The organism is Xanthomonas sp. D-99, assembly GCF_017746145.1.
Taxonomy (GTDB): domain Bacteria; phylum Pseudomonadota; class Gammaproteobacteria; order Xanthomonadales; family Xanthomonadaceae; genus Xanthomonas; species Xanthomonas cissicola.
The window spans coordinates 1-57,671 of the sequence record NZ_JAGHWU010000045.1; the positions used below are offsets into that span (position 1 = coordinate 1).

A 57,671-nucleotide genomic window follows, 5' to 3' on the forward strand; every position below is an offset into this window, starting at 1 on the left:
CAGTTTGAAGTTGTTGTTGACATCGCAACTTGGACCACTCCTGCTCGGTGTAGCGCTCCGACACCGCGGCCATCCTGTCCTGGCCCTGCCCGCGGGTGTGATGGTGCAAGAGCTGCGAGACGATGCGGCTTTCTCCGAACAAATGCGCCGCGTAGCGCCCCATCGTCCGACGGAGGTCGTGCGGGGTCAGTCCGATGTCGATGTCCTCGCTGAGATTCAACAAACCCGCATCGCGCCGGACATTGGCCACGATGCTCTTGCTGTCTGAGTAGTGCCCCGAGCGGCTGCGGCTCGAACGCGCCGGGAAGACGTAGCGGGTTCGGTCAAGGGCATGGCGGGCCTTCTCCAATTCTGCCTCCAATCCCTTGATCAGCTCCCGTCTGGCTCCTTTGGCTTTAGCTGCTCGAAGCAAGCCTTCCATGGTCGCGACCTCCTTCTTCGCCTCGGTATCGTCCAAGCGCTCCTCCAGACGCCGCTGAAGCACTTGCTCGGCGAAATAGGTCACTGGCAAATAGCGCTCGTCTCCGTTCTTGGTGTCGAACAAGTAGACCTGCGACCCCTCGCGGCGGGTGAAAGGATTGATCTGCCCCGGTGGCGTCAACGACACCCATGACACCTCACGCTGAGTCAGCTCTCCCGGCGTGCACCGGTCGAACCACCGCAACGCGGCTGCTTCGCTGCGCCGGGTGCCCCACAACAAAGTCAGCAGCAGGTAATCGGCACCGGCGGCATTCAAACCGCCCTGCTCATCCCGGCGAGCCAGGATGACCTTCATCACCTTGGGCAGCGTGTCATCTCCCAACGGATTGCGCACCTCAGCCCGGCTGTAGTGGTTGCGCAGGTCCTGAGCCCCGCGAAGTAGATCCTTGCTGTAGATGGCCTGGAACGGGTTGTAGATTATCTTGGGTTCCCGTCGAGTCTCGTGTGCCTGTTCTTGTTCCACTTCGTTGAACAGGTCCACGGAGCGCTTTGCATCGGTGAAGGTGTGCTCGGCAGCGGCGAGTCCTGCGGCCCTCACCCGTTGAATGTATTTCCCGGCGATGCCCAGTTCTCCAAGCTGAGCTGTGGAAAGCTGGGCCCAGTCGTCGTGGGATGCCAAGGCCTGACGCATGGCGGTCGGGATACGGTTGGAGCGAAGCATGGCGCTCTTGCGCAACGCATCGTATCCCCGCACCACGTCCTCTGTTCGCGTGTCCCGAATTTTCAGATCGGCCAGGCCCACCTCGGGTCGCTCCAAACGAGCCAAGCTACTGCGGACAGCCTCGACACTGACCTGCTTCACCTTCTTCTTTTTGGCCCGCTCTCCCATGCGCTCGATGTAGAGCTCCATGCATTGCCGAAGCGTGATGTCTTCCGAGCGCTTGTCTCGACGCTTGGCTCGGAGTTCTGCGCGCTCCTGTTGCACCGGATTGGTCCCGGTCTGCCTGAGCATCGACAAGTGCCCCTTGGCTACCTCGTAGGCTTCGTCCAGCCCCATGTCGGTGACGTTGCCCAAGGAAAAACGGCGGATGCCCGTCGGCCCACGCTTGACCACCTCGTATGTGGACTTGGTTCTCCCTACCCGAAAACTAAAACCGGAGGGAGCCTTGTCACTTCCGTCCACCAAGCGGTAGGGTTCGCCGGCCTCTTCAGGGTCCCGCTCCACCAGCTTGACCTTGCCCGCTTTGTCCAGCACGGGTATCCGATCCACCGACAGGCTCAGGATTTGGGCGTAGGTCAGCTTAAACTTGAGCGACCCGCGCCTCTTCGGCAGATCTGGCAACTCCGACGTCTTGCTCATGCATCCTCCATTGCTGTCATGCGAGTGCTGCCGGTTGCAACCCACGTCGCAACATCAACATACGCTTTTCTTACCATGCGAAATCGTCGCAACATGCCAAATTGGGTCTCGCTTTGAATCGTCGCAACACGGTCGCAACAAAAAAGACCGCTACTGCCCGCAACAACCCTCTTTTGACCGTCAGTTCCGTTACAGAGCAAATTCATAAGTGATTGTTTCCTCAGACATTTCTAAGCCTGGCAAGGCCCCTCAAGAACATACGCCTGCCATGAAGCAATTCTTCGCAGCCAAATCGGACTACCCCGATCTGCTGCTGTTCTTCCGCATGGGCGATTTCTACGAGCTGTTCTACGACGACGCGCGCAAGGCCGCGCGGCTGCTCGACATCACCCTGACCCAGCGCGGCAGCTCCGGCGGTGCGCCGATTCCCATGGCCGGGGTGCCGGTGCATGCGTATGAAGGCTATCTGGCGCGCTTGGTGGCACTGGGCGAGTCGGTGGCGATCTGCGAGCAGATCGGCGACCCGGCGCTGGTCAAGGGGCTGGTCGAGCGCAAGGTGGTGCGCATTGTCACGCCCGGCACGGTCACCGACGAGGCGCTGCTGGACGAGCGCCGCGATACCTTGTTGATGGCGATCTCGCGCAGCAAGCACGGTTACGGCCTGGCCTGGGCCGATCTGGCCGGCGGGCGCTTCTTGGTCAATGAAGTGGACAGCGTGGATGCGCTGGAAGCGGAAATCGCGCGTCTGGAACCGGCCGAGCTGTTGGTGCCCGACGAAGACAACTGGCCCGACTTCCTGCGCGGGCGCATCGGCGTGCGGCGCCGGCCGCCGTGGTTGTTCGATGCCGACAGCGGCCGGCGCCAGCTGCTGGCGTTCTTCAAACTGCACGATCTGTCCGGCTTCGGCATCGACGACAAACCTTGCGCCACGGCGGCCGCCGGCGCATTGCTCGGGTATGTCGAAGAGACCCAGAAACAGCGCTTGCCGCACCTGACCTCGATCGCGATGGAAGTGGCCAGCGAGGCCATCTCGATGAACGCGGCCACGCGCCGGCATCTGGAGTTGGACACCCGCGTAGATGGCGATACCCGCAACACCTTGCTCGGCGTACTGGACAGCACCGTCACGCCGATGGGTGGGCGTCTGCTCCGGCGCTGGCTGCACCGTCCGCTGCGCCTGCGCGATGTGCTGGTGCAGCGCCACCATGCGGTCGGCACGTTGATCGATGCAGCTGCCGATGCCGATCTGCGCGAAGCCTTCCGTGCGCTCGGCGATCTGGAACGCATCCTCACCCGCGTGGCCTTGCGCTCGGCGCGGCCGCGCGATTTTTCCACCTTGCGCGATGGCCTGGCGCTATTGCCGAAGGTGCGCGCAATCCTGGCACCGTTGGATTCGCCGCGCCTGCAGACGCTGCATGCCGAACTTGGCGAGCACGATGCCACCGCGCATCTGTTGATCAGCGCGGTGGCCGAGACGCCGCCGCTCAAGCTCAGCGACGGCGGCGTCATCGCCACCGGCTACGACGCCGATCTGGATGAGCTGCGTCGTTTGTCCACCAATGCCGATCAATTCTTGATCGACCTGGAACAACGCGAGCGCGCCAGCAGCGGCATCGCCACGCTCAAGGTCGGCTACAACCGCGTGCACGGCTACTACATCGAGATCAGCAAGGGCCAGGCGGAGAAAGCCCCGTTGCACTACAGCCGCCGGCAGACGTTGACCAACGCCGAGCGCTACATCACCGAAGAACTCAAGAGTTTCGAAGACAAGGTGCTGTCCGCGCGCGAGCGTTCGCTATCGCGCGAAAAACTGCTGTACGAAGGTCTGCTCGACGCGCTTGGTACCGAGCTGGAAGGTCTCAAGCGCTGCGCAGGTGCACTCAGCGAACTGGATGTCCTGGCCGGCTTTGCCGAGCGCGCGCAAGCACTGGATTGGTCGCAGCCGGAACTGGACAGCACTCCCTGCCTGCGCATCGAACGCGGCCGTCACCCGGTGGTGGAGGCGGTACGCGAGCAACCGTTCGAACCCAACGATCTGGACCTGCACAGCGATCGCCGCATGCTGGTGATCACCGGCCCGAACATGGGCGGTAAATCGACCTACATGCGGCAGAACGCCCTGATCGTGTTGTTGGCGCATATCGGCAGCTACGTGCCGGCCAGCCGTGCGGTGATCGGGCCGATCGACCGCATCCTCACCCGCATCGGCGCCGGCGACGACCTGGCGCGCGGGCAGTCCACCTTCATGGTGGAAATGGCCGAAACCAGCTACATCCTGCATCACGCCACGCCGCAATCGCTGGTGCTGATGGACGAGATCGGCCGCGGCACCTCCACCTACGATGGCCTGGCACTGGCCGATGCAGTCGCGCGCCATCTGGCGCAGACCAATCGCTGCTACACGCTGTTTGCCACGCATTATTTCGAGCTCACCGCACTGGCCGACGCATCGCATGCCGGTGGCGCCAGCGGTATCGCCAACGTGCATCTGGACGCGGTCGAACACGGCGAGCGTCTGGTGTTCATGCACGCAGTGAAAGATGGGCCGGCCAATCGCAGTTTCGGCCTGCAGGTGGCCGCACTTGCCGGGCTGCCCAAGGCGGCGGTGACGCAGGCGCGCCGGCGCCTGGCGGAACTGGAACAACGCGGTGGCGAAAGCCACAGCGCGCAGATGGCGCCCACCGCACTGGATGCGCCGCAACAATTCGGACTGTTCACCGCACCCTCCTCCGCTGCACAGGAAGCCTTGCAGGCGCTCGACCCGGATGAGCTCACGCCCAAGCAGGCGCTGGAGGCGCTGTATCGGTTGAAGGCGTTGCTTTGAGAGCTGGGATTTGGGAATCGGGAATCGGGAATCGGGAATCGGGAATCGGGAATCGGGAATCGGGAATCGGGAATCGTAAGAGCGTAGCTGCGTGAGTTGCGCTTGCTGCGCTTGCGGATGCATTGTCCTGCAGGAATTGGGGATCGATTTTGGATGCTGCTTTGCGGGATTTGTTCGCGGAGTTGGACGTCGTGACCGCATCGTTGCGTGGTTGCCCAGTCCTGCATCGTGGCGCGTGTGCAGGTCGCTGGATTGATCTGTCGGCGCGACGGGCGCACCCTGCCGCAAGGCTTCGCCAGACAGGAAACCTTCCGATGACCACATCCGCTTCATTGACCGATCAACTTGCTGCGCAATTGCAGGGCCCGCAGCTGCAGCAGCTCGCCGGCCGCCTGGGCATTGCGCCAGAGCAGGCGCGGTCGGCAGTGCAGGCCGCGCTGCCGCTGCTGATGGGCGCGCTGGGCCGCAATAGCCAGCAGGCCGGTGGCACCGAAGCGTTGCTGGGCGCACTGCAACGCGACCATGCTGCCAGCCCGGATCTCGGCAGCTTGCTCGGCTCACTGTTGGGTGGCTCGGCCACCGGCGCGCAGGGCAACGGTGCCGGCATCGTCGGCCATCTGTTCGGCGACAAGGCACCGCAGGCCGCTGCCGGCCTGGGCCAGGCCACCGGGCTGGAGACCAGCAAGGCCAGTCAGTTGCTGCAACTGCTTGCCCCGATCGTGATGGCGTATCTGGCCAAGCGCTTTTTGGGCGGCGATGCCGCATCCAGCAGCCGGCTCGGGCCTGCGCTGGCCCAGGAGCATCAGCAGGTACGCAGCCATCCCGCCGCCGGCGGGTTACTGACCAGCGTGCTGGACCAGGACGGCGACGGGCAACTGGGCCTGGGCGATGTCATGAAGCTCGGCGGCGCCCTGTTCGGCAAACGCTGAGACGCTGAGTTTCCGACGCATCATCACATGCATCCATTGCCTGCATCCTTTGCGTGCATCCGTTGCAGGAACGTGTCCATGGCCTGCAACTCCGCCGCGATCAGCGTGCGGCACGCTGGTCGGGCACTGGCGTGCTATCCATAGCAGCACACTATCGATATGGTTGAATAATTCGAATTCACCAAATGATCGATGCTCTTTATCGTGTGCGAACGCCACCACGATGAGTCCGCCTCATGCGCTTGCTTGCGCTCCTTACCAGACTGCCCGTCGATGCATTCCGGGCTACCCAGGCAGGCGCTAGCATCGGCAACCGAGGCGACCATGCGCAGCCCACATCGCACGCAAGTCCCCATTCCTGATGACTCAGTCTTAAGCACTGCCCGCGATTTCGATTCCACCAGCACGTGCCGGCACCTTCGGCACGCAGCTCCCCAAGTGCTCCTGCACACAGGTATTGCCATGACCACCGAAGCAAAGTGCCCGTTCAACCACGCCGTCGTCGGTACCGGAACCACCAATCGCGATTGGTGGCCCAAGCAGCTGCGCGTGGATCTGCTCAGCCAGCATTCGAGCAAATCCAACCCGCTGGGCCCGTCGTTCAACTATGCCGACGCGTTCAAGCGCCTGGACCTGCAGGCGCTCAAGCAGGACCTGCACGCGTTGATGACCGATTCGCAGGACTGGTGGCCGGCCGACTTCGGCCATTACGGCCCGCTGTTCGTGCGCATGGCCTGGCATAGCGCCGGCACGTATCGCATTGGCGACGGACGTGGCGGCGGCGGACGTGGGCAGCAGCGCTTCGCCCCGCTCAACAGCTGGCCGGACAACGTCAGCCTGGACAAGGCGCGCCGCCTGCTGTGGCCGATCAAGCAAAAGTACGGCCAGGCCATTTCCTGGGCCGATCTGATAATTCTCACCGGCAACATCGCGTTGGAATCGATGGGCTTGAAGACCTTCGGTTTTGCCGGCGGCCGCGAAGACACCTGGGAGCCGGATCAGGACCTGTACTGGGGCCGCGAAACCAAGTGGCTGGGTGGCGACGAACGCTATTCGCGCGGCTCGCCGGGCGTGGACGAAGCGCACGGGGTGCTGGTGAAGGACGACGACAGCCAGGTGCCGCATACCCGCGACCTGGAAAACCCGCTGGCCGCCGTGCAGATGGGCCTGATCTACGTCAATCCGGAAGGCCCGGACGGTAACCCCGACCCGATCGCCTCTGCGCGCGACATCCGCGACACCTTCGCGCGCATGGCCATGAACGACGAAGAGACCGTGGCGCTGATCGCTGGCGGCCACACCTTCGGCAAGACCCACGGCGCCGGCCCGGCCGACAACGTGGGCGCCGAACCCGAAGCCGGCGAGCTGGAAAGCCAGGGCTTCGGCTGGCATAACCGCTACGGTAGCGGCAAGGGCGCCGACACCATCACCAGCGGTCTGGAAGTCACCTGGACCACCACGCCTGCGCAATGGAGCAACGATTACTTCGACCATCTGTTCGGTTTCGAGTGGGAGCTGAGCAAAAGCCCGGCCGGCGCGCATCAGTGGGTGGCCAAGAACGCCGACGCCATCATTCCCGACGCGCACGACGCCTCCAGGAAGCATCGCCCGACGATGCTGACCACCGACCTGGCGCTGCGCTTCGACCCCGCGTACGAGGCCATCTCGCGGCGTTTCCAGCAGCATCCCGAACAATTCGCCGATGCCTTCGCTCGCGCCTGGTTCAAGCTCACCCACCGCGACATGGGCCCACGCGCACGCTACCTCGGCGCTGATGTGCCTGCTGAAGAGTTGGTGTGGCAGGACCCGGTGCCGGCGGTCGATCACGCACTGGTCGATGCGCAGGACGCCGCCGCGCTCAAGCAGACCGTCCTGGCCTCGGGCCTGAGCGTGGCGCACCTGGTATCCACTGCATGGGCGTCGGCCTCCACGTTCCGTGGCTCGGACAAACGTGGCGGCGCCAACGGTGCGCGTATCCGCCTGGCCCCGCAGAAGGAGTGGCAGGCCAATCAGCCCGAGCAACTGGCCAAGGTGCTCGCAACGCTGGAACGCATCCAGGCCGACTTCAACGCTACGCAATCGGGTGGCAAGAAGATCTCGCTGGCCGACCTGATCGTGCTGGCCGGCAACGCCGCAGTGGAACACGCAGCGCAAGCCGCTGGCCACCAGGTGACCGTGCCGTTCGCACCCGGCCGCACCGATGCGTCGCAGGAACAGACCGATGTGGAATCCTTCGCCGTGCTCGAACCGGTGGCCGATGGCTTCCGCAACTTCGCCAAGCGCCGCTACGCAGTGCCGGCCGAAGCGCTGTTGATCGACAAGGCCCAGCTGCTCACCCTCACCGCACCGGAGTTGACCGTGCTGGTCGGCGGCCTGCGCGTGCTGGGCGCCAATGTGGATGACTCCAAGAACGGCGTCTTCACCAGCCGCCCGGGTGTGTTGAGCAACGACTTCTTTGCCAACCTGCTCGACATGCGCACCGAGTGGAAGGCCACCTCGGAGGCGAAGGACGTGTTCGAAGGCCGCCACCGCAGCACCGGCGACCTTCGCTGGACCGGCACGCGCGTGGACCTGGTGTTCGGCTCCAACTCCATCCTGCGTGCGGTGGCCGAGGTCTACGCCAGCGCCGATGCGCAGGAGAAGTTCGTGCACGACTTCGTCGCCGCCTGGACCAAGGTGATGCAGCTGGATCGCTTCGATCTGACCTAAGCGTCCACACTCACACCCACCTGCCAACACGCAGGTGCGTGTGCCTGGTAACGCAAACGCCCCGAATCACCGGGGCGTTTGCGTTTGCGGGTCTATTGCATGGCAGCCTGTTGCGACAGTGCGCTACAACGCGTCGATATCGCCCAATGCCGTGATCAGGCGTCGCGCACGCTTGTCCGGTTTACCCTCGGGCGCCCGGTAGCCGGTGCGCTCGGCAGCGCGCTGCTGGCGCCATTGCGCGCGGGCCTCGCGCGAGCTGTCGCTTTCGATGTACAGCGCCTGCGCGACCGGCGCCGGGCCGCGCACATCGCTGAGCGCGGCAACGGTGATCTCGAAGATTTCGCCGCCGCGGTCGATACGCAGTTGTTCGCCGCTGCGCACCGCGCGCGACGGCTTGGGACGCTGTCCAGCCACGTCTACCTTGCCGGTTTCCACTGCGTTCTTGGCCAGGCTGCGCGTCTTGAAAAAGCGCGCTGCCCACAGCCAGACATCCAGCCTGACCGTCCTCGCCTGTTCCAACTCTAGATTCATTCGTCTCGCGGTCTCGTGTCGTGCGTTGGCTTGCGCAGCGCGCAGTGCATGCGTGCGTGCGCTGCGATCTTGCGCAAACGCCGGCTCGGTTGCCGGCGTCTTCGGCGACGATGGCGTGCGCCACACCCGATGTTTGGGCCACGGCTGCGAAACTCAAGCGGGCAGGACCAGGTGCGGCTTGGTCCGCACCGCAGGGCACGACCGCCGGCGAACCGCCGCCTCCGCTAGCTGTTCGTTGTATCCACGGTGCGCGGCATGTCCGGGTTCGGATGCGCCGCGATCAACGCATCGTCGGTAGCGTTGGCATGCAGTGCCGCAGGGCGGGCGGCATGCCGTTGCGCGAAGGCGGTAAACGCAGGACGCGGCTCCAGCACGCCGGTACGCGTGTAGAAACCCACCACCGCCGCCATGTACAGGTCGGCCGCGCTGAAGCACTCGCCGGCCAGGTGTTCGCGGCCCGCGACCGCCTGTTCCAGGGTCTGCAGAAGGTCCGCCTCGTGGCCGTAGCCGGCGCTGCGTGCCGGTGCCAGCACGCCGCTTTCCTTCGCGGTCAGCAGCGCCTCCACTGGGCCGGCCAGGAAAAACAGCCAGCGGTAATAATCGGCGCGCGCCGGCGATCCCGGCGGCGGCGCCAGGTGCCGCTCCGGCACCAGGTCCGCCAGGTAGGCACAGATCGCAGCGTTCTCGGTGACGACCGTGTCGCCATGGCGCAGCGCAGGCACCTTGCCCATCGGGTTGATCGCCAGATAGTCCGGCGCCTTCATCGTGATGCCGTAGTCGAGGATGACCGCCCGGTACGGCAGGCCGGTTTCCTCCAGCATCCAGCGGGCGACACGGCCGCGTGACAGCGGGTGGGTGTAGAGCACGATCTCGGTGGACATGGGCAGACTTCCTGGTGGACAGCCTTCAGTCTGGTCCTGCCCTGCTGACAGCTGCTGTCAGCAGTCGGCTCCGTAGCCGGTCGCCGCGCGCCAGCGCTTGATCAGTAGATGCCGGCGCGAGGGATAGCGTTCGCCGTCGTCGGCCAGGGCCAGCACCCGGTCGGCACGGAAGTGGCGGAAGTCGCCGCGCAGTTCGCACCACGTGGCGATCATGCCGTAGCCGCCGAGAAAGGCCATCGCGAACGGCCAGACCCGCCGTTGCGAGGCAGCGCCTTCGGCATCGGCGTAGTCCATCCGCAGCACGTGTTCGAGCCGGATGCCGCGACGCAGGATCGGCAGCCACGGTGCGGCCGGTTGCGCGGCATCGGCCGCGGGTACCAGCAGCCCGCTGGTCTCGATCGATGCGCGCAGGGTACCGGGCAGCGTGGCGGTGATGCGCGCCACCGCGCGCTGCGCCGCCTGCGCCAGTTCCGGATCGGCCTGGCGCCCCACCCAGCGCGCGCCCAGGGTCAAGGCCTCCAGTTCGTCCTCGGTGAAATTCAGTGCCGGCAGCAGGAAGCCTGGACGCAACACGTAGCCGACGCCGGGATCGCCGAGAATATCGGCGCCCTGCGCGCGCAAGGTGGCGATATCGCGGTACAGCGTGCGCAGGCTGACGCCCAGCGCTGCGGCGAGCTGGGCACCGGCCACGGGCCGACGTCGTCCGCGCAGGGCGTCGAGCAGATGCAGTAAACGGGTCGCACGGATCACCATCGCGACAGCATAGTGGGCTTTGCGTCCTTGCTGCTTTGGGCCACGCAGCGATCCTGCATTCGGGTCTCAGACGAATGGCCGCATCCATAGGAATCCAACCGCGATGCAGTGATCGGCCGGCGCATCAGCAGGCCAGCTGTCGAATACGTCCGACCATGGCTGCAGCCCAGCCGATACACGCTTCCCCATCCTCGCCAGGCCCACCTGCCGCGTTGCGATGCAGGCACAAACCCTAGGCAGCTTCGCATGCCGCTGCCAGGCAAGGCAAGGCGCGCAGCGTGCTCCACGATCGGCGCGCCCCACGCCACATAGCCGCAAGTGCGCTGCATCCGGGCTCACCCGGGCAATGCTAGTGTGCGCACCTTCTGCGCGACGATACGACTGCGATGCCCAAATCCGCTGTCCTGACCGAAGGCCCGATCGGCAAGAACCTGCTGTTGTTCGCACTGCCGATCATGGCCGGCAACATCGCCCAGTCGCTCAATGGATCGATCAACGCGATCTGGATCGGCCGCTATCTCGGCGAAGAAGCGCTGACCGCGGCGGCCAATGCCAACAGCATCATGTTCTTCCTGATCGGCTCGGTGTTCGGCATCGGCATGGCCTCGACCATCCTGATCGGCCAGGCGATGGGGGCGCGCGATATCGCCCAGGCGCGCAAGGTGATGGGCACCAGCGCGAGCTTCTTCGGCGGGCTGTCGGCCGTGATCGCCGTGCTGGGCTGGTACCTGGCGCCGCATTTGCTGACCGCCATGGGCACGCCCGCCGCCTCGCAAGCGCTGGCCGAAGACTATCTGCGGGTGATCTTCCTGGCGATGCCCACGCTGTATCTGTTCGCCTTCCTGTCGGCTGCATTGCGCGGCACCGGCGATGCGCGCACGCCGTTCCGTTTCTTATTGCTGTCGGTGCTGCTGGATATCGTGTTCAACCCGCTGCTGTTGTTCGGCATCGGCCCGTTTCCGGCGTTGGGCATTGCCGGTGCGGCCTGGGCCACGTTGATCGCGCAGGTCGTCGCACTGGCCGGATTGCTGGTGTATTTGCGTAAAAAACGCCATGTCTTGTGGCTGGGCCGAAACGACTTGCGGCTGTTTCGCATCGACCCAGCCATCCTGCGCGCGTTGATCGTCAAAGGCGTGCCGATGGGCCTGCAGATGGTGATGATCTCGCTGTCGATGATCGCCATGTTGTCGCTGGTCAATGGCTTCGGCACCGAAACCGCTGCAGCGTTCGGCGCAGGATTGCAGCTATGGAACTATGTGCAGATGCCGGCCATGGCGGTGGGCGCCGCTTGTTCGTCGATGGCCGCGCAGAATGTGGGCGCCGGCCTGTGGTCGCGCGTGGATGCGGTGGCGCGTACCGGCATCGCCGCCAATTTCCTGATGACGGGCCTGCTGATCGTGCTGCTGATCGTGTTCGATCGCTGGACCCTGGCCCTGTTTCTGCCCGAAGGCAGCGCCACGCTGGAGGTTGCGCGACACCTCAACCACATCGCGATCTGGTCGTTCCTGCTATTCGGTGTCAGCTTCGTGGTTTCGGGTGTGGTCCGCGCCACCGGTGCGGTGATTCCGCCGTTGTTGATCCTGGCCTTTTCGTTGTGGGGCGTACGTGTGCCGTTGGCCAACGTGCTGCTGCCGCATCTGGGCGCCGATGCGGTGTGGTGGAGCTTTCCGATCAGTTCGGCCTGTTCGATGCTGCTGTCGCTGGCGTATTACCGCTGGGGCGGCTGGCGCAAGGCGCGCATGCTGACCACACCCACGCATCCGGCGGAACTTGCGGCTGCAGCGGAAGTGCCGGCGCATCCGGCCTCGCCGGTCGCCGACCCAGCCCCGCTCACCGACGCGCCAGGCGGGCCGCGGGCACCGCAGCGTTAGTTGCGTTTGCGGCAGGCGTATCGCCGGGTCCGCAGCCATTCCGGGCGCGTGCGCCTGGAACCGTCATTGGGCCATGGGTACTAACCTCTGCACGCCGACCACTCCCGATCGAGCGCGCGTGGTTGCTGCAGGCATTCCCGCAAGGCGCGGCGTGCATCATGCGTGGATGCCGCAACCAAACATGCCTTCCCACAAACGCAAACAGCCGCCCGAAGGCGGCTGTTTGGCAGTGGCGGGACCGGCCCGCCAATATGGCTTACTCAGCCTTGGCAGCAGCCTGGCGAGCGGCCTTGGCCTGCGCAGCGGCGGCCAGATCTTCCTTGATGCGGGCAGCCTTGCCTTCCAGACCACGCAGGTAGTACAGCTTACCGGCGCGCACCTTGCCGCGACGCTTCACTTCGACCGAGTCGATGATGGCGCTGTGGGTCTGGAACACGCGCTCAACGCCGAAGCCGTGCGAAATCTTGCGCACGGTGAAGGAAGAGTTCAGGCCGGCATTCTTGGTACCGATCACCACGCCCTCATAGGCCTGCACGCGCTCGCGGTTGCCTTCCTTCACCTTGACGTTCACCACAACGGTGTCGCCCTGGTTGAATTCCGGCAGCTTGCGCTGGATCTGGGCGGCTTCGAAGTCAGCCAGGATGGTCTTGTTGAGTTTGCTCATGGTGGGCACCGCGTGTCTGGTGATATTGGACCGGCAGTCGCCGCACGGCGATTGCTCGAGGTTCGTAGGAGGGCCAGACGCAAGGCTGGCCAGCAAGCCGCATATTGTACCTCAATCAATCTTGCAAGAGCTAGGGGTAAGCCCTTATTTCTCGTCACCCGGGGCGAGTTCGCGGCGAAACTCGTCCAGCAGACGGCGATCGTTCTTCTCCAGCCCCGCCTCGTCGAGCAGGTCCGGGCGGCGCAACCAGGTCCGTCCCAGCGACTGCTTCCGGCGCCAGCGCGCAATCGCCGCATGGTTGCCTGATCGCAGCACATCCGGCACATCGCCCCATGCATGGGTTGCCGGATGGCTGTAATGCGGGCAATCGAGCAGGCCTTGCGGGCCTTCAAAACTGTCCTGGGCGGCAGATTCGGCGTCGTTCAATACACCGTCCTGCAACCGCGCCACCACGTCCACGACAACCGCTGCACCCAATTCACCGCCGGACAATACGTAGTCGCCGATGGAGATTTCCATATCCACCGCCTGCGCCAGAAAGCGCTCGTCCACGCCTTCATAGCGGCCACACACCAGCACCATGCGCGGCAACTGCGCCAACTCGCGTGCAAGCACCTGCGTGAGCGGCCGCCCTTGCGGGCTGAGATAGATCACCGGCGCTGGCCGCGCGTCTGCCGCTTGCACCGCATCCAGGCAGGCCCGCAGCGGCTCGATCAGCATCACCATGCCGGGCCCGCCACCGAACGGACGGTCGTCCACGCGGCGATAGTTGCCCTGCGCATGCTCGCGCGGGTTCCAGCCCTGCAATTCCAGCAAGCCGCGCTCCTGCGCCCGCCCGACCACGCCGAACGCCGCGCATTGCGCGATGAACTCGGGGAACAGGCTGATGACGTCGATGCGCACTGGAGAATCGGAGCCGGGTTGGGGAATGGAGAGAGCAAGAGCAGCGCCGAAGCACCACTTTGATCAAAAATCCGGATCCCAGTCCACCACGATCAGGTTGGCCTCGAAATCCACCGACTTGACGAAATCCGGAAACACAAACGGAATCATCCGTTCGCGATCGCCACGCACCATCACCACGTCGTTGGAGCCGGTGGAGAACAGGTGCGACACCGTGCCCAGCTTGACGCCTTCGACGGTTTCCACCTGCAATTCTTCCAGATCCACCCAGTAATATTCGTCGGGCTTGGGCGGCGGCAACGCACTGCGCGCGACGTAGATTTCAGTCCCGTGCATGGCTTCGACCGTGTCTCGGTCGGTGACGCCGGGGAACACCGCAATCAGATTCTTGCCCTGATCGCGCCCGCGCACGCCGCTGACCACCGACTCCTGTCCGGACGGCGTGCGCACGATCCACGGCTGATACCGGAAGATGGCGGTCCGTGGCTCGGTCCAGGATTCGAGCTTCAGCTCACCCTTGACACCAAAAGCGCCGACAATCCTGCCTAACAGGATGCGGCGCTCGGTCTGCTTCATCTGCGTCGACTCTGGGCCAGGTAGCGATACCCGGCCCTCAAGATCAGGCCGCAGCGGCCTGAGACTTGGCTTCGCGATACAGGTTACGCACCTTGTCGGTCAGCTGCGCGCCGTTGCCGACCCAATGGTCGACGCGTGCGACGTCCAGCACGATGCGCGGTTCTGCGCCCTGGGCAACCGGGTTGTAGTAACCCAGACGCTCGATGTTGCGGCCGTCGCGCGCGCTGCGCACGTCGGTCACGATGATGTGGTAGAACGGACGCTTCTTGGCGCCGCCGCGGGTCAGTCGGATCTTGACCATGGTGTTGTTTTCCTGAGTTGCCCAGTCGCCAGAGTGGCGCGGTAAGCCGGCGATTATAACGGGCTCCGGCAGCGAAGCCAAGTCGCCCCTGAAACGCTCAGATCGCTTGCCAGGCTTGGGTTTGCAGCGCCCGTTCCAGAATCGCCAGCTGGGCGGCGGCGTCCGGCCACTGCACAGACCCGACCGCCGCCAACGCTTGTTGCCCGCGCGCATTGCAGCTGAAGCCGCCATCGAATGCCTGGAGCTCGCCCAGCGTGACCGGGCGCGCGTCCTGCTCGATGCCAAGCGTTTGCAGCCCGGCCTGCAACAGACGCTGCCGGGTGCCGGGCAGGGCAGGCCCCTGCGGCCACACGACCCTGCCCTGCTGCCACAGGCCCAGATTCCAGAACGCACCCTCCACGAGCCGGTCTTGCGAATCGATCAGCAGCGCATCGTCGAACCCGGCAAGCATTGCCTGACGGCGCAGCTGCAGCAGCGCGAAGGTGCCGACGTGCTTGCACAGCGGCTGCTCGCGCACGTAATTGGCCGGCTGCACGCGCACAGCGATCGCTGGCATCTGCGCGGCGGGCGAGAGCGAGGTCAACACATCCAGTGCGACAGCGCGCGATGGATCGCGCAGGTCGAACTCCTGCGAAAACACCGTAATGCGCACGCTCGCATCGGTGCTGCCGGCAGCCGACAACGCAACGCGCAACTGCGCGCGAATGGCGTCGGGATCGGCAGCAGCACCAAACAGGGCTGCGCTGTCGTGCTGCAGACGTTGCAGATGCAGGTCCAGACCAAGTGCAGCGTTATCGCGCACCTGCAACGTGGTGAAGTGACCGTAATTGTTCAACGCCGCGGCACCGAGCTGCTGCGCGGTAGCGGCGATGCCATTGCAGAAGATCAACGGCACAACAACGCCTGCGCCTGTTCCCACCACTGCGTCACGACCTGCGCAGCCGGTTGTGCGGGCGCCATCCAGGCGGATTGGCCGGCCCAGGCCTGCATCGCATCCAGGCGGTTGTCGCGCGCAGCGGCCTGGCGCATCGGTGCGGTGAGCCCGCGCTGCACCGGGTATGGCGCGGGTGGCGGTGCGTCTGCAGCGTTTGCTGCACGGACATACGGCGTGGTCAGCGCGCGCCCCAACCGGCCCGAGAACGCACGGGTTGGCTGGGCGTGCTCCGGCTCTGCCTGAGATAACGCATCGGCCCAGGCGCTCGGCAATGCAGCTTCGGGCGCGCGTAGCAAGCCGGTGCCGATCTGCACGGCGCTTGCGCCCAAGGTCAGCGCTGCCGCAATGCCGCGCGCATCGGCGATGCCGCCGGCCGCGATGACCGGGATATCGAGACGATCGACCAGACGCGGCAACAACGCCAATAGCCCGGTCATCTGCTGCGCGGCGCGACCGGCCTCGAACGCACCGCGATGGCCACCGGCTTCGGCCCCTTGCGCAACCACTGCATCGGCGCCTGCTGCCTGCGCCGCAAGCGCTTCGTCCAATGTGGTGGCGCAGGCGAACCAGGCGATCCCGGCATTCGTCAGACGTGCCACCTGATCGGGCCGGAACACGCCCATGATCGATGAAGCGACTGCTGGCCGCGCGGCGAGCAAGGCATCCAATTGCGCGTCGAAATCGGCAGGTGTCGCATCGCCCGCCGTCTCCGGCACCGGTGGCCCCCACTGCGCAAGAAACGCGCGCAGGCGCGCTTCGGTGGCCGCATCGCGCGCAGGTGCCGGGTCGGGAATCCACAGATTGATCTGCGCAGGCCCTGCGCTGGCTTCACGGAATGCCGCCATCCACGCCACGATGTCGTGCGGCTGCGATAACACGGCCCCCATCGCGCCCATGCCACCGGCGTTGGCAACCGCCGCCGACAACGGCACCGGGCAGGCGCCGGCCATGGGACTGAGCAGGATCGGCAAGCGCAGCCCAAAGCGCTGCTGGAAGGCATCGACGTTGGAAAATCTGGTCATCAATCACTTCGCACACCATGAGATGGCGCATGGTAACCGCGATGGGCAGACGCTGATGCCGGCACAGACACGGGCACCTGCCGCGCCGGTCTGGCGGCTGCGCCGCAGATGGTCGCTGCGCCTGATGCGCCGGCATCGGCATGCGTTGCCGTTACCACTCTTCGACCCAGACGTTCTCCAACGCGAAGCACGCCGGCGCTGCGACGCTGTAGACAAGCGCCTCACAAGCGCTAAATCGATAAACGCCGAAGCCGCTTGGGTGCGACGTGCCGGTGGCCCGAATAGCCGCAATTGCAGGCCCTCATCGCCATCGGCAGGACAGGTACGCTGCGTGCAACCAGCCGGCATTGCGCTCGCCACGCATGGTCCAGCTCCGGTCCACGGAACAGCTTGAGCAGACGTCCCTCGCCTCGCATGCGATCGGCGCATTGACCGGGCAGTGGCAACGGATGATGGAGCTGTTGCGTCGAGCTGTGCCAGACGAGCGATCGCCTGCGCGGCACCGCTGGCGTCGCCCGCGTCTTCAGCAGTGAACAGTGCCGTCTATACGTCTGCACGCGCCACGCAAACGGGCGGTGATACATGCGACAACCCGCAGGTTGCACCGCCAGAGGACGAGACCTGACGTAACGGCCGCCTACGCTGATGTGGCCTGCCACGCAAGCACAAGGCCAGCGCACGATGCACGCACTGAGGGCCTGCGAATGGCTTCGCGGCGCGGCGTGCGCAGGTTGCTCAGCGGAACGGCATGCCGCCGCGGCCGCCCATGGCGCCCATCATGCCCTTCATGTTGCGCATCAGGCCCTTCATGCCGCCGCCGGCCAGCTTGCCCATCATCTTTTCCATCTGCTGGTACTGCTTCATCAGCTTGTTGACGTCGGCCGGCTGCATGCCCGAACCGCGTGCGATGCGGGCACGGCGCGAGCCGTTGAGCAGCGCCGGGTTGCGCCGCTCTTTCTTGGTCATCGAATTGATGATGGCGATCATGCGCGGCACTTCCTTGCCGGTGACCTGCTGCTTGACGTTGTCCGGGATCTGGCCCATGCCTGGCAGCTTGTCCATCAGCCCATGGATACCGCCCATGTTCTGCATCTGCTCGAGCTGTTCCTTCATGTCGTTGAGGTCGAACTTCTTGCCCTTGGCGACCTTGGCCGCAAGCTTGGCGGCCTTTTCCTGGTCGACGCTGTGCTCGACCTGCTCCACCAGCGACAGCACGTCGCCCATGTCCAGGATGCGGCTGGCGACGCGGTCGGGATGGAACACATCCAGGCCGTCGGTCTTTTCGCCGGTACCGACGAACTTGATCGGCTTGCCGGTGATGTAGCGCACGCTCAGTGCGGCACCGCCGCGGGCGTCGCCGTCGGTCTTGGTCAGCACCACGCCGGTCAGCGGCAGCGCCTCGCCGAAGGCCTTGGCGGTGTTGGCCGCGTCCTGGCCGGTCATGGCATCGACCACGAACAGGGTTTCGGTGGGGTTGACCGCGGCGTGCAGCGTCTTGATCTCGTCCATCATCGCCGCATCGATCGCCAGGCGACCGGCGGTATCGACCAGCAGCACGTCGACGAAGGACTTGCGCGCATCGCTGATGGCGGCACGCACGATGTCGACCGGCTTCTGCGACGCATCGGAGGCGAAGAACAGCACCCCGACCTGTTCGGCCAGGGTCTTGAGCTGCTCGATCGCGGCCGGGCGATAGATGTCGGCCGAGACCACCATGACCTTTTTCTTGCGCTTTTCTTTCAGGTGCTTGGCGAGCTTGCCGACCGTGGTGGTCTTGCCTGCACCCTGCAGGCCCGCCATCAGGACGATGGCCGGCGCCGGCACGTTGAGGTTGAGGTCGGTTGCGGCCGCGCCCATGACGGCGGTGAGCTCGTCGCGTACCACCTTGATCAGCGCCTGGCCCGGGGTCAGCGACTTGAGCACTTCCTGACCGACTGCGCGCACCTTGATGCGCTCGATCAGCGCCTGCACCACCGGCAGCGCGACGTCGGCCTCGAGCAGGGCGATGCGCACTTCGCGGGTGGCTTCGCGGATGTTCTCCTCGGTCAGGCGGCCGCGGCCGCGCAGGCGCTCCATGGTGCCGGAGAGACGTTGGGTAAGAGACTCGAACATGCGCAAAGGACCGCGGAGGGGAAACGGGTGCCGATTATAGCGGCACCGGCTGGCGGCCTGCCCCGGCGCCCGGCCGGCCCACCCCGGCAACGTAGCCCGTGGAAATTCTTCGAACGCGCTGCGACGCGGGCAATCCCCCTGGACCACCACCGCAACTAGCAAAAAACGGCAGCAAGGCCAGCAACAGGCGCTCTACTGCGGTGCCCCCCCCGCTTCATCAGGCGCGCCCCCGCTGCGAGGTCCCGCCCACCTGCCTGCCAGCAAACACCCAAGCGACTCGCAGCCCAGGCTTCTCCGATTCCCGATTTCCGACTCCCCAATCCCCAATCCCCGTCCCACCATGCGAAACTTCCACGATGACAATCGTTCTCATCGCGTTCGCCCTGTATCTGCTGGCCACGGCGCTGCTCACCCGGGCGGTGTTGCGCGATGGCAACCAGTCGCCTGCGCGCTGGCTGGCGCCCGCATTGGCTGCAGTGGCGTTGCACGCCGGTTACCACGTGCTGGTGGCCGTGCGCACCGCGGGCGGGCCGGACATGCACTTCTTCGCGGCACTGTCGTTATGCGGGCTGGGCATGGCTGCGCTGACGGCGGTGTTCGGTGGCCGCGGACGGATGGCGGCAGTGGGTGTGGTGGTGTTCCCGCTTTCGGCGATCCTGTTGGCCAGCTACCACGCCTACGGCCACGAGCCCAGCGCGGATCTGGGCTGGCGACTCGAATTGCACGCGTGGCTGGCCTTGCTGGCCTACGCCACGCTGGGCATCGCAGCGCTGCTGGCAATCATGCTGTGGCTGCAGGAACGCGCGCTGCGGCGGCGCGATTTCCATAGCTGGCTGCGCGCACTGCCACCGCTGACCGAGCTGGAAACGCTGCTGTTCCGCACGATCACGGTGGGCTTTGTGCTGTTGAGCCTGACCCTGCTGACCGGCCTGTTGTTCGTGCAGGACTTCCTGGCGCAGCGGCTGTTGCAAAAGACCGTGCTCAGCATCCTGTCGTGGATCGTGTTCGGTGCGCTGCTGATCGGCCGCTGGCGCAATGGCTGGCGCGGCACCAAGGCGGTGCACTGGACGCTGACCGCGATGGCGCTGCTGGTGCTGTCGTTCTTCGGCAGCAAGTTCGTCATCGAGCTGGTGCTGGGGCCGCGTTGAGCGCATTGGGCGCACGCGTGCGCTGGCCCCGCGCGCATCGATCGATCTTGTGCGGCCTGCGACGGGCATAGAGCCGCACCAGGTCACTGGCAACCCAGGCCTACGGCAACTGAAGGTCTGGCAACTTCAGAACTGACACTGCGACCAGCGGCACTGGGTCGCGCCCGCACGACGCAGCCCAGCTAACCCCTCAGCGCTGAAATCCCTCACGCATCCAGCGCGGCGGGCACGACGTCCCAGGGCTGGCCCGGCCCCGCGTTGGCAAAGCGATAGCTGATACGGCGGCGATAGGTCTCGCCCGGCCGCAGGATGGTCGAAGGAAAGCTGGGGTGATTGGGGGCGTCCGGATAATCCTGCGGCTCCAGGCATATGCCACGGCCCAGCCCGGGATGGTGGGCATCCAGATGTTGGCCTTCGTACACCTGCACCGCCGGGGCATCGCTGCTGATGCGCAGCGCCACGCCACTGTGCGGGGAGTACAGCTCGGCAACGCAGTCCGCGTCGGCGGCCAGCACCAGACACTGGTCATAGCCCTTGCCGAGGACGATCTGGGGATGCGCCGTGTCGGTATTGTCGGCCAGCGCGGCAGGCTGGCGGAAATCGAATGGCGTACCGGTCACCGATGCGATCTCGCCCGTGGGGATCGACTCGGCATCCACCGGCAGGTAGCGATCGGCCGGCACGCGCAGCACCTGCGCTGCGGCCCGCAGCTGCGGGTCGCCGGACAGATTGAAATACGGGTGATGGGTAAGATTCAACGCAGTCGCGGCATCGCAGCGCGCTTCGAAGTCCAGCTGCAGGCTCAGCCCGTGAAGCTGCAGGCGCGCACGCACGTGCAGATTGCCGGGGTAGCCCTCTTCGCCATCGGGTGAGTCGTAGCCCAGCAGCACCTGGTCCGGCGCCTGCTCCAGCACGCTCCACACCCGTCGCCCGAAGCCGCGCAGCCCGCCGTGCAACTGGTTACGCCCTTCATTGGCGGCCAGCACGTGGGTGACGCCCTCCAGGGTGTAACGCGCACCGGCGATGCGGTTGCCGAAGCGGCCCACCAGAATGTTGAGGCTGTCGCCGTCGGCAGCATAGGCGGGTAGATCCGGCAGGTTCAGCACCAGCGGCACCACACCCTGTGCGGTGATCAACTGCAGCGTATGCAGGATGCCGCCATAGGTGAGCACTTCCGCTTCCAGACCAGCCTCGCTGCGTAGCGTGAGCGCGTGGATCTCGAAACCGTCTGGCAACTGCCCGAACACTCGCTGCATGGATGGTCCTGCCGATGAGATGGCCCGCGAGCATAGCCGCATGCGGTGGCTGCCGACCATGCTGCTGCGCACATCCTGGCAGGCGAGGCGATTGCGGCGGCGAAGCGACTGCCGCGCCCGCCTGCAACGGCCGCGCTGCAGCAATACAAAGGGCGGCCACCGGCACTACGCTAGCAGCGCGTTTCCCATCGCAGCAGCACCCACCCGACCATCGACCAGCACAGGAGCACCGACCCGATGCAGTGGATTTCCCCCGCGTTGCAGGCATCGCGCAGGCAGCTGTTGAACGCCGTTTTCGTCGCCGCCTCGATTGCCAGCGTGCCGGCCAGCTTCGCTGCCGAGGTCAAGGTCAACGGCACGTTGCGCGTGGACCAGCCCGGCGCGCAGGTGTCGCGGCAGCTGTTCGGCCAATTCGCCGAGCATCTGGGTACCGGCATCTATGGTGGCGTGTGGGTGGGCGAGGAGTCGCCGATTCCCAACACGCGCGGCTATCGCAACGACGTGGTCGCCGCACTGAAAGCCATTGCCGTCCCCAACATCCGCTGGCCCGGAGGTTGCTTCGCCGACGAGTATCACTGGCGCGATGGCGTCGGCACGCCGGCCAAGCGCCCGATCCGGGTCAACACGCACTGGGGCGGTGTGGAAGAGTCCAACCGTTTCGGCACACACGAGTTCATGGACTTTACCGAACTGCTCGGCACCCAGGCCTATATCGCCGGGAACGTGGGCGATGCTGCGCCGGAGGAGATCGCGCAGTGGGCCGAATACATGACCGCGCCGACACGCTCGAGCCTGGCCAACGAGCGCCGCGCCAATGGCCGCGATGCGCCCTGGCAGGTCCCCTACTTCGGTGTGGGCAACGAGTTATGGGGCTGCGGCGGCAATATGCGCGTGGAGTACGCAGCCGATGTGTTTCGCCGCTACCAGACCTTCGTCAAGTCGCCGGCCAACCAGAAGATTCTCAAGATCGCGCCTGGCCCAAGCGACGACGACTATCACTGGACCGAAGTGATGATGCGCGAGGCCACCAAGTTCATGGATGGGCTGAGCATGCACTACTACACTATTCCCGGTGGCTGGCCGCCGCGCGCGTCTTCGACCACGTTCGACGAAGCCGCGTGGATCCAGACCTTGTCGCGCACCCTGGTGATGGACGAGCTGATCACCAAGCACAGCGCGATCATGGACAAGTACGACCCAGCCAAGAAAGTGGCTCTGGTCGTGGACGAATGGGGCACCTGGTATGCGCCATTGCCAGGCACCAATCCCGGTTTCCTGCAGCAGCAAAACAGCCTGCGCGACGCGCTGGTGGCGTCTCTCAACTTCGACATCTTCAGCCAGCATGCCGAGCGCGTGCGCATGGCCAACATCGCGCAGATGGTCAATGTGCTGCAGGCGATGATCCTTACCGATGGCGACAAGATGGTGCTGACGCCGACCTACCACGTGTTCGCGCTTTACAAGCCCTACCAGGACGCCACCCACCTGCCGCTGCAATTGCAGACACCGCAATACCGTCATGGCGACACGCAGGTGCCGGCAGTACACGGCTCGGCGGTCAAGGCAAAAGATGGCGATGTGTATGTCGCACTGACCAATCTGGACGCGACCGCGTCGGCGACTGTGAGCGTGCAGGTGGAAGGGTTGCCGCTGCGTGCGGTGGAGGGACAGATCCTGACCGCACCGGCGATCGCCACGTACAACACCTATGCGCAGCCACAGGCCGTTGCGCCAGTGACATTCAAGGGCGCACGTGTCCAGGGCAAGACAGTGAAGGTGGCGCTGCCGGCGCATTCGATCGTGATGCTCAAGCTGCAATGAGCGATCGGATGCAATGCACAGGGCCTACGTGCCGGGCACAGCCAGCCGTGTGGGCACCGTGTTGCCTCGTTCGGACGCGCCTTGCAAGGGGGGCGCGATCGTTGCATTTCTCATGTGCCTGGCGGTCACGTCGCCATGCCGGCGCGACCACAGGTTCAAGGCGCGTACCGGATGCGTATCGCATTGCACGGCGATGCGCCATTTCTAAAGGCAGATGTTGTTGAGGCTCGGGTTTCGGAGTTGAAAGCACTGGACTGCAATCACTCGCCAAGACGTGTGCCGGCGCATCAAAAGCATGCGGCATCTATCGTGCACAGACACGTCGATGCGCACTGGGCACGCGCACCACAGGCCACAACGGCCTTGCAACCGCTTGCAAGCGAGTTCGGCTGAGGCGGCCGCGGCGTCGCTTGTCCGGACATGCAATCGGCATTGGGGAAGGCACACCTCCTCGATGCGCCGCGCCACTGGCTGCTGCCGCGCAACATGGCGCCGACAGGGTTTGCGACCGGCATCATGCCAATGATTGATTATTCCGGAATGAACACCACGAATCTGAAGCACGCACGGCATTTTCTTTGACACCCAGGCAGCCGCTGCTCAGCGTCGCCCCTCCACGGATTTGATTCGGTACCAGGAGAGGCTCGCAATGAACACACTACGCGCTGTGACTGTGCAGTTCGCGGTTCTGCTTGGCGTCGCGCTTACAACGAGCGCGAGTGCGCAGACGCTGGTATGGGAAGACAACTTCAACGGGCCTGCCGTCGACGGTACCAAATGGACCTACGACGTCGGCAACGGATGCCAGATCGGCTTGTGCGGCTGGGGCAACGGCGAGATGCAGTACTACACCAGCCGCACCGAGAATGCGCGGATCGAAAACGGCAGGTTGGTGATCGAAGCACGCCGCGAAGCCTTCGGCGGCATGCCGTTCACTTCAGCACGGCTCAAGACCGAAGGCCGCATGCACTTCACGTACGGCACGCTGGAGGCACGCATCAAAACGCCGGTGGTGGGCAACGGTTTGTGGCCGGCGTACTGGATGCTCGGCACCATCGGCGTGTGGCCGGGCCGCGGCGAAATCGACCTCATGGAGGCCGGCATGGCCGCCGCGATCGCCAATGGCACCGCGAACCGCCGCATCGGCGCGGCGGTGCACTGGGACTACAACGGGTCGCAGGCCGATTACGACACCAGCTACACCAGTCCGGTGAATCTGCATGACGATTTTCATGTGTACCGATTGACCTGGGACCCGCAATTCATTCGCGTCTCGATCGACGGGCAGCAATACTTCGAATTTGCGATTTCCAACATCGAAGGCGCTTCCTTGCATGAATTCCATCAGCAGCAGTATCTGTTGCTCAACCTGGCGGTGGGCGGCACCTTCACTGGCGTGACCTCGCCTGCTGCGGTGACGGCCCCGCTTCCTGGCAAGATGGAGGTCGATTACATCCGCCTGTATCAGAACCCAGGGTCGCAGTTGTACGTCGGCACGCAACATGCCGTGCCCGCGGGCCGGTTCGGGGTGTTTACCGAACAGGCCGACACCAGTGCACGGCTGACCTTCGGCCAGGATGCCGAGTTGTATCTGTGGAACAATCTCACCCCGATTGCGCAGGCGCCATTCGAAGGCGGCGGTGTCATGGCCTACCGCGCCAACGCCGGCGCATGGTTTGGATTGGGCATCCAGAGCGACTACCGCAATCTCGCTGCGTATGCTGGCGGTGCAGTGAAACTGCACGTCAAGACCACCACGCCGTCGACATTCAAGATCGGTATCAACACCAGCTTCGGCGATAGCTGGGTGGATTTTGCCGCTGGCGGCAACCAGTACGGACTGGTGCGCGATGGCGCCTGGCACGAGGTGAGCATCCCGTTCAGTGCCTTCTACGATCTGGATCTGCAGGCGGTCAAACAGCCCTTCATGCTGGTGGCCGATCCACCGGCTGCACCGGTGGAGATCACCATCGACAAGGTGTACTACCAGAGCCGTTGAGGCCGCGCGCCCAGCCAACGTCTACGCGTTGGCTGGGGTGCTCTTGAGCATGTCGATGAGCTGACGCAGGCGGTACGGTTTGGGCAGGAAATCGACCTGAGCCGGCAACGGCGGCAACTGCGCCTTGGCAAACCCCGAGGCCAGAATCACGCGCGCCTGCGGCAGCAGTTGCGCCACCTGCTCGCTCAGTTCGATGCCCGACATGCCGTTGGGCATGCGGATATCGCTGAACACCACGTCGTACGGGCCGCTGTCGCGCACCATGCGCAGCGCGCTGTGACCATCATCGGCGGTGTCGACGCTGATGCCGGCATCACGCAGCGCTTCGCCGATCAATTCGCGCAGTTCTTCTTGGTCTTCCACCATCAGCAGGCGAAGGGATTCAGTCATGCTCGGCCTCCTCGACGGCCGGGAGAAACACGGTGACGGTAGTGCCGCGTCCAGGTGCGGTCTCAAGCTCGACGAAGCCACCGGACTGGGATGCGAAACCATAGACCTGGCTCAAGCCCAGGCCGGAACCCTTGCCGACATCCTTGGTGGTAAAAAATGGCTCGCTGGCGCGTTGTGCAACGTGCGCGGACATGCACGGACCATCGTCGCGTACGGCAAGGGCGACGTACAGGCGACGGACGCCTTGTGGGCTTGACGGTTCGGATCGTTGCGCAGCAGAAGTGAGCAACGCGATGCTGCCGCCAGAAGGCATCGCATCGCAACTATTGAAGACCAGATTGAGCAACGCCGCCTCCAGCTGACCAGGGTCGACGCGCACATGCGGCAGTGCGTCGGCAAACTGCAACGACAAGCTCACACCCGGCGGACAGGCACGCCGCAACAGTTCGAGCGAACGGTTCACGATGTCGTTGACCGGGTGGCGCTCAGGATTCAACTGTTGACCGCGCGCGAAAGCGAGCAGTTGCCGCGTCAGCAAGGTGCCGCGATCCACCGCAGTTTGCGCCACCTCGATCAACATGCGGGTGCGCGCGTCCTCGCCTGCGCGCAGCGCAATCAGATCCAGGCTGGTCACCATCACCGTGAGCAGGTTGTTGAAATCGTGGGCCATGCCCAGCGTCAACCGACCCAAGGCTTCGACCTTCTGCGATTGCAGCAACGCCTGCTGCGCCTGTTGCAGCAAATGCTGCGCCTCACGACGCTCGGTCAGATCGCGAGTGACTTTTGCAAACCCCACCAGCACGCCGAATTCCAGCACCGGCTCGATCACCACGCTGGCCCAGAACCGGCTGCCGTCCTTGCGCAAGCGCCAACCTTCGGCAGCGAAGCGCCCTTCCCGCTTGGCGATTTCCAGATTGCGGCTGGGTTCGTCGTGTTGCGCATCCTCGGGCAGGTAGAACCGCGAGAAATGCGTGCCCAGTACGTCGCTTGCGCTGTAGCCCTTGATGCGCTCGCCGCCGGGGTTCCAGCTGCGAATATACCCACCGACATCGAGCATGTAGATCGCATAATCGGACACGCTCTGCACCAACAGCTGACACTGCCGGCTGTCGTAAGAAAGCGGCCCCGCGCTGTCGACGGCCGTGTCCGCATCCATCGCGCGATGATTCCCCCAGAAAAGCGCGGGACCATATTGATAGCTGCGTGAAGGCTGCGTGCAAGCCAACCCGGCAGCAAAAAGCGTCAAATTCCCGGCGATTTGTGCGTGAAAGTTATCGGCTACCATGACCGCCCTTCCAGTTCGGTCCACGCACCTTATGCAAACCATCTCGACCACACGCGACCGCTGGATTTGGGTCATCGCGGGGGCCTTGATGGCTGGAACGCTGGGCATGGAACTGGTGACTCCGCTGGGGTATGCGGTGTGGCTGACCTACTTCGTGGCAGTGGGCGTGACCGTGTTTCAGAACCGCCCGCAGGTGCCGCTCATCGTGGGCGTGCTGTCGTGTGTCTTGCTTGCGATTGGTTTTCAGCTCGCGCCACCGAGCACGAATTCGAGTTTTTCCTCGGTCAATCGCAGCATTGGCGGCGTGTCGTTCCTGGCAATGGCGTTGGTGGTGATGCAGGCGATCCGCGCACGCCGGCAGGCCGAATTGGCACTGTGGCTGCAGCAGGCAGAAAACACGGTCGAGGCCAGTTTGCGCGGCGATCAGGCGCCGCAGGAGCTGGCCGACGCGGCGGTGCGCGCACTGTGCCAGACGCTGGATGCGCAGGTCGGTGCGCTCTATCGCATCGAGGGCGACCGTCTGCGACTCACGGGTGGTGCGGCATTGCCGCCCGATCTGCCGCAGACGCTGCCGACCTCTGCCGGCCAGCTCGGCGAGGTGCTGCAACGTGGCACAGTGCGTCGCATCCGCGGCATGGACGCCGGTCATCTGCAGATTGCCTCCGGGCTGGGCCAGAGCAGCTGCCAGGAGTTGCTGCTGGCGCCGATCACTGCCGACGACCGGGTGATCGGCATCATCGAGCTCGGGCGCGTGACCGACCCACGCACCGCCGGCTCGCGCGAAGAAGAACTGCTGGCACGCTGCGGCGAGAACATCGGCCTGGCACTGCGCACCGCATTGCTGCGCGCGCAACTGGTGGCCTTGCTGGAAGAAACCCAGCGACAGAGCGAGGAACTGCAGACCCAGCAGGAAGAGCTGCGCGTGGCCAACGAGGAACTCGAAGAACAGAGCCGTAGCCTGCAGCAGTCGCAAAGCGACCTGGAAGTGCAGCAGGCAGAACTAGAACAGACCAACGTGCAGCTGGAAGAGCGCACCCAGGCACTGGAAGCGCAGAAGCAGGCCTTGTTGATCGCGCAGAATCAGCTGGTGCGCAATAGCAACGAATTGTCCACTGCATCGCGCTACAAGTCGGAATTTCTGGCCAACATGTCGCACGAGTTGCGCACGCCGCTCAACAGCGCCTTGATCCTGGCCAAGCTGCTGGCCGACAACAAGGACGGCACGCTCAGCGCCGAGCAGGTGAAGTATGCGCAGGCGATCCTGTCGTCCAACAACGACCTGCTGGCGCTGATCAACGACATCCTGGACCTGTCCAAGATCGAAGCCGGGCACGTGGAGTTGGCCGACGAAACGGTCGTCACCGGTTCGGTGCTGCAACGCCTGCGCGAAACCTTCGAACCGCTGGCACGACAGAAGGGCCTGGCATTGGAGATCACGGCAGCTGCCGGTGCGCCGGCACAGTTGGTCGTCGACAACCAGCGCCTGCAGCAGATCCTCAAGAACCTGTTGGCCAACGCCATCAAGTTCACCGAACACGGCAAGGTCGGCTTGACGGTCCAGGCGCATGCGCCTGGCCGTGTGCGCTTCGCGGTGACCGATACCGGCATCGGCATCGCGCGCGAACAGAGCGAGGTGATCTTCGAAGCGTTCCGTCAGGCCGATGGCAGCACGCGCCGCCGCTATGGCGGTACCGGGTTGGGTTTGTCGATTTCGCGCGACCTGGCGCAACGCATGGGCGGCGGCATCAGTGTGGACAGCGAGCCGGGGCGCGGCAGCTGCTTTACGCTGGAATTGCCGACCGATGGCGCACCTGCGGAGGTGATCAGCCCTGCCGATGCAGCTGCAAACGCCGCCGCGGCCGCGGTCCCGGCGTCTGCAGCCCACGTGCAACAACGCAATGGCAGCACGCTGGGTGCGCAATCCGGCGCACCTGCCCTTGCGGCGGCCCACATGGTGCCAGTGCCGATCGCCTCGCCCAATGCTGCACCGATCCAGCGTGCCGACGACGATCGCGACCAACGCAGCCGCCCAGGCCGGCTGATCCTGGCGGTGGAAGACGACACCCGCTTTGCGCAAGCGCTGGTGGAACTTGCCCACGAACTGGATTTCGATTGCGTGGTGGCCCCCAACGCAGAAGAAGCCCTGCGCCTGGCCGCTGAGCTGCGCCCCAGCGGCATCCTGCTCGACATCGGCTTGCCGGATGCGTCCGGTCTGAGCGTGCTCGAACGCCTCAAGCGCGATCCGGCCACACGCCATGTGCCTGTCCACGTGGTGTCCGCGTTGGAACGCAGCCAGATTGCGCTGGAGCTTGGTGCGGTTGGCTACCTGATCAAGCCGGCCACACGCGAACTGCTGGCCGGTGCGATCCGCCAGCTGGAAGAAACCAACGCACGCGCAGTGCGTCGTTTGTTGATCGTCGAAGACGACAGCGCCTTGCGCGCGAACCTGCAATTGCTGCTGGCGCGCGACCAACTGGACATCGTGGCGGTCGGCAGCATTGCCGAGGCGATGGATCAGCTGGCAGGATCCACCTTCGATTGCATGGTCACCGATCTGGCCTTGCCCGACGGCAGCGGCTACGACCTGCTCGAACGCATGGCCGGCAACGACGCGGTCGCCTTCCCTCCCGTGATCGTCTACACCGGGCGCGCACTGACCCGCGACGAAGAGCAAGGCCTGCGCCGGTATTCCAAGAGCATCATCATCAAGGGCGTGCGCTCGCCGGAGCGCCTGCTCGATGAGGTGACGCTGTTCCTGCACAGCGTGGAAGCCTCGTTGCCCAGCGATCAGCAGCGCCTGCTGCGCGAAGCACGCCGCCGCGACGCGGTGCTGGACGGCGCCACCGTGTTGCTGGCCGAAGACGATGTGCGCAACATCTTTGCGCTGTCCAGCGTGCTCGAACCGCTGGGCGTCACGCTGCAGATCGCACGCAATGGCCGCGAGGCGCTGGAGCACCTGGCCAAGCACGAGGTGGACCTGGTCCTGATGGACATCATGATGCCGGAGATGGATGGCATCACCGCGATGCGGCAGATCCGAGCCAATCGTCAATGGCAGGATCTGCCCATCATCGCGCTGACCGCCAAGGCCATGGCCGACGACCGCGAACGTTGCCTGGAAGCCGGCGCCAACGACTACATCGCCAAGCCCATCGACGTGGACAAGCTGGTCTCGCTCTGCCGCGTATGGTGCTCGCGGCAATGAACCCGGTAGAGCTGTTCGACCTGGAACTGCGCGTGCTGCTGGAAGCGGTGTTCCAGCGCTACCACTACGACTTCCGCGACTATGCGGTGTCCTCGTTGCGACGGCGCATGCGCCACGCAATGGCGCGTTTCGACTGCGCGCGCGTGGCCGATCTACAGCACCGTCTGCTGCACGAGCCGGACACCTTCGCGCAGGCAATGCAGTTCTTCACCGTACAGGTCTCGGAAATGTTCCGTGACCCGGCATATTTCCGCGTCCTGCGCGAGCATGCGGTGCCGGTGTTGCGCACCTATCCCTCGATCAAGCTCTGGGTGGCAGGCTGCAGTACCGGCGAAGAAGTCTGGTCCCTGGCCATCCTGCTGCACGAAGAAGGCCTGTTGGAAAAGGCGGTGATCTACGCCACCGACATCAACCCCGAAGCGCTGAGCATGGCCGAAGCCGGCGCCTATGGCATCGATCGTATCGCGCAGTTCAGCCGTAACTATCTGGACGCCGGTGGCCGCACTTCGCTGTCGGACTACTACACCACCGCTTACGACGGTGCGGTGTTCGACCGGCGCCTGAAACGCAATATCGTTTTCGCCGACCACAGCCTGGCGACCGACACGGTGTTTTCCGAAGTCCACCTGGTGTCGTGCCGCAACGTGCTGATCTATTTCAACCGCAGCTTGCAGGATCGTGCGGTGGGGTTGTTCTACGACGCATTGGTGCATCGCGGCTTTCTCGGGTTGGGCAGCAAGGAGTCGCTGCAGTTCGGCGCGCACGCGCAGGCCTTCGAAGCCTGCGCGCGCGAGCAGCGGCTGTATCGGAAAGCCGCATGAGCTACGCGTCTGCAGCACAGCGTTTCGATGCGATCGTGATCGGTGCATCCGCCGGTGGCGTGATGGCCCTGCAGGCGTTGTTGTCCGGGCTGCCGGCAGATTTGCCGATGCCGGTGTTGGTCGTGCTGCATCTGCCGCGCGACCGCCCCAGCCACATCGCCGAGCTGATGGACGCGCGCTGCGCGCTGCCGGTGCGCGAGGCCGAAGACAAGCAGCCGCTGCTGCCCGGCACCGTCACCATCGCCCCGCCCGACTACCACCTGCTGGTGGAAAACCGCCAGAGCCTGGCGTTGTCGATGGATGCCCCGGTGTTGTTTTCGCGCCCGGCGATCGACCTGCTGTTCGAATCGGCTGCCGATGTCTTCGGCGAACGCCTGCTGGCAATCCTGCTCACCGGTGCCAGCAGCGACGGCAGCGCCGGTATGGCCGCGGTGCGTGCTGTGGGCGGCACGGCCTGGATCCAGCGCCCCGATGACGCCGCCGCGTCGCTGATGCCCGCCTCCGCTCTCGCTCACGCCGGCGCCGATGCGGTGCTGACCTTGCAAGCCATCTGCACCCGACTGGAAGCCTTTCACGCATGAACCTTACCGCGACCGGCCTGGCTGCAAGCAGCGACGACACCGAATCGACCAAGATCCTGATCGTGGACGATGTGCCGCAGAATCTGGTGGCCATGGAAGCGCTGCTGCAACGCGACGGCATCCGCGTGCTGTGCGCCGCCTCCGGTGCGCAGGCGCTGGAACTACTGCTCGAACACGACGTGGCATTGGCGCTGCTGGACGTGCACATGCCGGAAATGGACGGGTTTTCGCTGGCGGAATTGATGCGCGGTTCGCAGCGCACCCGGCATGTGCCGATCATTTTCCTGACCGCCTCGCCGAACGATCCGATGCGCGCCTTCCAGGGTTACGAAACCGGCGCCGTGGATTTTCTGCACAAGCCGATCGAGCCGCACGTCATCCTGAGCAAGGTCAACGTGTTCATCGAGTTGTATCAGCAGCGGCGGCTGCTCAAGGCGAGAAATGCTTCGCTCGAACGCGCGCTCAAGCTCAACGAGACCATGATGGCCGTGCTCACCCACGACCTGCGCACACCGCTGTCGGTGATCCTGCTGTGCGCCGACAAACTCGGCCTGGATGTCGATGCGGACAGCTCGGCTGCGCGCACGCTGGAACACCTGGAAAACAGCGCGCACCGCATGTCGCGCATGGTCGAGCAATTACTGGATTTTTCGCGCCTGCGCACCGATGGTTTGCCGATGCAGTTCGGCCCATGCAACCTGGGCGAGGTGGTGCACAGCGTGGTGGGCGAAGTGGCGCAGGCCAATCCGCACACCACGATCGACCTGCGCACCGAGGGCGATCTGGATGGCGATGGCGACGGCGACCGGTTGGCGCAGGTCGTGTCCAATCTGGTCGGCAATGCGGTCCTGCATGGCGGACGCCATCCGGTGCAGGTGCATCTGGATGGCCGTGAACACGACACCCTGCGCCTGTCGGTGCGCAACGCCGGCAGCATTCCCGACAGCCTGATGCCGCGTCTGTTCGAACCGTTCAAGGCCAGCTTCCATGCCAGCCAGGGGCTGGGACTTGGCCTGTTCATCGCCGACCAGTTCGTCAAGGCACACGGCGGTACGCTGCAGGCGCGCAACGAGGACGGCGACGTGGTGTTCGAAGCAAGATTACGCCGCCACAACCTGGCAGCCTGACCGCCGCACTGTAGCGGCGACCGCAATGCCGATGCGCACGCAGCTGTGCGACCAGCGCATCTTGGCCGATGCACTTGCCGCGGCCTTCAGCAAACGTGCTCGCAGGGCGCTGCCATCGATCGAGGCACAGCAGATCCGCGGCCGCCGCACCAGCGAGCCCGACAGGCAGGGCCTGGCAGTGCGCCTGACAGCCCAGGTGACAGCCAGCTCAAGCAGTGCCGTTGCACCCCATGCACCGTATCCTCGTGCGGCCGGCGCGCTGGATGCACGCTCCTGCCCCACTGCTCTCCAGTTATTGGTCGTACCGAATATCCCTTCTTGGTCATCCTCACGTGCACACCGTGCAGCCCATCTGCGGAGGTGGTTATGTCGTATATCGATGGTTTTGTGCTTGCCGTCCCCACGGCCAACAAAGAAGCCTTTATCGCGCATGCCCGCATGGGCGATGCGGTCATCATGGAGTACGGGGCCCTGCGGGTGGTGGAGTGTTGGGGTGACGATGTCCAAGCGGGGCAATGGACCGACTTCTATCGCGCAGTGGATGCCACCGCCGAAGAGACCGTGGTGTTTTCCTGGATCGAATGGCCGGACAAGGCCACCCGGGATGAAGGCATGCGCAAGATGATGGAAGACCCTCGCATGGACCCGTCGGTCAATCCGATGCCGTTCGATGGCAAGCGCATGGTCTACGGTGGCTTCGTGCCGATCGTGGCGCTGGGCCAATCGGCTTGAGCGATGCAGTGCGCGGTGGCCCGCGGGACGTTGGCCAGGCATGCGCAGGCTGGTACTGCCGCTGACGTTCGGCACGGAATCGTCTGTGGTGATCGCTACACTGGCGGCATGCAGCATGCGCCGCCAGCGATGGCTAGAGATAGCGCAGGCAACGCCGCCGACTGGAAACCCACATGACCGACGCACCGCTACTGATCGCCTGTCCGAGTTGTGCTGCGATGAACCGTATTGCGCCCACGCGCCTGCGCGATGCACCCAACTGCGGCAGCTGCCACAAGCCGCTGTTCCTGGGGACGCCGGTGGCCTTGTCGGCTGCAGATTTCGACAAGCATGCGGTGCGCAGCGCATTGCCGCTGGTGGTGGATTTCTGGGCGCCCTGGTGCGGGCCATGCCTGAGCATGGCGCCGCAATTTGCCGCAGCCGCCGCAGCATTGGAACCGCAGGTACGCCTGGCCAAGGTGGATACCGACCTGCATCTGGCGCTGGGCACGCGCTTTGGCATCCGCAGCATTCCCACCTTGCTGGTCATCCAGGGTGGACACGAACTGGGCCGTCATTCCGGCGCGGTGAGCAGCACGCAAATCGTCAACTGGGTGCGCTCTGTCCTGAGCAAGCGGTGACGCAATACGAAGGCCCGCTGCGCATGCACGCAGCGGGCCTGCCCACCTGCAGGAAACATCACTGCGGCGCAGACGCCGCAGTGACTGCAATCAGGCGATCAACCCGTCACTGCCAGTTGACGTTGACCGACATCCCGACCACACGCGGCTCGTTGTAGACCGCGGCCATGTAGTTTTCGATCACGCCCTTGAGGTTCTTTTCGTTGGTGATGTTGCGTGCGAACGCCGCCACTTCCCACGCACCGTAGCCACCGGTGTAACCCAGCTTGAGGCCACCTTCGAAATTGCCGTCGGAGCGGAATTCGGTGGAGTCGTACAGCACGAAGCTGGTCTGGCCCTGCTTGTTCCAGTCGGTGGACACGAAGAACGCGCCGTCGTTGCCTACCGGGATGTCGTAGCGCGCGGCCAGGTTGAGGTTGTACTTGGGCGCGTTGGGCAGCGGGTTGCCGTCGATCTGGGCAAAGGTGTTGGCACCTACGCGAATGGTCGGGTCGTTGACCGTGCACACCACCACGCCATTGAGCGCGCAGGCCTGGGCGTAGACGCGCTTGTCGTGGATTTCGCTATGCAACAGGCTCAGGCCTGCGGTGATCGACAGGTTGGAGATCGGGCGCCAGTCCAGATCCGCTTCCATGCCGTAGGCCTTGGCCTTGTCGGCATTGAACAGCACGCCATTGCCGTCCGAGTCGTTGCCGTTGAGCTGGATATCGTCGACCGTGTAGGTGAAGCCGCTGACATTCAGGCGCAGACGGTTCTCGAACAGGCTGCTCTTGATGCCGGCTTCCCAGGACAGGATGGTTTCCGAATCGGCAGTGGTGAAAGCGGAATTGAACACCGCGCTGCGGCCCTGGATGGTGGGGCCACGGAAACCGCGCGCCACACGCGCATACACGCTCAACTGCGGATCGATCTCATACATCGCGCTCAGATCCCAGCTGGGCTGGGTATCGGACATGCGTACATCGCGCCGGCCGCGGTAGGTCACCACACCGGCCGCGGTGTCGGCGGTCTTCAGCAGGCGGGTTTCCTTGGTGTCCTTGGTCTGGCGGATGCCGGCGGTCAGCGTCAGCGCGTCGGTCGCCTTGTAGCTGAGCTGACCGAAGCCGGCCCACGAGGTATTGGTATTGCGCAGGCGCACCCAATTGTTGGGGTTGCGCGCGGCAGTCTGCAGGAAATAGGCACGCTGATAGAAATCGGTGGTGTCGCGGCCATCGAAATAGAACGCGCCCACCTGCCACTGCAGGGCATCGTCGCCTTCGCTGGCCAGGCGCAATTCCTGCGTGTACTGGTCCAGGTCGCGGATCTGTCCCATCGACTGGCCAAAGCCGTTCGGCACGCCGTTGACAGGATAATTGGCGGCAGCACCGCCATCGGTGTCGCCACGGCTGTAGCCGGAGGTGGTTTCGTAGGCGGTGATGGAGGTCAGCGACACACCACCGAAGTCGTAAATCGCCTTGAGCGAGCCGCCATCGGTTTGATACGCCTGCGGGTTGTCGTGCCCCTCATCAAAGGCCACGCGATCGCGCGGCACGTCCACCTTGTCGCTGCCACGCGTGATCGCATTGCGCAGGAACAACGTGGATGTGCCGTCGTAATCGCGCGTGTGCACCGAGCCCAGCAGCGAAAACGCATCGTTGGGCTTGAGCAAGACCTGCAAGCGCGCATTGCGGTCGTTGTAACCGCCCATCGCGTCCTTGCGCGGCGTGCGCGTGCCGTCGGCGCTGCTACCGGCAAAGGTGTTGTCCACCCAATCGTCGCGGTGCTGATACAACGCGGACACACGGAACGACAGCACATCGTTGATCGGGCCGCCGAAGCCGCCATCCAGCGAGATGGTGTTGTAGCTGCCGTAGCTGGCGTTGACGCGACCGGTATAGGTGTCGCTGGGCTTGACCGTATCGAATTTGACGATGCCGGCGGTGGTGTTGCGGCCGAACAGCGTGCCTTGCGGGCCACGCAGCACTTCGACCTGATCTACGTCATAGACCGGATTGGATTTGAGCACGACATGCTCCAGCACCACATCGTCCTGGATGATGGACACCGGCTGCGAGGCACCCAGGTAGAAATCGATATTGCCCAGGCCACGGATATAGAAACGCGGGAAGATGCGCCCGGTGGTGGTTTCGGCGTAGAAGCCCGGCACGCGGCCGGAAAGCGCCAGCAGCGTGTCGTCGCCGCCAGCGGTGTAGTCGCGCATCGCTGCGCCCTGCACCACGCCGACCGAGACCGGCACGTCCTGCAGGTTCTGCTCGCGGTGCTCGGCGGTGACGGTGACCGTGTCCAGCGCGGTGGGGCTGGCTTCGCCCTGGGCCGCCGGCGCTTGCTGCGCAGACGCGGTTGCCGCCAACGAGGCTAGCAACAGGCCCGCGCAGGCACGCGCGAGCGGCGTGCGCTGCAAGGCGGTGCGGCGGCGCGCAGCGACCTGTGCAATAGCGGACACCGGCGACGAAAAGACAGGCGAGTACAACGGCATGCGGATTGATCCTAGAGAGTGATGCGAGGTGATGACACAGCGTCGAAGCCATTCGGCATGGCATGCCTGCTGGTGGCGCCGCGCGCACGATATGTCAGCAATGTTGCAGCGAAGTGGCAGCGCCCGATCACCACACGCCGCCACGCGCGTGCAGGCATGCCATCACGCAGCGCTGGCATTGCAAAACGTCATGCCACGCCGCCCTGCGTGCTGTCATGCTGGTGTCGTACTGGCGTTGCGCCAGGGCATGGCACACGGGGATCTCTTGAAACGACTCGCATGGATGGCCGGCCTGCTGGCCGCATTGAGCTGTCGGCTGGCACAAGCCGGCACCGCGTTGATCACGCAGATCGATTACCAAGGCGACGATGGTGGCCCCGTACCAACTGCCGCGCAGTACCGCAATCCGGTCGTGGCCGGTTTTCATCCGGACCCGTCGGCGGTGCGCGTCGGCGACGATTTTTATCTGGTGAATTCCAGTTTCGGCTACTTTCCCGGCCTGCCGGTCTTCAAGAGCAGCGACCTGGTGCACTGGAACCAGATCGGCAACGCGATCGACCGTCCAACCCAGATCAACTACGGCAACGACGAACTGACCCGCGGCCTGTTTGCCGCCAGCATCAGCCACCACGCCGGCACCTTCTATATCGCCAACACCTGTTTTTACTGCGATGGCGGCAATTTCCTGATCACCGCCACCGATCCTGCCGGGCCGTGGTCGGACCCGATCTGGCTGGACGCCAAGGGCATCGATCCCTCGCTGTTTTTCGATGACGATGGCAGCGCCTGGCTGGTCAACAACGACGTGCCCGCAGGCAAGATGCGCTACGACGGGCACCGCGCCATCTGGCTGCAGCAGCTGGATCTGGCCAGCATGACGTTGGTCGGCACCCGTCAGGTGATCGTGGATTCCGGCTTCACGCCGGCGACCAATCCCGAACACATCGAAGGCCCGCATCTGTTCCGCCGCGATGGCCACTACTACCTCACCGCGGCCGAAGGCGGCACCGGCGAGCAGCATGCGCAGATGATCTACCGCAGCCGCCAGATCACCGGGCCATACGAGACCTGGAGCGGCAATCCGGTGCTCACCCAACGCGACCTGGACCCGTCTCGCACTGCGCCGATCACCTCGGCCGGGCATGCGCAGTTCATCGAACTCAAGGACGGTACATGGTGGGCGGTGTTCCTCGCGACGCGCCCTTACCGCGGCAATCACTACAACCTGGGCCGGGAAACCTTCCTGTTGCCGGTGCAATGGCGCGATGGCTGGCCGGTGGTGCTGCCGCATGGCGCCGCAGTCCCTGCAGTGGCCGCGCGCCCACCGTTGCCGGCGGGCGTGCAGACCCTGCCGACCACCGGGCCGATGCAGTGGAGCGAACGCTTCCAGGATGCGCGCGTGCCGATGCAATGGATGACCATCCACCCCCCAACGACGCCGTGGTATCAGCCCGGCACGCAAGGTTTGCGCGTGACTCCGGCGAAGGTTGCGCTGGGCGATATCGGCCGTGGTCCGCCGGCCTATCTGGGTCATCGCCTGCAGCACCATCACGCCACCTTGGTCGCCAGCGTGGATGGCAGCGCGCTGTCACCAGGCGAACAGGCCGGTCTGGCGATCGTGGCCAAGGAGAGCAACTTCCTGGCAGCGATGCTGGTGCGCGAGGACAGCGGCGCTGCGGTGGTGCTGTATCGCCGCGCCGGATCGCAACAGCCCGGCACCGGCACCGAGCTGGCACGCGCGTCCCTGCCCGATGCCACGCAACCGGTGACACTGCGCTTTGCGCTGGATGCCGCACGCGTGCACGTGGATTACGCCGTCGGCCAGGGGCAGTGGCAGAGGCTGCTCGAACAGGGCGATGCAAGTGTGCTCAGCACCGAGTCGGCCGGCGGTTTTCTTGGCGCCACATTCGGGCCGTACGCGTATGCGCGCTGAGCGGCGTGCAGGAACGGGGCTGCACGCGTGGTGCATGCAGGGCCCCAACGCCGCCCGCACCCGCCCCGCAGCTGCGCATGCATTTCGGCAGCCGCTTTACCGCCCTACGCCCGCGCCAGGACGCTGCTGTCGAGCATCTGCCCCACCGTGTTGAGCAGATCGTTGAGGCTGAAAGGCTTGGGCAGCAAGGCCATGCCTTCTGCGAGAAATTCTTGCCGCGTGGCCGCGTTTTCGGCGTAGCCGGTAATGAACAGAATCGGCAGCCCCGGGCGTAGCATGCGCGCCACATCGGCCATGTCGCGTCCGTTCATGCCGGGCAGGCCGACATCGGAGACCACCAGGTCGATATGCACCTCGGTGCGCAATTGTTCCAGCGCGCCGTTGGCATCCTCGGCTTCGATGACCTGGTAGCCGGCATCGCTGAGCACTTCGCTCACCATCATGCGCACCACGTCGGTGTCGTCTACCAGCAAGATGCGCTCGTTGCGCGTGCGCGGCACGCTGGGCGCCGGTGGCGGCAGCAGCTCGTTTGCCGAGAGCCCACGCGGCAGCAACAACGCCACCGTGGTGCCACGGCCCACGGTGCTGGTGATGCGCGCGGTGCCGCCGGATTGACGTGCGAACCCGTAGGTCATCGACAGACCCAGGCCGGTGCCTTCGCCGATGGGTTTGGTGGTGAAAAACGGCTCGAACACCTGGTCGAGAATGGCCGCCTCGATTCCGCTCCCGTTGTCGATCACCTTCACCGCGACATAGTCGCCGTCGTCCAGTTCCGGATCGTTGTGTGCGGTGTAGGTCGCACTCTGGATGCGGATGGTGCCCTGTCCTTTCAATGCGTCGCGCGCATTGATGACCAGGTTGAGCACCACGTTTTCGAGCTGGTTGGCATCAGCAATGGCCACCAGCGGCGTGGATGCAAGCTCCAGCTCCAGCGCGATGTTTTCGCCGATCGAGCGCTGCAGCATGTCTTCCAGCGAACGCACGCGGGTGTTGACGTCGAACGGTTGCGCGTCCAGCGATTGCTTGCGTGCGAACGCCAGCATGCGCTGGGTCAGCGCGGCGGCGCGGTGCGCCGAGCCGGTGGCGATCTCGGCCAGGCGCGGCACCCGTTCGATGCGGTTGGATTCCACTGCAAGCTGGATCATGTCCAGCCCGGAGATGATGCTGGTCAGCAGGTTGTTGAAGTCGTGCGCGATGCCACCGGTGAGCTTGCCCAGCGCTTCCATCTTTTGCGCCTGCAGCAGCTGGATTTCGGTGTGCTGGCGCTGCGCGATCTGATGCGCGAGCTCGCTGGTGGCGGTATCCAGCTCCTGGCGCTGCTCGCGCTCGCGCAGGCGCTGCTCGGTGACGTCTTCCACCAGCAACAGCCCCAGATCCGGCTCGCGGTAGGGCGACACCCGCCATTCGGTTTCGCAGAGCTTGCCATCGCGCAGCAGCGACAAGGTGCCGCTCCAGCGCTCGCGCTGCGCCAACGCGGTGGTCAGGGCATGCACGGCGGCGGCCTGATCCAGCCCGGCGGCATGGATCGCGGCCCCGGGCGTAGCGCTCCCGATCAAACGCTGGAACGCGGCATTGGCCTCGTGCATGTGCAGGTTGGCATCCACGACCGCGATTGGCGCGCTGATGTGCTCGAAGATTTCGCGGAAACGCGCCTCGCTGATCCGCAGCGCGTCCTCGGCGCGACGTGCGCGCAGCAGGGTGCGCAACGTGGCCAGCAATACGTTGGGGTCGACCGGATGGATCAGATAGGCGTCGGCGCCGGCATCCAGCCCGGTGATCATGTCGCCGGTGGCGATCGAGGCCGCCGAGACATGCACCACCGGCAGCAAGGCGGTGCGCGGCTCGGCACGCAGCGTACGCACGATATCGAAGCCGCTCATGTCCGGCAGGTTGACGTCCAGCACCACCGCAGAAAACGTCTGCGCGGCCAGTTTGGCAAGACCCTCGGTCCCGGTGCCGGCCTCTTCGACCACGAACTGATGGTGTTCGAGCACGCGCCGCACCGAATAACGCGTCACAGCGTTGTCGTCGACGACCAGAATGTGGTGCTTACTGCCCACGTGTCTCCTCCGCTGCCAGGGTCACCGGCAGCACCACATAAAATTCAGAACCCTGCCCGACCACGCTGTTGATCCCCACCCGGCCGCCCAGCAATTCGGCGAACCGTTTGCAGATCGACAACCCCAGGCCGGTGCCGGTCAAGCGTTTTTGCAGCGGCGAGTCCACCTGTACGAAATCTTCGAACAAGGCCTCGTGAAGCTCGGCCGGAATGCCGATGCCGGTGTCCTGCACGCCAAAGCGTACATGGCTGTCGCCTTCCAGCTGCGCAAACACGCGCACCTGCCCCTGCGGGGTGAACTTGAGCGCATTGGATATGAAATTGCGCAGGATCTGCGCCAGCTTCTTGTCGTCGGTGTAGAGCATCGGCAGTACCGGCGGATCCTCGAAGATCAGCGTGGTGCTGCCCACATCGGTGAGCGGCCGGAACATGCCGCGCAGCGCCGCGAACAGGTCCATCAGGTCGAACCAGCCCGGCGAGATGGTGATGCGCCCGGCCTCGATCTTGGCCAGGTCCAGCAGGTCGTCCACCATCTCGGTGAGCTCGCGCGCCGAACCGCTGACAAAGCGCACCTGCTTGAGCTGCTCGGCGTTGAGCGGCCCGTCCATGCCGTCCTCCAGCAGCCGGGTGATGCTCAGGATCGAGCCTAGCGGGGTCCGGAATTCGTGGCTCATGTACGACAGAAAGCGGCTCTTGAGTTCGGACACGTCGCGCAGCTGTTCGGCCTGCTGGTCGAGCTCGGCATACAAGGCCAGCACGCCCTGATTGGTTTCTTCCAGCTCTTCGCGCAAGGCCTGGTTCTGCTGGCGCAGGCTTTCAAGTTCGGCCATCTCGGCTGCCGGCATATCGGTGGTTGAATTCATTGCATGCCTCCCAAGCGCATGACGAACACACAGCAATCGTCGCGGCCGCGCGCGTAGTCGCGTGCCAGCACTGCGGCAATGATGCGTGGATGGCGCGACAGCAGGCCCGGGTGATCGCGCAGGGTCCAGCGCGATTGCAGGCCGTCGCTGTGCATGACCAGCAACTTGCCGGCGGCGTGTGGAAAGTCGAACGGTTGCGCCTTGCGGAACTGGACCCCGACGATGCCCGGGTGCGAGGGCATGCCGCGCGCACCGTCGCCATCGCACAACGAGGCGACGATATTGCCCACCCCGGCAAAGCGCACCTGGCCGCTGCCGGGATCGAACTGCATGACCGCCGCCGCACCACCGCGCGTCCCGCTCATGCCGGCATGCAGGCGCGCGATGCGTTCGCCGGGCTCGCCACGGGCCAATGCCGCAGCGCGCGTGCCGGCATCGGCTGCATCGGCCGCGCCCGCTCCGTGGCCCAGGCCGTCGATCACGCTCACGGTCACGCCTTGCGCGTCGATCCCCAAATGCCAGCCATCGCCGCAGACCGTTTCGTTCTGCAGCGGCACACGCAACGCGCCATAGGGCAGATCGGGCATGCTGTCGGCATCGGCGTACACGCGTGCCAGGACCACGGCCCCCCTGACATCGGAATAGGCGTCCAGCAGAGCGGCATGTCGCTGCACCGTGCCCAGGCCATTGCCAGGCGTGCTGCCGGTGGAGTAGCCGTCCGGCAGACAATCGGCCAGCACGAATCCGCGCCCCTGATCGAGCGTGCACAACTCGATGCCCAGGCCATCGCGGCCGGCGACGCTGCACAGCTGCATCTGCCCGCCACCGGCATGGTTGAGCAGGTTGGTGCACAACTCGGTCGCCACCAGGGCCACGCGCCCGCAGCCGTCTTCATCGAAACCGCAGGCCTGTGCAAGCGCCACCGCTTCGCGGCGCACCTGCCCGACCTGGGTACCCTCTTCGACGCGGATCACCTGGGTGAGCGCGCCGGTCATGGTTACTTCCATTTGGTGATGGTGATGCGGGTGCCCTTGCCGGCTGCGCTATCGAGCACGAAATCGTCCACCAGCCGCCGGCTGCCGGACAGTCCCAGCCCCAGGCCACCGCCGGAGGTCCAGCCGTCGGTCAAGGCCAGTTCCAGGTCTGCAATGCCCGGTCCCTGGTCGCGGAACGTCAGCTGCACGCCCCTGCGGATGCCGCTTTCAACCAGTGTCCAGTCCATGTCGCCGCCACCGCCGTAGATCACGGTATTGCGCGCCAGTTCGCTGGCCGCGGTGACCAGCTTGGTTTGATCGACCAACCGCAGCCCGCATTGCACCACCAGTTTGCGCACGGTCTGCCGCGCCAGCACCACATCCTGCTCGGTGCGCACCGGTTGCGAGCCGGCCGTCATGGAGCCGCATCGGGTTGCTGCAGCAGGCGCATGCCGCGCTCGACATCGAGCGCAGTGCGCACCGACGGCAAGGTCAGCCCCAACTCCACCAGGGTGATCGCCACCGCCGGCTGCATGCCCACCACCACGGTTTGTGCGCCCATCAGCGTCGCCAGCCCGGAGATGGTGCTGATCATGCGCCCGATGAACGAATCGACGATATCCAGCGCGGAAATGTCGATCAACACGCCGCGCGCAGAGGTGGCGCTGATCTTCTCGGACAGATCGTCTTGCAGCTGCAGCGCCAGCTGGTCGTGCATGTCCACCTGGATGGTGACCAGCAACAGATGGCCCATCCGCAGGATCGGAATACGCTCCATGTCAGTCCGCCTTGCTGACGGCCACGCCGGTGCGCTTGAGCGCCAGCGCCAACGCATCGGCCAGGTTGGCCTTGGTCACGATCCCCTGCAGGTCCAGGCCCAGATGCACGATGGTCTGCGCAATCTGCGGGCGCACGCCGCTGATGATGGCGTCGGCCCCCATCAGCCGGATCGCGGTCACGGTCTTGAGCAGATGCTGCGCCACCAGGGTGTCCACGGTTGGCACGCCGGTGATGTCGATGATGGCGATTTCCGAGCCGGTATCGACAATGCGCTGCAGCAGCGATTCCATCACCACCTGAGTGCGCTGCGAATCCAGTGTGCCGATCATCGGCAGCGCCAGCACGCCCTCCCACAGCTTCACCACCGGGGTGGACAGCTCCAGCATCTCTTCCTGCTGACGCACGATGATGTCTTCGCGGGTCTTCTGGAAAACCTTTACGGTGTACAAGCCCAGGCGGTCGAGCAATTCCGACAACGCCCACAACTGCTGCCCCAGTTCTTCCGGGCGACTGGCGTATTGGCGCTGGACCAGCGCAAACAACACGCGCTTGAGCGAAAAGATGAAGTTGGCGGTTTCCTGCGAATCGAAACCACGCGTGGCGCGGTCGCGCGAGAGATTTTCCAGGAAGCGGCGCACCTCGCTCCATTCGGCACTGTCCAGGCTGCTACCGTCGTGCTTCAACGACGCCACCAGCAAGCGCAGGAATTCGCCGGCCTGCGCTTCGAATTCCTGCCGCGACAGACGCGCATCGCTGCCCAGGCTGGACTCCAACCATGCGGCCAACAACGCGTGTTCCTGCTCACCAATCGCATCGATCGAGCGCTGCTGCAATGCCACCATGAGATCACCCACCAAAAGAAAAGAGGTTGGGCATGCGGGCTGGACTGCGCCCTGACCGACGCGGCGCCCCCACGCCGATGCGTAGCAGAATAAAGCAATTCAGATTGGCCAACCAGCGAGCCAACCTGTAGCAGTTATCCGGGCCCACGAGCGCAGTGTGGCATTGCCGCGCACATGCCGAACGTGCGCCGGTCCACGCCTGCGGACATACGCTGCGCCATCGCGCGCGCAAGGCAGAACGCCACCGGTCAGCGCGCCATCACCCTCGGTCCTGGCGATGGCCGATAAAAGCCACCTGTCTGCGTCATGAGCACGCGGCGATGCCCTCCGATCGGCATTGCCATTGCCATGGCGGGTTCCATCACGACGATGGAGACCAACCAGGACCACGCGCCGCAGAAACGGCAGTAGTGTAGCGCTGCGCCTTGCGCTTGCACGCAGGGCATGCACTTAAGTCATCGCCTTGCCGAAGGTGTGGCGGCATGCCATCAGCGGGAGGGTGTGCCGGCATGATGCCGCCGCGTTACGGAAAAGCAACGAGCGCGCTCTCGGCACCGGATGCAGCCCCGCGCATCCGGCGTGGCGCCCGAACGCACGCCACGATCGCCAATGCCCAATCCCACACCCGGCGACAAACGCCGCCCGATCACGCCGACCGCTGTCCTACAGCCCGTAGCGCTCCACTGCATCCAAATGCGGCTGCGGATCCTGGCCGCAGGCTTCGGCAAGCCGCAGCCAGCACATCGCGTGCGGCCACTGCGCTGTCGCTGCGAGCAAGGCGCGGTGCAGTTCGAGCGGCGCAACCCCTTCCGGCAGGGCCACGGTGAATAGCACTCCAGGCAGCCCCGAAGCGGCCTGTTCAGGATCGAAGCTGTCCGGGTCTTCCGGGTCGATCAACCGATAGTCGTCGCGACTGTGCAGCCACAGCTTCCAACCACGCGCCTGGATCTCTTCGCGCAACGCATTGATGGCTTCTTCGCCGGGATGCACGCCGTCGACCAGCCAGCTGCTCGCATAGCCGCCGGCCTGCAGCACATGCACCTGGGCGTAGGTCGGCACGAAACGCTCGCGCTCTGCCTCATCTTCCGGCGGCGGATACAGCAGTTCGGCGTCGAACACCACCCAGTCGCCAACATGCTGGCGCCGATGTGCGGGCGCATTTTCGACGATGCGTGCAGTGACCGGGCCGGTGCGGCGCGCGTAGTACTCCGCCGCTTCGCCATCGTCGATGCAACGCACGATCATCCATCCCCAGGTCTCTTCGACCACGCCGCTGGCGCTACTCAGCTCCATGCCGATCGCCTGCGCAGACGCACGCACCGCATCCCAATCCTGCGCCGCGCTGGCCGCCGTCATGTGGTCCCAATGCGCAGAGCGCGGCTCTTCCAGCAGCTCGGCGAGTTGCCGGTAGACCGCGGCGGCCTCTGCAAACCGGCCGGCGTTGAGGTACATGCGCGCCAGCAGCCCACGCGCACCATGCGAGCCGGGTGACAGTTCCAGCAGTGCGGTGCAGGCCTGCTCCAGCGCCGGCCAATCGGCCAGCCGCTGCGCCAGCTGCGCCTCGCACCACAACGCCGCCACCGGCACCTGTGGGCGATACAGCTGCGCCAACCGGCGCAGACCTGCTTCGTCGCCGCGGCCGAGCAACAGATTCATCAGACGGAACGTGGGGCTGGTTTCGCGATCGGCATGCCGCTGCACGAATGACCACAGCAGTGCGATGGCTTCTTCGTCGGCCGCACAGGCGCTCAGGGCCGATGCGGTGGTGTCGACAAGCTCGGCATCGTCCGGACACTGCGCAACGGCCTGCAGCAGCCACTGCGCTTCGCGCTCGGGATTGCGCACGACATCCTCGCCTTGCGCGTTCAACCATTCCAGCAGGTGTGCGGCCGGTGCCGGCGCGGGCTCACCCGCAGGCGCTGCATCGATGCGCGCGGACAGACCATCCAGCAACTGCGTTGCGCCGCGGTCGTGACGCAGCTTGGGCAGATGCGCACGCGCAAGCGCCAGGTGCCGGCGCGCGGTCCACACCGCGCCGCGCTGCAGTGCCAGCCCGATCGCAAGCTCGGCCGCCTCGATCAGGATGCGATGCGCGCCAACCTGCGCGTAATGATCGAGCATCTGCTGCACGCGGCTGCCCAGGTCCCAGCTATTGCGCTCGGGCGCGCGCGCCACCAGCACCGCCACCGCACGCAGCCAGTGCAGGCGATAACGCGGCGCAATCTCGCGCCATGGCAGCAGCGCTTCCATGGCCTCGTCATCGCGCTGCAACAGCGCCAACGCGCGCGCTTTCTGCAGCCGGCGCGGCTGGCTGCAATTGGCCCACTCGGCGCCTTCGCGCGCGGCGTCGCGTTCGCGCTGTTCCACCAGCGCCAGCGCGTCCTGCGCACGCCCAAGCGCGAGCAGGATCGAGATGCGCATGTCCGGCACGCCGTCGTAGATTTCACCGCCATGCGCCAGGATGGTCTGCGACTGCTGCTCCAGGTACTGCAGCGCCGCGTCACCGCGCCCGTCGTCGAGCAATGCGTCGGCTTTTTCGCAGCTCAGGCACTGGTAACACGACCAGCTCGGGTCGATGCGCCCCAGGGTTTCATCGCACACCTCGATGCGTTCTTCCACCCAGCCCGGGCCATCGATGTTGGCGTAACACGCGGCCAGATCCTGGGTCACGCAGACCGATTGCGGGCACTCCACTGCGTCGGCGCGATGCGCACGCTCGAACAGCGCCACCGCATCGCCCAGCGCACGCTCGCCTTCGCACAGATTGCCGACCCGGTTCCGCATTTCCCAATGCCCGACGAACACCTCCAGCCACGGGTTGGCCAGCGTCTTGCCCAGCGCACGCGCCTCCGGCAACAAGGCCTCGGCGCGGTCGATCTGCAGATCGCAGATGTGGTCGGTCAGCCGCGTCAGCAGCTGCGCATTTTGCGGCTGGCCGGCTTCGCCCAGATCGTCCTGCAGCTTTTCTACCCAGTTCCAGATTTCCATCGTGTCGCTCCTGCGATGCGGCGCTCAGCGCGCCAGCAATTGGGTCACGGTCCCGGCGAAATCGCCGAAGGCCTTGTTGAGATCGGAAACGCCCGATTCGGTGCTGCCCGCCTGCGGCTGCGTGCGCCCTTGCGCCGAGACGATCACCTTGAGCGCGCGCAGCAAGCGTGCCGCCACCGCTGCCTGTGGGTTGCCTGCGCGCTGCGCGTCCAGCAAGGCCTGCAGCGCCGGATTATCCAGATTCAGATACAGCCGCTGGGTCTGCCGCGCTTCGATGCGCGCGGTGAACTGCCGCGCCAGGCGCAACGCGGCGGTGGACACGCGCTTGTCGTTCTCGTCCTGCTCCAGGCGGCGTTTGAGCTCGGCCTCGCGGTCGGGCACTACCACCAACGGCAGTTCCTGCGGACTGAAACGCGCAGGCACCAGCGCTTCGCCATCGCCCAAATGCTGTTCCAGCCAGGCAAGTTCGTCGGCCGGCAGCGTATCCAGGTGGAACAGCTGGCGGTTGCCCTGCTCGGTGCCCAGCTCGACCAGACGCACCCCCTTGGCCTGCGCCCAGCGCCGCAGAAACGGCACGACCGCATACCGGTTGCCATAGGCGACCGGCACGCCCATCGCGCGGAACAGCATTTCTTCGAAACCGCTGTCGCTAATCGAGGATCACGTGCACCGCACCGCGCGATGGCAATTGCTGCGCCGGCAGATCGCCTTGCGACGTCGGTACCCGCACGTGTTCCAGCAGTAACTCGAACAGGCGCTCATCGCACAACGCGGCGCCCAGCAGGGCTTCGTTATGCCGCAGCAGGATGCGTCGCCATGCCTCCGGTTGCTGACGCGCCACATCGGCCAGGCCCTGCACCAAGGCCTCGGACAAGGCGTGCTGCACCGCGCTGTAGACCGTATCGCGCTGCAGATCCTCGCGGCTTGCGGTAGGGGTCAACCGATTGGATTCGATCACCCCACCGATGAAGCCCGCCCACGGCGGCAGCAGTTCGCGCGCGTTGTCATCCAGCAACATGCCGCGCAGGAACACCGAGAGATTGCGGTTGTCGCTGGTGCCGTAGGTCGCGCCGTCCTGCACCCACAGCAGGCCGACCGCATCGCTGCCCTCTTCCGCACGTACCGGCATGCAGCACAACGGCTCGAAATTGCGCTCGAAGCGCGCGGCGAACTCGCGTTGACGGCGCCAGGCCTGCACCGGATGCAGCGGTGCGGCGTCCTGTACGCGCCATGGCGGCGGCTCGGGATTGATCGGCTGCGTCGCAGCGCCGATCCAGATCGGCTCGCGCAACAGCGCGCAATAGCGCGACAGAATCTCGCGCAGCCGTCCTTCCTGAGCCAACGACAGATAATCGCTGTGCAATTCCAGCACCACCTCGGTGCCCACCTGCGCACGCGCAGGAATCGGGCTGACCGTGTACTGCTCGGCGTTGCTGGAGATGTAGCAATGGCCCAGCGTGGGGGACTGGTAGGAGGTGGTGCGCACGGTCACCCGCCGCGCCAGCACGAAGGCAGACAAGAAGCCCAGCCCGAACATGCCGATCAGGCCGCTGTCCTCGTGGCCGCCCTGGCGCAGCCCGCGCGTATATCCCACGCCCACGGTAGCCAGGTAGTCGTGGATCTCCTGCTGGGTCAGCCCGGCACCGGTATCGACGATGCGCACGATGCCCTGCGCGGCATCGGCATGCACCTCGATGCGCGATTCGCCGTGCCAATCGGGTTGTTCCAGACGACGACGCAGGATGGAATCGTGCGCGTTCTGCACCAGCTCGCGCAGCGCCACCAACGGGGTGGAATATAGGTGCTTGCTGAGGACCGCCATCAGTCCATTGAGATCGACGCCTGCCCGGCGGATCTGCGAGGCGTCGGTCGCCCCGGGAGTGGGATCTTGCATGATCGGTCGTCGTTTCCTTGGCGACGACGCCCATCCTCGGACGCGTCCCCCTGGGTGCCAGTGCCAGCCGGAAAGGATAGCCGGAACCCACATTGCACGCACGTCTCAGTTTGGCCCCTGCCCTCCTTTGCGCACAGCGACGCGCACTGCACCGCGTCGGGTTGACCCGCCACGGATCGGTAGCGCTACCAATCCGTGGGTTGTGGAAATTACCGCTGCAAGGTCTCCATCGGCGCTTCATTGAAGTGCTGGCGATAGCCCTTGGCCAAGGCGGAACGACTACCGACGCCCCAACGACTGGCAGCCTGCAACACACTGCCGCAGCCGCCTTCGGCCAGCAGTTCGTCGCGGATGCTTTGCATCCGGTAACGGCGCAGCACCTGCGTCGGCGATAGCCCGGTAGCCGACTTGAAGGCTTGCTGCAGCGCGCGCCCGGTGACTCCGATCTGTGCGGCCACTTCGTTGATCGACAGATCCGAGCGATGCGCATTGGTGATCATGTAGCTGTAGGCGCGTCGATACTTGGCCGGCAACCGGGCGGAGATATCGTCGCTGACGTGGGCCGGGGTCCCGCTTTCCAGCAAGCGCGGCGCTTGCACTTCGCTGCGCAGGCACTGCACCGCGTCCAGCGCGTAGCGGTTGTAGAGCAACAACGCTTGTTCGGTGCGCCCCATCGCCTGGCTGATCTTGGCCTGGCAGTACTCGAACTCCAGATTCCAGCGCGGCGCATGATGCCGACCGGCGCCGGCCAGCGCACGCTCGGCAAGATCGGCACGGCCCACCGCCAATGCCGCCAGCGCCAGCTCCACCTGTGCGTCCTGACGCGCGCACGGCGGGCAGCCGGTGGCCGCGGCCGGCAATGCGTCGATCTGCGCGTCGAAGCCGAAAGTGTCGCCGCCGGCAATGCGCAGCAGGCTGCGCACATGCCGCATGCGCTGCGCCAGCACCGGCATGCTCTCTGCCAGATCGGCGATGCAGGCGCGCAGGTCGCTGGGCTCGAAGGCATGCGCGGCATCTTCCTGGCGCAGCGTGGCTTGCCAGAACACATGGTCGCTCATGCGATCGGAGCGACGGATACGCAGCTGCGCAATCATGTCCAGACGCAGCGCGTTGGCGATCCGCAGCCATTCCGACGCCCCGCTCTCCAGGTCGGCCAGCACTTCGCTGGCGCGCTCCAGGGTTTGCAAGGCCAACGTACTCTGGCCCAGATGGAAGTGGGTCAGCGACTTGCCCAGCAGGCTCTCGCCGCACAGGCTGGGCGACGTTTCGCGGTCCATTGCCAACTGCGCAAAGCAATTCAACGCCGCGCTCAGGCGCCGCTGACTCAGCATCAACCAGGCGGTGTTCCTGCACGACAGCAGGCGCAATTGGCGCTGATGCCCGCGCATTGCCTTCAAGGCCTGACGATACGCATCTTCGGCCTCTTCCTGATATTCCAGGATCAGCAACGCATCGCCGCTGGCACCGAACAAACTGACCTCATCATCGGCGCCATCCACAGCGCCCTGTCCGTCGCGTCGCTGTTGGAGATGTTGCAGTCCCTGTGGCCAAGCACCAACCAGCATCCTGCTCGTATACGTAGGAAGACGTTCTGCGTAAGACAACGCAGAGATCGCTGCAAAGTAGGTGGAAAGGATCATGCCGGTCTCTCTCTTTGGGGGGGCGGAGCAAAAGACAACAGGCGCCGAACTCGCTGGCGCTAACGATTGTATGCAGCGGATCCAATAGAATTTCTCTCTGAAAGCCATCGAAAAAATCAAAAAAGCTCACTCTGTCAAACATCCATGTGATGCGTTTTCTCTCGGCCCAAGGCGCAGTTGCGCACCGTCGACGTTGCCGTACGCCAGACATTTCGCGCCATCCGGTCGAGTATTGATGTCGCCGGTGTACGCCAATATCCAACGCACAGTCGGACAACGTCTGCGAACGCGCTGCGTCCATGCGCGTGGATGGCTGTCGGCGATGACCAAGGCGATGCCCGGTGACTGTACGGACACGTATGCGCAAGCGCATTTGATAGAGAAAAGCGGACCTGACACGAGGGCAAATCGCTGCAGACCTATTCCAGTCACGCGTGATCACACGACCAATCGCAATAGGTTGGTCTAGACCTCGGCGGACCGATGTCTCCGGTCACGCGTGTCGGTCCATGCCTACCTCGCTACCGCATGACGTGCATATAGCGATTGCATTCGGACCAGACATGCCCGCTATGTAAGAGCTCTGTTACGCCTAAATGAGCGCGAGCTAAAGCCGCTGGCGACAAATCCGAAGACGCGTACGCAAGCGTGAAACTTTTGGTCCCTGCAATGGTACATACCATTCATCCAGCTCCGCTGGACTCTCCCCCGCCAACCGACTGGTCCGACGATGCAGCGATCTTTGAAGATGGATTTTGTCCTGGCATTGGCCGACCGGCACCGGCGTCCGTCCCATGCGTGGCTTGTACGCCGACACGCGAAGGCCGCCTAAATGAACGACCACTCTCCCCCCAACGCCGGATCGGTGTTCCTGTTGACGCAGGATGCGCGCCTGGTCTCGCAGGTCAACGCCAGCCTCGCACCGCTTGCGCGCAATGTCTCGACGTTTTCCGATGAACTGGAGCTTTTGCGTACGCTGCGGCATTCGCCGTGCGAGCTGCTGATCTTCGATGCCAGCTGTGTCGCCGCCGATGACAGTTCACTGCTGGCCTGGCAACGCTGCCATAGCGGCCAGCCCACGTCGTTGATCGTGCTTGGACGTTTCGATTGCGCAGACAACATTCTGGCCTGGTATCGCGCAGGCGCGCAGGAGGTCCTTGCGCTGCCTTTCAATTCGCACGAGTTACACGTGCGCGCGGCGCTGGCGATATCGCCGGTGGCGCATGCCTGCCCCGAGACGCAGCACCTGAGCGTTGGTCCATACAAGTTGATCCGCGATGAAAATACCGTCTATCTGGAAGGCAAGCCGATCGCATTGACCGCACGCGAGTTCTCGATTGCCTGGCTGCTCTTTTCCAGCCCCGGCGTGTGTTTCCGGCGTTGCCAACTGGCCAAGGCCGTGTGGGGCAGCCACACCGAATTCACCGACCGCACCATGGAGCAGCACATCTACAAGTTGCGCAAGAAACTGCAGCTGAGCAGTGACAGCAGCGCCGTGCGCATCAGAACCGTTTATTCGCACGGCTACAAGTTGGAGCTCGCGCTGCACGATACGGAGGCAACGACAATGAGCAAGGCCGTTAGCCCAAGCCTTGGCCCTGCACATCACGCAGCCGCCTGCTGAGCAAGCGCACCGCTGCCGATCTGCGATCTGCATTGCGCACTCTCGCTTGCGTTAAAGCGAAGGGTATTGATGACACGATGGGCGTCGGCACGCTATCAAAGGCAGAACGATCGACACGCGCACCTGGCCCGCAGGCTGCGCCGCAATTCGAGTTCTGCAGGTGCCGGCCATGCGACTGCAGCTGCATCGCTCACTCCACAGTGCAGGGTACATGCTGATCAGCGTTGAGCGATATCGCTGCATCTATGCAGCGATGTGGCAGCGACGAATGAGGCACTGTCTGCTGCCGGGACTGCTGAGCGAAAGACGCCCCAAGCATGTCGCTGTGTCGCCACCTTCCATGTCTGGGGTCCGGATGCGGACGCCCGGTCTGCGGAGCAGTGACGTTCCGCCGCGCAATGGCGCCGTTGGCGCACTCACAAACGGCAACGGCGCAGGGAGACCCCTGCGCCGTTGTCCGCTTTCATAGCGCGCGAGTTACTGCTTGGGATTTTCGCCGTACTGGTTCGGGCCGGGCGTACCTTCGATGCACATGAAGACCAGCAACACGAAAGCGCCAACGTACGGCACCAGGCTGATCAGGTAAAACCAGCCGGACTTGTCCTGGTCGTGCAGGCGGCGCACCGTGACTGCAATACCGGGCACGATCAACGCCAGACAAGCGATCACCATGACCGCACAGATCAGCCAAGCCAGCGCGCCCGGGCCGTTCTCGTTCCCCATCGCCACTGCGGCGACGGCAAACAGGCCGCCAAACACGAACAGCACCAGGAACTGCATCAGCGCGAACATCCAGTATTCCTTGCGACGCGAGCGACCGTTGAAGTCGGCGTAGCGCTTGAGCGGCAGCAACATCCATTCCATCGTGATTCTCCTGAAAACGGCAGTGAGCGGTGTCTGTGATCCGGTGCACAGTGCAACGGGCCGCGCATGTTGCCATAGCCCCACTCTTTCTGAAAACGCTTTCTCGACAACCAAATACAAATCCCGGCGTTTGTCCGACAAACGGTTTGCAGGCGTCCGGTCGCCCGCGGCGCATGCCGTGCCTACCTCACGGAGCACGTCTGAAAGGCGCGCGACGCCTCTGCGCTCAGCGTTGTCTGAGGGTGGCAGCCCCAGCCGCACTGTAGTGACCAAGCCGGGCGACCATCGATGCTCGTCCGGCAGTCGGCCGGAACGATGGCTGCATGCTGCTCCCGAACATGGCCAGGGCGGTGCTTGCGTCGCGTCGGCAGGTCGCTGACCTGGCCTATCGCAACATCCCGTGCGCCGCGCGGCTTCAGTCGGCCGCCGCTTCCAATGCCTGGCTCAAGCGCTCCACCGCAATGATCTCCATGCCCTTGATGCTAGTGGTCTTGGGCGCATTGGCGCGGGGCACGATGGCACGCTTGAAACCATGCGTCGCCGCTTCCTTCAGGCGGTCCTCGCCATTGGGCACCGGGCGGATTTCGCCGGACAGCCCCACTTCGCCAAACGCGATGGTCTTTTCGGACAGCGGCCGGTCGCGCAGCGACGACAGCACTGCCAGCAGCACCGGCAGATCGGCCGCGGTTTCCTGCACGCGGATGCCGCCCACCACATTGACGAACACGTCCTGGTCGCCCACCACGATACCGCCATGGCGATGCAGTACCGCCAGCAACATCGCCAGCCGGTTCTGCTCCAGACCCACCGCAACCCGACGTGGGTTGGACAACGGCGATGCATCCACCAGCGCCTGTACCTCCACCATCAGCGGGCGGGTGCCTTCGCGGGTGACCATCACGCAACTGCCCGGCTGCTGGGTGCTACCGCCGGACAGGAAGATCGCCGACGGATTGGAGACCTCCTTAAGGCCCTTCTCGCCCATGGCGAAGACGCCCAGTTCGTTGACCGCACCGAAGCGGTTCTTGAACGCACGCAGCAGGCGGAACCGGCTGCCGCTCTCGCCTTCGAAATACAGCACCGCATCGACCATGTGCTCGAGCACGCGTGGCCCGGCGATGCCGCCTTCCTTGGTCACATGGCCAACCAGAAACACTGCGGTGCCGGTTTCCTTGGCGTAGCGCACCAGCCGCGCCGCGCTCTCGCGCACCTGGCTCACCGAGCCCGGCGCTGCGGTCAACGACTCGGTCCACAAGGTCTGTACAGAATCGGCCACGATCAGCTTCGGCCGCGCCACGCTGGCGTGCTGCAGGATGTTTTCGATGCCGGTTTCGGCCAGGGCGTTCAGGCCTTCCAGCGGCAGATCCAGGCGCACCGCGCGCCCGGCCACCTGGGCCAGCGATTCCTCGCCGGTCACATACAACACCGGCAACGTGGAGGCCATGCTCGCCAGCGCCTGCAGCAGCAACGTCGACTTGCCGATCCCGGGGTCGCCGCCGATCAGCACCACCGCCCCTTCCACCAGCCCGCCACCCAGCACCCGATCGAACTCGCCGATACCGGTGGAAACGCGCGCCTGCTCGGATTGCTGCACGTCCTTGAGCGCAGTGATCTTGGGTGCCTCGGCCTTGCCGGCCCAGCCGCTACGCCGCGATGCCGCTGGCGATGTCTTGCCGCCCGGAGTGGCGCTTTCGAGCACGATTTCGCTCAGCGTGTTCCAGACACCGCATTCGGTGCACTGCCCCTGCCACTTGGTGTACTCGGCACCGCACTCGCCGCAGACATAGGCCGTTTTCGCCTTCGCCATCGTTCTTGCCCATCGTTGCTGAAGCAGCAGGATAGTGGCTGACGGTCTCAGTGTGCGCGACGCAGGGCTTTGCGGGTCGGGATTCGGGATTCGGGATTCGGGCAAGTCGACGACTTACTGATGTGTAGTGCAAGCCATTGACCAGCTGCGCTCACGCAACAGCGGCATGACCGGTGAAGGCCGGCCATGCCGCTTGGAATCCACCGATCCACGCCGGTCAACGACGTGGGCGTGCGTCACTTAGCGCGCCTTGTACAACTCGCTCAGGCGATCCGGCTTGCCGGCGATGCGTTCCAGATGCGGATACAGCAAACCGCCGTGGTAGTCGATGCGGACGGTTTCGTAGCGGTCGCCACGCTTGACCAGCAGTTCGATCGGCGCAGTGGTGCCCTTGGCCGCCTTGATCGCATCCTTGATCACATCGGCGCTGAAGGCGCGGCCGTTGACGGCCACGAGGGTGTTTCCGTTGATGATGCCGGCATTGAACGCCGGGCTGTCCCACAACACCTCGTTGACTTCACCCGAGCCCTCCAGCGAAAGGCCCAGCGAATAGGTCAGGCTGACGTCGTTCTCGTTGCTCTCGTAGGTCTTGATCGCCAGGTTCGGCTCGTCGTTGTAGACCAGCTTCCAGCCGTTGGCTTCGATGCCGCCGTTCAACGAACCGTGCCCGTCCATGCGCTCGCGCAACAGGCTGGCCCAGTCGTATGCGGCCACACCGTTGAGCGTGCTCACGATGTCGTCGAAGGTGTACGGATTGACGTCCCAATCGCCGTTCTTCATGCCGAAGAACGCCTTGGCGAAATCGTCGATGGAACGCTTGTTGTTGGTGAGCGCGCGCAGCTTGCTATCCACTTCCAGCCACATCATCTGGCCGCCGGAGTAATAGTCCTCGCTCATCTGATAGCTGCGGTACGCCTTCGGACGCCGCATCGACATGGTCGGGTCGTTGGTGGTGTCCTGCACCGTGCGCCAGGCCATGCCGGGGCGGCCGCGCTCGTAGGTTGCCGCGACGCCGGCCAGCATGTCGCGCGCCTGGTCCTGCGTCCACAGGCCCGAACGGGCCGCCACCACTTCGCCCCAGAACTGGGTCTGGCCTTCGTACAGCCACAGCAGGCTGTCGCCCATCGGCACGTTGAAGTTCGGCGTTGCCAGGTCGGCGCCACGGCGGTACTTGCCATTCCAGGAGTGGTTGAACTCGTGCGCCAGCAGGTCGCGCATGATCCAGCTCTTGTCCCACTCGGTGAAGTAATTCGGCGGGCCGCTGTTTTCGCTGGAACGGTGATGCTCCAGGCCTATGCCGCCCAGCTTCTTGGTGAGCGCCAGCAGGAATTGGTAATGGTCGAAGTGACGCGCGCCGTACAGCTTGTCCATCTGCTGTACCAACGCAGCATGGGCCTTGATCTGCTCGGGCTTGGCCTCCAGCGATTTGGCTTCATCGGCAAAGACGTTGAGATAGACCGGCTGCTTGCCGGTGCTCAGTTCCACGCGCTTGTAGTACTTGCCGGCGAACATCGGCGAATCGACCAGGTCATCGAAATCGATCGGCTTGAAGCTCACCGTGTCGCCAACGCGGCGATCGGTTTCCAGTGCCGTGGCATAGCTCCAGCCGGCCGGCAGCGTGACGCTGGCCTGCGCCTTGATGTTGCGCGCGAAATAACCGGCCGGGTACAGCGCCGTGGTGTTCCACTGCAGATTGAGCATTTCCGGGGTCATCATCACCCGGCCCTGGTTGCCGGCCTGCGGCGAGAGGAACTTGAACTCGGCCGTCAGCTCGGTGGCGCCCTGTGGCACATCCACCTTGAACGCATAGACGTCGAACTGGTCGCGCTTCCATGGCACCACCTTGCCATCGACCTTGATCACCAGACCGGCGAGCTTGTCGATCGGTCCGGTCGGCGAATGGTTGCCGGGAATCCACTGCGGGTATAGCAGCGTCATCGGGCCCGGCTTGGCCGGCATGGTGGTCTTGACCTTGAAGATGCGGTGCGCCAGATCGGTGGCATCCACGTCGATCTTCAAGGTGCCGTCGAACGGCACGTCCTGCGGCGGTGCGGTTTGCGCGGCCGCGGGCAGCGACAACGCCGCCAGCAACGACACGGACAACAGGGTGGGCATTTTCATCGCAACTCCGCAGGTGACCTGAAACAGGCAAGTCCACGATGCTAAGCGCCTGCCCGTGCTTCCCCGTATGCCATTGGTCATGCTGCGGGCGAAAAAAAAGCCGCCAATTGCTTGGCGGCTTCTTCTTCAACGGGACGTCGATCCGGCTAGCGGCCGTCTCAATGCATCATGTTGACGTTCATGTTGTGCAGCACCCACAGCGAGCCCACGATCACGATGCCGATGATCAGCAGCGAGAACAGGCCCACCTGCACGTTGGAGCGCTGCTCGGGCGTGCGGTCCATATGCAGGAAGTACACCATGTGCACCAGCATCTGCACCGCGGCCATGACCGAGATCACGACGATGGTGACGCCCTTGGAGAATGCGCCGCTCATCACCATCGCAAATGGGATGACGGTGAGGATCACGGCCATCACAAAGCCGATCAGGTAGGACTTCAGGCCGCCGGCATGTGCGTCGGCAGCGGTATCGGTGTGGTGGTGATTGGCCATTACAGCGCTCCCAGCAGATAGACGACGGTGAACACACCGATCCAGATGATGTCGAGGAAGTGCCAGAACAGGCTCAGGCAGGCCAGACGCGTGCTGTTGCGCGCGGTCAGGCCATTCTTGGAAATCTGGATCACCAGCACTGCCATCCACAGCAGGCCGGAGGCCACGTGCAGGCCGTGCGTGCCCACCAGGGTGAAGAAGGCCGACAGGAACGCGCTGCGACCCGGACCGGCACCTTCATGGATCAGATGGTTGAACTCCCACACTTCCATGCAAAGGAAGCCGATACCCAGCAGTGCGGTCACCGCCAGCCAGCCATAGAGGCCGCCCATCTTGCGCTTGTGCGCGGCAATCATCGCAAAGCCGAAGCTCAGGCTGCTGAACAACAGCAGGAAGGTTTCCACCAGCACAAACTTCAGATCGAACAGCTCCTTGGCAGTCGGCCCGTCCACCGTGGCGCCGGAGAGCACCGCATAGGTGGCGAACAGACCGGCAAACAGCAGGCAGTCGCTCATCAGGTAGACCCAGAACCCGAAG

At 64.7% G+C, this 57,671-nt stretch carries 44 protein-coding genes and 1 pseudogene (1 of these 45 running past the window's edge); 16 read left to right on the forward strand and 29 right to left on the reverse strand.

The features are described from left to right. Positions 1-1,780: integrase (locus J7360_RS15455; protein ID WP_209034190.1), on the reverse strand; the 1,780-nt coding region annotated here is incomplete at its 3' end. Positions 1,781-2,048: 268 nt separating this feature from the next. Between J7360_RS15455 and mutS the strand changes: the two genes are divergently transcribed. The 3 genes from mutS (at position 2,049) to katG (ending at position 8,242) form a co-directional block, all read left to right on the forward strand. Beyond that, entirely contained in the window at positions 2,049-4,604 is a 2,556-nt protein-coding gene (gene mutS / locus J7360_RS15460) for a DNA mismatch repair protein MutS (RefSeq protein WP_057662573.1), read from the forward strand. Positions 4,605-4,918: 314 nt separating this feature from the next. Then, entirely contained in the window at positions 4,919-5,533 is a 615-nt protein-coding gene (locus J7360_RS15465; RefSeq protein ID WP_007967453.1) for a DUF937 domain-containing protein, read from the forward strand. 462 nt (positions 5,534-5,995) lie between these two features. Further along, positions 5,996-8,242 carry a catalase/peroxidase HPI gene (gene katG / locus J7360_RS15470; RefSeq protein WP_057662576.1) on the forward strand — a complete coding sequence of 749 codons (2,247 nt, stop codon included), beginning with the start codon at positions 5,996-5,998 and terminating at the stop codon, positions 8,240-8,242. Between the two features lie 123 nt (positions 8,243-8,365). Here the strand turns inward: katG and J7360_RS15475 are convergent, their stop codons facing one another. The 3 genes from J7360_RS15475 to J7360_RS15485 all read right to left on the reverse strand — a co-directional run bounded on the left by J7360_RS15475 (position 8,366) and on the right by J7360_RS15485 (position 10,407). Continuing rightward, positions 8,366-8,773, reverse strand: a complete 408-nt coding sequence (locus J7360_RS15475) for an RNA-binding S4 domain-containing protein (RefSeq protein WP_007967457.1) — start codon at positions 8,771-8,773, stop codon at positions 8,366-8,368. A 224-nt stretch (positions 8,774-8,997) separates the two neighbouring features. After that, positions 8,998-9,654, reverse strand: a complete 657-nt coding sequence (locus J7360_RS15480) for a glutathione S-transferase family protein (protein ID WP_057662579.1) — start codon at positions 9,652-9,654, stop codon at positions 8,998-9,000. Positions 9,655-9,711: 57 nt separating this feature from the next. Continuing rightward, positions 9,712-10,407, reverse strand: coding sequence for a YafY family protein (locus J7360_RS15485; protein WP_057662586.1), 696 nt, complete (start codon positions 10,405-10,407; stop codon positions 9,712-9,714). 386 nt (positions 10,408-10,793) lie between these two features. On the opposite strand from J7360_RS15485, the gene J7360_RS15490 reads away from it, so the two are divergent. Further along, positions 10,794-12,278: an MATE family efflux transporter gene (locus tag J7360_RS15490; protein WP_007971118.1), complete on the forward strand. Its 1,485-nt coding sequence runs from the start codon at positions 10,794-10,796 to the stop codon at positions 12,276-12,278. A 256-nt stretch (positions 12,279-12,534) separates the two neighbouring features. Here the strand turns inward: J7360_RS15490 and rplS are convergent, their stop codons facing one another. From rplS to ffh, 7 genes are all read right to left on the reverse strand, one after another. After that, positions 12,535-12,942: a 50S ribosomal protein L19 gene (gene rplS, locus J7360_RS15495; protein ID WP_003484215.1), complete on the reverse strand. Its 408-nt coding sequence runs from the start codon at positions 12,940-12,942 to the stop codon at positions 12,535-12,537. A 144-nt stretch (positions 12,943-13,086) separates the two neighbouring features. Next, positions 13,087-13,845 carry a tRNA (guanosine(37)-N1)-methyltransferase TrmD gene (gene trmD, locus J7360_RS15500; RefSeq protein WP_003484218.1) on the reverse strand — a complete coding sequence of 253 codons (759 nt, stop codon included), beginning with the start codon at positions 13,843-13,845 and terminating at the stop codon, positions 13,087-13,089. A 63-nt stretch (positions 13,846-13,908) separates the two neighbouring features. After that, positions 13,909-14,421: a ribosome maturation factor RimM gene (gene rimM, locus J7360_RS15505; RefSeq protein ID WP_057662594.1), complete on the reverse strand. Its 513-nt coding sequence runs from the start codon at positions 14,419-14,421 to the stop codon at positions 13,909-13,911. Positions 14,422-14,464: 43 nt separating this feature from the next. After that, positions 14,465-14,722, reverse strand: coding sequence for a 30S ribosomal protein S16 (gene rpsP, locus J7360_RS15510; protein ID WP_003484223.1), 258 nt, complete (start codon positions 14,720-14,722; stop codon positions 14,465-14,467). A gap of 97 nt (positions 14,723-14,819) precedes the next feature. Next, the gene (locus tag J7360_RS15515) at positions 14,820-15,617 is read right to left on the reverse strand and encodes an aminotransferase class IV family protein (protein ID WP_057662597.1); all 798 of its coding nucleotides are present in this window, start codon (positions 15,615-15,617) and stop codon (positions 14,820-14,822) included. Next, positions 15,608-16,678 carry a nitronate monooxygenase gene (locus tag J7360_RS15520; protein WP_007967469.1) on the reverse strand — a complete coding sequence of 357 codons (1,071 nt, stop codon included), beginning with the start codon at positions 16,676-16,678 and terminating at the stop codon, positions 15,608-15,610. The genes J7360_RS15515 and J7360_RS15520 overlap by 10 nt, the downstream gene beginning before the upstream one ends. A gap of 735 nt (positions 16,679-17,413) precedes the next feature. Beyond that, positions 17,414-18,790, reverse strand: coding sequence for a signal recognition particle protein (gene ffh, locus J7360_RS15525; RefSeq protein WP_057662599.1), 1,377 nt, complete (start codon positions 18,788-18,790; stop codon positions 17,414-17,416). Between the two features lie 356 nt (positions 18,791-19,146). Between ffh and ccsA the strand changes: the two genes are divergently transcribed. Next, complete coding sequence (ccsA, locus tag J7360_RS15530) at positions 19,147-19,938, forward strand: cytochrome c biogenesis protein CcsA (protein ID WP_022559829.1); 792 nt, start codon at positions 19,147-19,149, stop codon at positions 19,936-19,938. A 206-nt stretch (positions 19,939-20,144) separates the two neighbouring features. On the opposite strand, the gene J7360_RS15535 is transcribed toward ccsA, so the two are convergent. After that, positions 20,145-21,194 carry an aldose epimerase family protein gene (locus tag J7360_RS15535; protein WP_057662602.1) on the reverse strand — a complete coding sequence of 350 codons (1,050 nt, stop codon included), beginning with the start codon at positions 21,192-21,194 and terminating at the stop codon, positions 20,145-20,147. Positions 21,195-21,431: 237 nt separating this feature from the next. On the opposite strand from J7360_RS15535, the gene J7360_RS15540 reads away from it, so the two are divergent. The 3 genes from J7360_RS15540 (at position 21,432) to J7360_RS15550 (ending at position 25,014) form a co-directional block, all read left to right on the forward strand. Continuing rightward, complete coding sequence (locus tag J7360_RS15540; RefSeq protein ID WP_099801387.1) at positions 21,432-23,015, forward strand: alpha-L-arabinofuranosidase C-terminal domain-containing protein; 1,584 nt, start codon at positions 21,432-21,434, stop codon at positions 23,013-23,015. A gap of 420 nt (positions 23,016-23,435) precedes the next feature. Next, entirely contained in the window at positions 23,436-23,597 is a 162-nt protein-coding gene (locus tag J7360_RS15545; RefSeq protein WP_164673375.1) for a hypothetical protein, read from the forward strand. Positions 23,598-23,664: 67 nt separating this feature from the next. Further along, positions 23,665-25,014, forward strand: a complete 1,350-nt coding sequence (locus tag J7360_RS15550; RefSeq protein ID WP_209034191.1) for a glycoside hydrolase family 16 protein — start codon at positions 23,665-23,667, stop codon at positions 25,012-25,014. 21 nt (positions 25,015-25,035) lie between these two features. Here the strand turns inward: J7360_RS15550 and J7360_RS15555 are convergent, their stop codons facing one another. Both J7360_RS15555 and J7360_RS15560 read right to left on the reverse strand, forming a co-directional pair. Beyond that, positions 25,036-25,404: a response regulator gene (locus J7360_RS15555; protein WP_007967477.1), complete on the reverse strand. Its 369-nt coding sequence runs from the start codon at positions 25,402-25,404 to the stop codon at positions 25,036-25,038. Next, positions 25,397-26,560 carry a PAS domain-containing sensor histidine kinase gene (locus tag J7360_RS15560; protein ID WP_209034193.1) on the reverse strand — a complete coding sequence of 388 codons (1,164 nt, stop codon included), beginning with the start codon at positions 26,558-26,560 and terminating at the stop codon, positions 25,397-25,399. Before J7360_RS15560 ends, J7360_RS15555 begins: the two co-directional genes overlap by 8 nt. 160 nt (positions 26,561-26,720) lie before the next feature. On the opposite strand from J7360_RS15560, the gene J7360_RS15565 reads away from it, so the two are divergent. The 6 genes from J7360_RS15565 (at position 26,721) to trxC (ending at position 33,775) form a co-directional block, all read left to right on the forward strand. Then, positions 26,721-29,894, forward strand: a complete 3,174-nt coding sequence (locus tag J7360_RS15565; protein ID WP_209034195.1) for a response regulator — start codon at positions 26,721-26,723, stop codon at positions 29,892-29,894. Next, positions 29,867-30,715: a CheR family methyltransferase gene (locus tag J7360_RS15570; protein WP_026006954.1), complete on the forward strand. Its 849-nt coding sequence runs from the start codon at positions 29,867-29,869 to the stop codon at positions 30,713-30,715. The genes J7360_RS15565 and J7360_RS15570 overlap by 28 nt, the downstream gene beginning before the upstream one ends. Continuing rightward, the gene (locus J7360_RS15575; protein WP_022559834.1) at positions 30,712-31,296 is read left to right on the forward strand and encodes a chemotaxis protein CheB; all 585 of its coding nucleotides are present in this window, start codon (positions 30,712-30,714) and stop codon (positions 31,294-31,296) included. The genes J7360_RS15570 and J7360_RS15575 overlap by 4 nt, the downstream gene beginning before the upstream one ends. Continuing rightward, complete coding sequence (locus J7360_RS15580; RefSeq protein WP_007967486.1) at positions 31,293-32,423, forward strand: hybrid sensor histidine kinase/response regulator; 1,131 nt, start codon at positions 31,293-31,295, stop codon at positions 32,421-32,423. The genes J7360_RS15575 and J7360_RS15580 overlap by 4 nt, the downstream gene beginning before the upstream one ends. Before the next feature lie 366 nt (positions 32,424-32,789). Continuing rightward, complete coding sequence (locus J7360_RS15585) at positions 32,790-33,155, forward strand: DUF1428 domain-containing protein (protein WP_005923552.1); 366 nt, start codon at positions 32,790-32,792, stop codon at positions 33,153-33,155. A 173-nt stretch (positions 33,156-33,328) separates the two neighbouring features. Continuing rightward, positions 33,329-33,775 (forward strand): thioredoxin TrxC, encoded by a 447-nt coding sequence (gene trxC / locus J7360_RS15590; RefSeq protein WP_057662614.1) that lies wholly within the window; start codon positions 33,329-33,331, stop codon positions 33,773-33,775. 106 nt (positions 33,776-33,881) lie between these two features. Here trxC and J7360_RS15595 read toward each other — a convergent pair whose 3' ends face one another. Then, positions 33,882-36,251: a TonB-dependent receptor gene (locus J7360_RS15595; RefSeq protein WP_057662617.1), complete on the reverse strand. Its 2,370-nt coding sequence runs from the start codon at positions 36,249-36,251 to the stop codon at positions 33,882-33,884. A gap of 283 nt (positions 36,252-36,534) precedes the next feature. On the opposite strand from J7360_RS15595, the gene J7360_RS15600 reads away from it, so the two are divergent. Continuing rightward, the gene (locus J7360_RS15600) at positions 36,535-38,184 is read left to right on the forward strand and encodes a glycoside hydrolase family 43 protein (RefSeq protein WP_209034216.1); all 1,650 of its coding nucleotides are present in this window, start codon (positions 36,535-36,537) and stop codon (positions 38,182-38,184) included. A 104-nt stretch (positions 38,185-38,288) separates the two neighbouring features. Here the strand turns inward: J7360_RS15600 and J7360_RS15605 are convergent, their stop codons facing one another. The 9 genes and pseudogenes from J7360_RS15605 to J7360_RS15645 all read right to left on the reverse strand — a co-directional run bounded on the left by J7360_RS15605 (position 38,289) and on the right by J7360_RS15645 (position 50,149). Further along, entirely contained in the window at positions 38,289-40,244 is a 1,956-nt protein-coding gene (locus J7360_RS15605) for a response regulator (RefSeq protein ID WP_007967494.1), read from the reverse strand. Continuing rightward, a complete protein-coding gene (locus J7360_RS15610; RefSeq protein ID WP_007971628.1) occupies positions 40,234-41,106 on the reverse strand; it encodes an ATP-binding protein in 873 nt (290 codons plus the stop codon). Before J7360_RS15610 ends, J7360_RS15605 begins: the two co-directional genes overlap by 11 nt. Continuing rightward, complete coding sequence (locus J7360_RS15615) at positions 41,103-42,101, reverse strand: ATP-binding protein (RefSeq protein WP_081027910.1); 999 nt, start codon at positions 42,099-42,101, stop codon at positions 41,103-41,105. Before J7360_RS15615 ends, J7360_RS15610 begins: the two co-directional genes overlap by 4 nt. Before the next feature lie 2 nt (positions 42,102-42,103). Next, the gene (locus J7360_RS15620; RefSeq protein WP_007967498.1) at positions 42,104-42,499 is read right to left on the reverse strand and encodes an anti-sigma regulatory factor; all 396 of its coding nucleotides are present in this window, start codon (positions 42,497-42,499) and stop codon (positions 42,104-42,106) included. Beyond that, positions 42,496-42,858 (reverse strand): STAS domain-containing protein, encoded by a 363-nt coding sequence (locus J7360_RS15625; protein WP_003484273.1) that lies wholly within the window; start codon positions 42,856-42,858, stop codon positions 42,496-42,498. The genes J7360_RS15620 and J7360_RS15625 overlap by 4 nt, the downstream gene beginning before the upstream one ends. A 1-nt stretch (position 42,859) precedes the next feature. Continuing rightward, entirely contained in the window at positions 42,860-43,702 is an 843-nt protein-coding gene (locus J7360_RS15630) for an STAS domain-containing protein (RefSeq protein WP_007967499.1), read from the reverse strand. A 663-nt stretch (positions 43,703-44,365) separates the two neighbouring features. Next, positions 44,366-46,690, reverse strand: coding sequence for a hypothetical protein (locus J7360_RS15635; protein ID WP_209034197.1), 2,325 nt, complete (start codon positions 46,688-46,690; stop codon positions 44,366-44,368). A 24-nt stretch (positions 46,691-46,714) separates the two neighbouring features. Continuing rightward, positions 46,715-48,584, reverse strand: a pseudogene (locus tag J7360_RS15640) (ATP-binding protein). Between the two features lie 209 nt (positions 48,585-48,793). Then, positions 48,794-50,149 carry a helix-turn-helix transcriptional regulator gene (locus J7360_RS15645; protein WP_170913494.1) on the reverse strand — a complete coding sequence of 452 codons (1,356 nt, stop codon included), beginning with the start codon at positions 50,147-50,149 and terminating at the stop codon, positions 48,794-48,796. A gap of 907 nt (positions 50,150-51,056) precedes the next feature. On the opposite strand from J7360_RS15645, the gene J7360_RS15650 reads away from it, so the two are divergent. After that, positions 51,057-51,848, forward strand: coding sequence for a response regulator transcription factor (locus tag J7360_RS15650; protein ID WP_057664317.1), 792 nt, complete (start codon positions 51,057-51,059; stop codon positions 51,846-51,848). 477 nt (positions 51,849-52,325) lie between these two features. On the opposite strand, the gene J7360_RS15655 is transcribed toward J7360_RS15650, so the two are convergent. The 5 genes from J7360_RS15655 to cyoC form a co-directional block, all read right to left on the reverse strand. Further along, positions 52,326-52,712, reverse strand: a complete 387-nt coding sequence (locus J7360_RS15655; protein WP_003484288.1) for a DUF805 domain-containing protein — start codon at positions 52,710-52,712, stop codon at positions 52,326-52,328. Between the two features lie 415 nt (positions 52,713-53,127). Next, positions 53,128-54,519, reverse strand: a complete 1,392-nt coding sequence (radA, locus tag J7360_RS15660) for a DNA repair protein RadA (RefSeq protein WP_003484290.1) — start codon at positions 54,517-54,519, stop codon at positions 53,128-53,130. Positions 54,520-54,759: 240 nt separating this feature from the next. Beyond that, positions 54,760-56,640 carry a tetratricopeptide repeat protein gene (locus tag J7360_RS15665; RefSeq protein WP_157825995.1) on the reverse strand — a complete coding sequence of 627 codons (1,881 nt, stop codon included), beginning with the start codon at positions 56,638-56,640 and terminating at the stop codon, positions 54,760-54,762. 158 nt (positions 56,641-56,798) lie between these two features. After that, positions 56,799-57,134 carry a cytochrome o ubiquinol oxidase subunit IV gene (gene cyoD / locus J7360_RS15670; protein WP_003484294.1) on the reverse strand — a complete coding sequence of 112 codons (336 nt, stop codon included), beginning with the start codon at positions 57,132-57,134 and terminating at the stop codon, positions 56,799-56,801. Continuing rightward, positions 57,134-57,671, reverse strand: partial view of a cytochrome o ubiquinol oxidase subunit III gene (cyoC, locus tag J7360_RS15675; RefSeq protein ID WP_172955790.1) — the 3' portion only. The gene runs 95 nt beyond the window's last position; 538 of the gene's 633 nt are visible here — the last part of the coding sequence; its start codon lies beyond the right edge, outside the window; the stop codon is at positions 57,134-57,136. The genes cyoD and cyoC overlap by 1 nt, the downstream gene beginning before the upstream one ends.

Coding starts and splice junctions, on each gene's coding strand:
- mutS (WP_057662573.1), top strand. CDS start 2,049: ATGAAGCAATTCTTCGCAGCCAAATCGGACTACCCCGATCTGCTGCTG.
- J7360_RS15465 (WP_007967453.1), top strand. CDS start 4,919: ATGACCACATCCGCTTCATTGACCGATCAACTTGCTGCGCAATTGCAG.
- katG (WP_057662576.1), top strand. CDS start 5,996: ATGACCACCGAAGCAAAGTGCCCGTTCAACCACGCCGTCGTCGGTACC.
- J7360_RS15475 (WP_007967457.1), bottom strand. CDS start 8,773: ATGAATCTAGAGTTGGAACAGGCGAGGACGGTCAGGCTGGATGTCTGG.
- J7360_RS15480 (WP_057662579.1), bottom strand. CDS start 9,654: ATGTCCACCGAGATCGTGCTCTACACCCACCCGCTGTCACGCGGCCGT.
- J7360_RS15485 (WP_057662586.1), bottom strand. CDS start 10,407: ATGGTGATCCGTGCGACCCGTTTACTGCATCTGCTCGACGCCCTGCGC.
- J7360_RS15490 (WP_007971118.1), top strand. CDS start 10,794: ATGCCCAAATCCGCTGTCCTGACCGAAGGCCCGATCGGCAAGAACCTG.
- rplS (WP_003484215.1), bottom strand. CDS start 12,942: ATGAGCAAACTCAACAAGACCATCCTGGCTGACTTCGAAGCCGCCCAG.
- rimM (WP_057662594.1), bottom strand. CDS start 14,421: ATGAAGCAGACCGAGCGCCGCATCCTGTTAGGCAGGATTGTCGGCGCT.
- rpsP (WP_003484223.1), bottom strand. CDS start 14,722: ATGGTCAAGATCCGACTGACCCGCGGCGGCGCCAAGAAGCGTCCGTTC.
- J7360_RS15520 (WP_007967469.1), bottom strand. CDS start 16,678: ATGACCAGATTTTCCAACGTCGATGCCTTCCAGCAGCGCTTTGGGCTG.
- ffh (WP_057662599.1), bottom strand. CDS start 18,790: ATGTTCGAGTCTCTTACCCAACGTCTCTCCGGCACCATGGAGCGCCTG.
- ccsA (WP_022559829.1), top strand. CDS start 19,147: ATGACAATCGTTCTCATCGCGTTCGCCCTGTATCTGCTGGCCACGGCG.
- J7360_RS15535 (WP_057662602.1), bottom strand. CDS start 21,194: ATGCAGCGAGTGTTCGGGCAGTTGCCAGACGGTTTCGAGATCCACGCG.
- J7360_RS15540 (WP_099801387.1), top strand. CDS start 21,432: ATGCAGTGGATTTCCCCCGCGTTGCAGGCATCGCGCAGGCAGCTGTTG.
- J7360_RS15545 (WP_164673375.1), top strand. CDS start 23,436: ATGCAATCGGCATTGGGGAAGGCACACCTCCTCGATGCGCCGCGCCAC.
- J7360_RS15550 (WP_209034191.1), top strand. CDS start 23,665: ATGAACACACTACGCGCTGTGACTGTGCAGTTCGCGGTTCTGCTTGGC.
- J7360_RS15555 (WP_007967477.1), bottom strand. CDS start 25,404: ATGACTGAATCCCTTCGCCTGCTGATGGTGGAAGACCAAGAAGAACTG.
- J7360_RS15560 (WP_209034193.1), bottom strand. CDS start 26,560: ATGGATGCGGACACGGCCGTCGACAGCGCGGGGCCGCTTTCTTACGAC.
- J7360_RS15565 (WP_209034195.1), top strand. CDS start 26,721: ATGCAAACCATCTCGACCACACGCGACCGCTGGATTTGGGTCATCGCG.
- J7360_RS15575 (WP_022559834.1), top strand. CDS start 30,712: ATGAGCTACGCGTCTGCAGCACAGCGTTTCGATGCGATCGTGATCGGT.
- J7360_RS15580 (WP_007967486.1), top strand. CDS start 31,293: ATGAACCTTACCGCGACCGGCCTGGCTGCAAGCAGCGACGACACCGAA.
- J7360_RS15585 (WP_005923552.1), top strand. CDS start 32,790: ATGTCGTATATCGATGGTTTTGTGCTTGCCGTCCCCACGGCCAACAAA.
- trxC (WP_057662614.1), top strand. CDS start 33,329: ATGACCGACGCACCGCTACTGATCGCCTGTCCGAGTTGTGCTGCGATG.
- J7360_RS15595 (WP_057662617.1), bottom strand. CDS start 36,251: ATGCCGTTGTACTCGCCTGTCTTTTCGTCGCCGGTGTCCGCTATTGCA.
- J7360_RS15600 (WP_209034216.1), top strand. CDS start 36,535: ATGGCCGGCCTGCTGGCCGCATTGAGCTGTCGGCTGGCACAAGCCGGC.
- J7360_RS15610 (WP_007971628.1), bottom strand. CDS start 41,106: ATGAATTCAACCACCGATATGCCGGCAGCCGAGATGGCCGAACTTGAA.
- J7360_RS15615 (WP_081027910.1), bottom strand. CDS start 42,101: ATGACCGGCGCGCTCACCCAGGTGATCCGCGTCGAAGAGGGTACCCAG.
- J7360_RS15620 (WP_007967498.1), bottom strand. CDS start 42,499: ATGACGGCCGGCTCGCAACCGGTGCGCACCGAGCAGGATGTGGTGCTG.
- J7360_RS15625 (WP_003484273.1), bottom strand. CDS start 42,858: ATGGAGCGTATTCCGATCCTGCGGATGGGCCATCTGTTGCTGGTCACC.
- J7360_RS15630 (WP_007967499.1), bottom strand. CDS start 43,702: ATGGTGGCATTGCAGCAGCGCTCGATCGATGCGATTGGTGAGCAGGAA.
- J7360_RS15635 (WP_209034197.1), bottom strand. CDS start 46,690: ATGGAAATCTGGAACTGGGTAGAAAAGCTGCAGGACGATCTGGGCGAA.
- J7360_RS15645 (WP_170913494.1), bottom strand. CDS start 50,149: ATGCTGGTTGGTGCTTGGCCACAGGGACTGCAACATCTCCAACAGCGA.
- J7360_RS15650 (WP_057664317.1), top strand. CDS start 51,057: ATGAACGACCACTCTCCCCCCAACGCCGGATCGGTGTTCCTGTTGACG.
- J7360_RS15655 (WP_003484288.1), bottom strand. CDS start 52,712: ATGGAATGGATGTTGCTGCCGCTCAAGCGCTACGCCGACTTCAACGGT.
- radA (WP_003484290.1), bottom strand. CDS start 54,519: ATGGCGAAGGCGAAAACGGCCTATGTCTGCGGCGAGTGCGGTGCCGAG.
- J7360_RS15665 (WP_157825995.1), bottom strand. CDS start 56,640: ATGAAAATGCCCACCCTGTTGTCCGTGTCGTTGCTGGCGGCGTTGTCG.
- cyoD (WP_003484294.1), bottom strand. CDS start 57,134: ATGGCCAATCACCACCACACCGATACCGCTGCCGACGCACATGCCGGC.